General features: G+C 63.7%; 45 protein-coding genes and 2 pseudogenes (1 of these 47 only partly in view). 23 read left to right on the top strand and 24 right to left on the bottom strand.

Going from position 1 to position 57133, the window contains the following annotated elements; all coding sequences use genetic code 11:
* The 3 genes from ACK1VC_RS06065 to ACK1VC_RS06055 all read left to right on the top strand — a co-directional run.
* Positions 1 to 474, top strand: the final stretch of a protein-coding gene (locus ACK1VC_RS06065; protein ID WP_191086679.1) for an efflux RND transporter permease subunit. Its footprint begins 2634 nt before the window's first position; the window shows 474 of its 3108 coding nt (coding positions 2635-3108); its start codon lies off the left edge, out of view; the stop codon is at positions 472 to 474.
* The gene (locus ACK1VC_RS06060) at positions 471 to 1961 is read left to right on the top strand and encodes an efflux transporter outer membrane subunit (protein WP_016487450.1); all 1491 of its coding nucleotides are present in this window, start codon (positions 471 to 473) and stop codon (positions 1959 to 1961) included. The genes ACK1VC_RS06065 and ACK1VC_RS06060 overlap by 4 nt, the downstream gene beginning before the upstream one ends.
* A gap of 302 nt (positions 1962 to 2263) precedes the next feature.
* Positions 2264 to 4351 carry a putative bifunctional diguanylate cyclase/phosphodiesterase gene (locus ACK1VC_RS06055; RefSeq protein WP_016487449.1) on the top strand — a complete coding sequence of 696 codons (2088 nt, stop codon included), beginning with the start codon at positions 2264 to 2266 and terminating at the stop codon, positions 4349 to 4351.
* Here ACK1VC_RS06055 and ACK1VC_RS06050 read toward each other — a convergent pair.
* A complete protein-coding gene (locus ACK1VC_RS06050) occupies positions 4348 to 4608 on the bottom strand; it encodes a DUF1652 domain-containing protein (RefSeq protein ID WP_016487448.1) in 261 nt (86 codons plus the stop codon). The two genes, ACK1VC_RS06055 and ACK1VC_RS06050, sit on opposite strands and share 4 nt — an antisense overlap.
* A 273-nt stretch (positions 4609 to 4881) precedes the next feature.
* Positions 4882 to 5529, bottom strand: a complete 648-nt coding sequence (locus ACK1VC_RS06045) for a DUF1345 domain-containing protein (RefSeq protein WP_016487447.1) — start codon at positions 5527 to 5529, stop codon at positions 4882 to 4884.
* Between the two features lie 182 nt (positions 5530 to 5711).
* On the opposite strand from ACK1VC_RS06045, the gene pgm reads away from it, so the two are divergent.
* The 4 genes from pgm to ACK1VC_RS06025 all read left to right on the top strand — a co-directional run bounded on the left by pgm (position 5712) and on the right by ACK1VC_RS06025 (position 11352).
* Positions 5712 to 7349 (top strand): phosphoglucomutase (alpha-D-glucose-1,6-bisphosphate-dependent), encoded by a 1638-nt coding sequence (pgm, locus tag ACK1VC_RS06040; protein ID WP_070086541.1) that lies wholly within the window; start codon positions 5712 to 5714, stop codon positions 7347 to 7349.
* A 78-nt stretch (positions 7350 to 7427) separates the two neighbouring features.
* Entirely contained in the window at positions 7428 to 7940 is a 513-nt protein-coding gene (locus ACK1VC_RS06035) for a sigma-70 family RNA polymerase sigma factor (protein ID WP_191086678.1), read from the top strand.
* Positions 7937 to 8881 carry a FecR domain-containing protein gene (locus ACK1VC_RS06030; RefSeq protein ID WP_102667578.1) on the top strand — a complete coding sequence of 315 codons (945 nt, stop codon included), beginning with the start codon at positions 7937 to 7939 and terminating at the stop codon, positions 8879 to 8881. Before ACK1VC_RS06035 ends, ACK1VC_RS06030 begins: the two co-directional genes overlap by 4 nt.
* A gap of 65 nt (positions 8882 to 8946) precedes the next feature.
* Complete coding sequence (locus ACK1VC_RS06025) at positions 8947 to 11352, top strand: TonB-dependent receptor (protein ID WP_191086677.1); 2406 nt, start codon at positions 8947 to 8949, stop codon at positions 11350 to 11352.
* Positions 11353 to 11397: 45 nt separating this feature from the next.
* On the opposite strand, the gene ACK1VC_RS06020 is transcribed toward ACK1VC_RS06025, so the two are convergent.
* Positions 11398 to 12327, bottom strand: coding sequence for a LysR family transcriptional regulator (locus ACK1VC_RS06020; protein ID WP_016487442.1), 930 nt, complete (start codon positions 12325 to 12327; stop codon positions 11398 to 11400).
* A gap of 146 nt (positions 12328 to 12473) precedes the next feature.
* On the opposite strand from ACK1VC_RS06020, the gene ACK1VC_RS06015 reads away from it, so the two are divergent.
* The 4 genes from ACK1VC_RS06015 to ACK1VC_RS06000 are packed head-to-tail and all read left to right on the top strand — an operon-like array spanning position 12474 to position 16256.
* The gene (locus ACK1VC_RS06015) at positions 12474 to 13301 is read left to right on the top strand and encodes an amidohydrolase family protein (protein ID WP_145914085.1); all 828 of its coding nucleotides are present in this window, start codon (positions 12474 to 12476) and stop codon (positions 13299 to 13301) included.
* 41 nt (positions 13302 to 13342) lie between these two features.
* Positions 13343 to 14692, top strand: coding sequence for an MFS transporter (locus ACK1VC_RS06010; RefSeq protein WP_191086676.1), 1350 nt, complete (start codon positions 13343 to 13345; stop codon positions 14690 to 14692).
* The gene (locus ACK1VC_RS06005; RefSeq protein ID WP_191086675.1) at positions 14689 to 15429 is read left to right on the top strand and encodes an SDR family NAD(P)-dependent oxidoreductase; all 741 of its coding nucleotides are present in this window, start codon (positions 14689 to 14691) and stop codon (positions 15427 to 15429) included. The genes ACK1VC_RS06010 and ACK1VC_RS06005 overlap by 4 nt, the downstream gene beginning before the upstream one ends.
* Positions 15426 to 16256, top strand: a complete 831-nt coding sequence (locus ACK1VC_RS06000) for a sugar phosphate isomerase/epimerase family protein (protein ID WP_016487438.1) — start codon at positions 15426 to 15428, stop codon at positions 16254 to 16256. The genes ACK1VC_RS06005 and ACK1VC_RS06000 overlap by 4 nt, the downstream gene beginning before the upstream one ends.
* On the opposite strand, the gene ACK1VC_RS05995 is transcribed toward ACK1VC_RS06000, so the two are convergent.
* Entirely contained in the window at positions 16247 to 16663 is a 417-nt protein-coding gene (locus ACK1VC_RS05995) for a RidA family protein (protein ID WP_012271993.1), read from the bottom strand. The two genes, ACK1VC_RS06000 and ACK1VC_RS05995, sit on opposite strands and share 10 nt — an antisense overlap.
* Positions 16663 to 17982, bottom strand: coding sequence for a flavin-containing monooxygenase (locus tag ACK1VC_RS05990; protein WP_016487437.1), 1320 nt, complete (start codon positions 17980 to 17982; stop codon positions 16663 to 16665). Before ACK1VC_RS05990 ends, ACK1VC_RS05995 begins: the two co-directional genes overlap by 1 nt.
* 329 nt (positions 17983 to 18311) lie before the next feature.
* On the opposite strand from ACK1VC_RS05990, the gene ACK1VC_RS05985 reads away from it, so the two are divergent.
* Together ACK1VC_RS05985 and argE are read left to right on the top strand one after the other, a co-directional pair.
* Positions 18312 to 18989 (top strand): DUF1028 domain-containing protein, encoded by a 678-nt coding sequence (locus ACK1VC_RS05985; RefSeq protein ID WP_016487436.1) that lies wholly within the window; start codon positions 18312 to 18314, stop codon positions 18987 to 18989.
* A complete protein-coding gene (gene argE, locus ACK1VC_RS05980) occupies positions 18982 to 20148 on the top strand; it encodes an acetylornithine deacetylase (RefSeq protein WP_016487435.1) in 1167 nt (388 codons plus the stop codon). Before ACK1VC_RS05985 ends, argE begins: the two co-directional genes overlap by 8 nt.
* A gap of 75 nt (positions 20149 to 20223) precedes the next feature.
* Here the strand turns inward: argE and ACK1VC_RS05975 are convergent, their stop codons facing one another.
* Together ACK1VC_RS05975 and ACK1VC_RS05970 are read right to left on the bottom strand one after the other, a co-directional pair.
* On the bottom strand, positions 20224 to 21492 hold the full coding sequence (locus ACK1VC_RS05975; RefSeq protein ID WP_060518258.1) for a carbohydrate porin: 1269 nt from the start codon (positions 21490 to 21492) through the stop codon (positions 20224 to 20226).
* Between the two features lie 108 nt (positions 21493 to 21600).
* The gene (locus ACK1VC_RS05970; protein ID WP_191086674.1) at positions 21601 to 24018 is read right to left on the bottom strand and encodes a glucose/quinate/shikimate family membrane-bound PQQ-dependent dehydrogenase; all 2418 of its coding nucleotides are present in this window, start codon (positions 24016 to 24018) and stop codon (positions 21601 to 21603) included.
* Between the two features lie 284 nt (positions 24019 to 24302).
* Between ACK1VC_RS05970 and ACK1VC_RS05965 the strand changes: the two genes are divergently transcribed.
* Together ACK1VC_RS05965 and ACK1VC_RS05960 are read left to right on the top strand one after the other, a co-directional pair.
* Positions 24303 to 25208: a LysR family transcriptional regulator gene (locus ACK1VC_RS05965; protein ID WP_016487432.1), complete on the top strand. Its 906-nt coding sequence runs from the start codon at positions 24303 to 24305 to the stop codon at positions 25206 to 25208.
* A gap of 105 nt (positions 25209 to 25313) precedes the next feature.
* Positions 25314 to 26513, top strand: a complete 1200-nt coding sequence (locus ACK1VC_RS05960) for an MFS transporter (protein WP_070086538.1) — start codon at positions 25314 to 25316, stop codon at positions 26511 to 26513.
* A gap of 185 nt (positions 26514 to 26698) precedes the next feature.
* Here the strand turns inward: ACK1VC_RS05960 and ACK1VC_RS05955 are convergent, their stop codons facing one another.
* Positions 26699 to 27310 (bottom strand): LysE family translocator, encoded by a 612-nt coding sequence (locus ACK1VC_RS05955; protein ID WP_191086673.1) that lies wholly within the window; start codon positions 27308 to 27310, stop codon positions 26699 to 26701.
* Positions 27311 to 27415: 105 nt separating this feature from the next.
* Here ACK1VC_RS05955 and ACK1VC_RS05950 point away from each other — a divergent pair, with 105 nt between their 5' ends.
* Positions 27416 to 28390, top strand: a complete 975-nt coding sequence (locus ACK1VC_RS05950) for a GlxA family transcriptional regulator (RefSeq protein ID WP_449117874.1) — start codon at positions 27416 to 27418, stop codon at positions 28388 to 28390.
* Between the two features lie 15 nt (positions 28391 to 28405).
* On the opposite strand, the gene ACK1VC_RS05945 is transcribed toward ACK1VC_RS05950, so the two are convergent.
* The 8 genes and pseudogenes from ACK1VC_RS05945 to ACK1VC_RS05910 form a co-directional block, all read right to left on the bottom strand.
* Complete coding sequence (locus ACK1VC_RS05945; RefSeq protein WP_060518254.1) at positions 28406 to 29257, bottom strand: CAP domain-containing protein; 852 nt, start codon at positions 29255 to 29257, stop codon at positions 28406 to 28408.
* 206 nt (positions 29258 to 29463) lie between these two features.
* Positions 29464 to 30075, bottom strand: a complete 612-nt coding sequence (locus tag ACK1VC_RS05940) for a cell wall hydrolase (protein ID WP_016487427.1) — start codon at positions 30073 to 30075, stop codon at positions 29464 to 29466.
* 34 nt (positions 30076 to 30109) lie between these two features.
* Entirely contained in the window at positions 30110 to 31027 is a 918-nt protein-coding gene (locus ACK1VC_RS05935; RefSeq protein WP_095115161.1) for an AEC family transporter, read from the bottom strand.
* A 223-nt stretch (positions 31028 to 31250) separates the two neighbouring features.
* Entirely contained in the window at positions 31251 to 32114 is an 864-nt protein-coding gene (locus tag ACK1VC_RS05930) for a LysR family transcriptional regulator (protein ID WP_016487425.1), read from the bottom strand.
* 90 nt (positions 32115 to 32204) lie between these two features.
* Positions 32205 to 33053 carry an ABC transporter permease gene (locus tag ACK1VC_RS05925; RefSeq protein ID WP_016487424.1) on the bottom strand — a complete coding sequence of 283 codons (849 nt, stop codon included), beginning with the start codon at positions 33051 to 33053 and terminating at the stop codon, positions 32205 to 32207.
* Entirely contained in the window at positions 33050 to 34066 is a 1017-nt protein-coding gene (locus tag ACK1VC_RS05920; protein WP_016487423.1) for an ABC transporter substrate-binding protein, read from the bottom strand. The genes ACK1VC_RS05925 and ACK1VC_RS05920 overlap by 4 nt, the downstream gene beginning before the upstream one ends.
* Positions 34067 to 34163: 97 nt before the next feature.
* Positions 34164 to 34676 (bottom strand): annotated as a pseudogene (locus ACK1VC_RS05915) (methyl-accepting chemotaxis protein); the annotation flags it as partial.
* A gap of 345 nt (positions 34677 to 35021) precedes the next feature.
* Positions 35022 to 35987, bottom strand: a pseudogene (locus tag ACK1VC_RS05910) (PDC sensor domain-containing protein); the annotation flags it as partial.
* Between the two features lie 542 nt (positions 35988 to 36529).
* On the opposite strand from ACK1VC_RS05910, the gene ACK1VC_RS05905 reads away from it, so the two are divergent.
* On the top strand, positions 36530 to 37849 hold the full coding sequence (locus ACK1VC_RS05905) for a Na+/H+ antiporter family protein (RefSeq protein WP_016487421.1): 1320 nt from the start codon (positions 36530 to 36532) through the stop codon (positions 37847 to 37849).
* 10 nt (positions 37850 to 37859) lie between these two features.
* Here ACK1VC_RS05905 and ACK1VC_RS05900 read toward each other — a convergent pair whose 3' ends face one another.
* From ACK1VC_RS05900 to ACK1VC_RS05890, 3 genes are all read right to left on the bottom strand, one after another.
* The gene (locus tag ACK1VC_RS05900; RefSeq protein ID WP_016487420.1) at positions 37860 to 38867 is read right to left on the bottom strand and encodes a FecR family protein; all 1008 of its coding nucleotides are present in this window, start codon (positions 38865 to 38867) and stop codon (positions 37860 to 37862) included.
* Positions 38868 to 39233: 366 nt separating this feature from the next.
* Entirely contained in the window at positions 39234 to 41003 is a 1770-nt protein-coding gene (locus ACK1VC_RS05895; RefSeq protein WP_191086671.1) for an acyl-CoA dehydrogenase C-terminal domain-containing protein, read from the bottom strand.
* Positions 41004 to 41171: 168 nt separating this feature from the next.
* Positions 41172 to 42794, bottom strand: a complete 1623-nt coding sequence (locus ACK1VC_RS05890) for an acyl-CoA synthetase (RefSeq protein ID WP_060518243.1) — start codon at positions 42792 to 42794, stop codon at positions 41172 to 41174.
* A 195-nt stretch (positions 42795 to 42989) separates the two neighbouring features.
* On the opposite strand from ACK1VC_RS05890, the gene ACK1VC_RS05885 reads away from it, so the two are divergent.
* From ACK1VC_RS05885 to ACK1VC_RS05860, 6 genes are all read left to right on the top strand, one after another.
* On the top strand, positions 42990 to 44396 hold the full coding sequence (locus ACK1VC_RS05885; protein WP_060518241.1) for a sensor histidine kinase: 1407 nt from the start codon (positions 42990 to 42992) through the stop codon (positions 44394 to 44396).
* 8 nt (positions 44397 to 44404) lie between these two features.
* Complete coding sequence (locus ACK1VC_RS05880) at positions 44405 to 45037, top strand: response regulator transcription factor (protein WP_024717471.1); 633 nt, start codon at positions 44405 to 44407, stop codon at positions 45035 to 45037.
* Between the two features lie 230 nt (positions 45038 to 45267).
* Positions 45268 to 45741 (top strand): MarR family winged helix-turn-helix transcriptional regulator, encoded by a 474-nt coding sequence (locus tag ACK1VC_RS05875; protein WP_016487415.1) that lies wholly within the window; start codon positions 45268 to 45270, stop codon positions 45739 to 45741.
* 30 nt (positions 45742 to 45771) lie between these two features.
* Entirely contained in the window at positions 45772 to 46965 is a 1194-nt protein-coding gene (locus ACK1VC_RS05870; RefSeq protein WP_016487414.1) for an HlyD family secretion protein, read from the top strand.
* Positions 46962 to 48497, top strand: a complete 1536-nt coding sequence (locus ACK1VC_RS05865; protein ID WP_016487413.1) for a DHA2 family efflux MFS transporter permease subunit — start codon at positions 46962 to 46964, stop codon at positions 48495 to 48497. Before ACK1VC_RS05870 ends, ACK1VC_RS05865 begins: the two co-directional genes overlap by 4 nt.
* Positions 48498 to 48868: 371 nt before the next feature.
* Positions 48869 to 49615, top strand: coding sequence for an SDR family oxidoreductase (locus ACK1VC_RS05860; protein WP_023046990.1), 747 nt, complete (start codon positions 48869 to 48871; stop codon positions 49613 to 49615).
* 9 nt (positions 49616 to 49624) lie between these two features.
* On the opposite strand, the gene ACK1VC_RS05855 is transcribed toward ACK1VC_RS05860, so the two are convergent.
* The 5 genes from ACK1VC_RS05855 to ACK1VC_RS05835 form a co-directional block, all read right to left on the bottom strand.
* On the bottom strand, positions 49625 to 51691 hold the full coding sequence (locus ACK1VC_RS05855; RefSeq protein ID WP_191086670.1) for a hybrid sensor histidine kinase/response regulator: 2067 nt from the start codon (positions 51689 to 51691) through the stop codon (positions 49625 to 49627).
* 63 nt (positions 51692 to 51754) lie between these two features.
* Entirely contained in the window at positions 51755 to 53806 is a 2052-nt protein-coding gene (locus tag ACK1VC_RS05850; RefSeq protein WP_191086669.1) for a PAS domain-containing sensor histidine kinase, read from the bottom strand.
* 56 nt (positions 53807 to 53862) lie between these two features.
* Positions 53863 to 55272 (bottom strand): GntR family transcriptional regulator MpaR, encoded by a 1410-nt coding sequence (gene mapR, locus ACK1VC_RS05845; RefSeq protein WP_016487409.1) that lies wholly within the window; start codon positions 55270 to 55272, stop codon positions 53863 to 53865.
* Positions 55273 to 55322: 50 nt separating this feature from the next.
* On the bottom strand, positions 55323 to 56726 hold the full coding sequence (ccoG, locus tag ACK1VC_RS05840; RefSeq protein WP_023046993.1) for a cytochrome c oxidase accessory protein CcoG: 1404 nt from the start codon (positions 56724 to 56726) through the stop codon (positions 55323 to 55325).
* A gap of 121 nt (positions 56727 to 56847) precedes the next feature.
* Positions 56848 to 57087, bottom strand: coding sequence for a DUF3203 family protein (locus tag ACK1VC_RS05835; RefSeq protein ID WP_023046994.1), 240 nt, complete (start codon positions 57085 to 57087; stop codon positions 56848 to 56850).
* Positions 57088 to 57133: the final 46 nt, after the last annotated feature.

The following is a 57133-nucleotide window of genomic DNA, read 5'->3' as shown; positions in this document are numbered from 1 at the left end:
ATCCACCCGCTGACCATTCTGTCGACACTGCCTTCGGCAGGCGTCGGTGCCTTGCTGACGCTGTATGTCACCGGTGGCGAATTCAGCCTGATCTCTCTGCTGGGGCTGTTCCTGCTGATCGGTGTGGTGAAGAAGAACGCCATCTTGATGATCGACCTGGCCTTGCAGCTGGAGCGTCAACAAGGTCTGTCGCCGGAAGAGTCGATCCGTCGGGCCTGCCTGCTGCGCCTTCGACCGATCCTGATGACCACCCTTGCAGCCATCCTTGGCGCCTTGCCGCTGCTGCTGAGCCATGCGGAAGGCGCGGAAATGCGCCAGCCGCTGGGCCTGACCATTATCGGTGGCCTGGTCTTCAGCCAGGTCCTCACCCTTTATACGACGCCGGTGGTCTACTTGTACCTGGACCGCCTGCGCCACCGTTTCAACCGTTGGCGCGGCGTGCGCACCGACGTCGCCCTGGAAACCCCGCTATGACTTTCGCCCAGACCCCACTTCACCGTGCGCTGCAAGCGTTGACCAAAGGGCGAGGCTCGCGCCTGCTAGGCGCCGGGCTGTGCGTGGCCTTGCTCAGTGCCTGTACCTTGAGCCCGGACTACCACCGCCCCGAGCTGAACAGCACGGCGGCGCAGTTCAAACACGCCGAAGGCTGGACCCAGGCCACGCCGTCCGATGCCATCGCCCGCGGCGCCTGGTGGGAAATCTACGGCGATGCAGGGCTCAATGCGCTGGTTGAAGAGCTTAACCGCAGCAACCAGACCGTGGCGCAATCGGAGGCGCAATACCGCCAGGCCCAGGCGCTGGTGCGCAGCAGCCGTGCAGCGTTGTTCCCAAGCCTGGACCTGAGCGCAAGCAAAAACCGCTCCGCCCAAGGTACCGGCAGCTCCAGTTCCAGCCTTTCCAACAACAGCAGTGGTATTCGCAATACCTACAACGCCCAGCTCGGTGTCAGCTGGGAAATCGACCTGTGGGGCAAGCTGCGCGAAACCATGAATGCCAACGAGGCCAGTGCCGAAGCCAGCTTTGCCGACCTCGCCTCGATCCGCTTGAGCCAGCAATCAGAGCTGGTGCAGAACTACCTGCAGTTGCGGGTTATCGATGAGCAGAAACGCTTGCTGGAAGCCACCGTGGCAGCCTATGAGCGCTCGCTTCGAATGACCGAAAACCAGTACCGGGCTGGTGTCTCCGGGCCGGATGCCGTGGCCCAGGCCCGCACCCAGCTCAAAAGCACCCAGGCTGACCTGATCGACCTGATCTGGCAGCGTGCGCAGTTCGAGAACGCCATCGCTGTGCTGCTGGGCAAGACCCCGGCCGACTTCGCTCTGGCTGACAGCAAGGCCATTCCGGCATTGCCGCAAATTCCGGTTTCGTTGCCGTCGCAACTGCTGGAGCGTCGCCCGGACATCGCTGCTGCCGAACGCAACGTGATGGCGGCCAACGCCAATATCGGGGTGTCGCGGGCGGCGTACTTCCCGGACCTCAGCCTGAGCATGAGTGGTGGCTATTCCAGCAGCAGTTTCAGCAACTGGATCGAGCTGCCCAACCGCTACTGGTCGGTAGGCCCGCAGCTGGCGCTGACCCTGTTCGACGCCGGCAAGCGCAGCGCCGAGGTGGACCGCACGGTGGCGGTGTATGACCAGACCGTGGCGCAGTATCGTCAGACGGTGCTGGACGGCTTCAAGGAAGTGGAAAACCTGCTGGTGCAGTTGAAGGTGTACGGCGATGAAGCGGGGGTGCGCCAAGAGGCGCTGGATGCCGCACGCGAGTCGCTGCGCCTGACCGAGAACCAGTACCGCGCCGGGTTGATCGGCTACCTGGACGTAGTCAACGTGCAGACCACGGCACTGAGCAACGAGCGCAGCGTGTTGAACCTGCTGCAAGGGCGCCTGGTGGCCAGTGTGCAATTAGTGGCCGCATTGGGTGGCGGCTGGGATGCCGAGCAGGCGTTCGCCGAGCAGGACTGACCGGCACGTACAGGCCCTTGGAGGAGCGGCCTTGTGTCGGGATCGGGCCGCAAGGCGGCCCCGGCGATCTCTGTGTGCGCACCTGGTTTTGCAACCTCTGTGGTAGCGGGCTTGCCCCGCGAACACCGGCACAGCCGGTGCCATGCACCGCGTAAACCCCTTCGCGGGACAAGCCCGCTCCCACAATGGCCATGGGCCTTATTGGATCCATTCCCATTCGCAAAAACCCCGTGCGTTTCGCTTAAGCTTGAGTACAATCGTCAGCTTTTGCCGGGCCCCCTGTCCCGTCGCTGGAATTCCCAATGCTGACCGGTAGCTACTCCTCTTCACTGGTGTTGATTTCGCTGTGCGTGGCGATTCTGGCGTCCTATACCGCCCTTGACCTGACTGGCCGCATCGCCACCGCCAAGGGCCGGGCTGCCTACCTTTGGATGGGCGGCGGCGGGCTGGCCATGGGCATCGGCGTGTGGTCGATGCACTTCATTGGCATGCTTGCGTTCAGCCTGCCCATCGATCTGGGTTACGATCTTGCCTTGACCGCGTTCTCGCTGTTGATCGCCGTGCTGTCCTCGGGGTTTGCCTTGTGGCTGGTGAGCCAGCCGAGCCTGCCGGGGCTGCAACTGGGGTTCGGCGCACTGATCATGGGGGCCGGTATCGCTTGCATGCACTACACCGGCATGGCGGCGATGCGCATGCTACCGGGCATCGATTACGACCCCACATTGTTCGGCGCCTCGCTGCTGATTGCCGTGGGGGCCTCGGCGGCGGCGTTGTGGATCGCCTTCCGTCTGCGCAGGCACACCCCTTATGTGCGGCAGATCCGTGGTCTGGCGGCGGTGGTGATGGGCATTGCGATCGTGGGCATGCATTACACCGGCATGGCGGCGGCGAATTTCCCCGTAGGCAGCTTCTGTGGTGCGCTGGGCGGCGGGCTGCAGGGCGACGGCCTCGTCTATCTGGTGCTGATCACTACCCTGGCGGTGCTGGCGGTGGCCTTGCTGACCTCGGTGCTGGATGCCCGCCTTGAGGCGCGCACAGCCGAGTTGGCCCGTTCGCTGACACTGGCCAACCAGGAACTGACCCAGCTGGCCCTGCACGACACCCTTACAGATCTGCCCAATCGTACCCTGCTGGCCGACCGCATCGAGCAAGCCATCGCCAAGGTGGCGGAGCAGGGCGGCTGTTTTGCCCTGATGTTCATCGACCTGGACGGCTTCAAGCCGGTCAACGATGCCTTTGGCCACCATATAGGTGACCTGCTGCTCAAGGCCGTAGCGGCACGCCTGCGCGGCCACCTGCACAGCCAGGACACCCTGGCGCGCATCGGCGGGGACGAATTCGTGCTGCTGGTAGAGCTGCACGAGCCTGACGATGCCATGGACGTGGCGGTCAAGCAGGTGAATCTGGTGTCGCGGCCATTTCGCGTGGCCGAGCACGACCTGCAACTGTCGGCGAGCCTGGGCATCGTCCTGTACCCCGGCAATGGCCAGGACCAACACGAACTGTTGCGCAATGCCGATGCCGCCATGTACCACGCCAAAAGCGCCGGCAAGAACGGCTACAGCTTCTTTGACGCGTCGATGAACAGCAATGCACGTCAGCAACTTCAACTGCTGCAGGACCTGCGTCAGGCGCTGGAACAACGCCAGTTCCGGTTGCATTACCAGCCCAAGTTCGACGCCCAGGCCTGCCTGCCGATTGGTGCCGAGGCTTTGTTGCGCTGGGAACACCCGCAGCACGGTCTGTTGCTGCCCGACCGCTTCATCGGCTTGGCAGAAAAGACCGGCCTGATCATCCCGATCGGTGAATGGGTGCTTGACGAAGCCTGCCGGCAGATGCGCCATTGGCTGGACCAGGGGCACGCGGGCTGGCGCATGGCGGTGAACCTGTCGGCCATCCAGTTCTGCCATGCAGGGTTGGTCGAGAGTGTGGCCCGGGCCCTGCGGGAGAACGGCCTGCCGGCCAATTGCCTGACCCTGGAAATTACCGAGACCACCGCCATGCACGATGCCGATGCCAGCCTGACCGTGCTGCAACGCCTGTCTGACATGGGCGTGGACCTGTCCATCGATGATTTTGGCACCGGCTACTCCAGCCTGATGTACCTCAAGCGCCTGCCGGCCAACGAGTTGAAGATCGACCGTGGCTTTGTGCGAGACCTGGAGCAGGACAGTGACGATGCAGCGATTGTCTCGGCAATCGTCGCGTTGGGCCAGGCGCTGGGCCTGCGCATCGTTGCCGAAGGGGTGGAAACCGACAGGCAGCAGGACTTCCTGACCCGTCTGGGTTGTGATTCGCTGCAAGGTTATCTGCTAGGGCAGCCGGTACCGGCCGAGCAGTTCATGGCCAAGTTGCAGGCGTTGCACCAGGACAAGAGCGCCGCAGGTTAGCCAGCGCTGCGCAAGGAGAGGGCGGGTATGAACGCGTCCATTTCCGCTTCGACGGCTTCGATGATGCGCTCCACATCGGCTGCGGCCATGATTGCGGCACACGGGATGCCGGCGATGGCCATCAGGGTTTCGCCGGTGGTGCGGTCGAACAGCCGCGCGACCATGCTGCGGGGCGCATCCATGTTGGCTTCGAAGCCCAATGGATGAAAGTGCCAGCGCATCACCTGGCAGGCGTTGGGGAACGTCATTTTGTTCATGCCAGCCTCCTTGTCCGTGCCTGGACGTGGTGAGCAGCCAGCCACACCCATGTGGCTGCCGGGAATGTAAACATAGCAGTTGCTACGGGTGATTCTCGGCTGCAAACATGACAAATGTAGCAATCCATGACTTGGCTCACATCCGTGGGAGCATGCCCATAAGCCAGCTGCGTTCAGGCAAACGTTTACATCGCGCGATAGCAGCGGTTATCCGCGTCAAGCCGTACGTTTTCACGGGGTATCGGCGAAACACTTTTCGGACGAGCGGCAGGCTCACCCCAGCAGCCCGGCCGCGATGTTGATGGTGAACCCTAGGATCGCCGTATTGAACACGAAACCCACCAGCGAATGTGCCAGCACCACCCTGCGCAGTTGCCTGCCGGCAACGCCTACGTCGGAGGTTTGCACGGCCACGCTGATGGTGAAGGAGAAGTAGTGAAAGTCCCAATAATCCGGGTTGCGCTCGCCGTCGGCGAAACGTAACGGTGGTTCATGGTTGCGTCCGGTATAGAACAGGCGGGCGTAATGCAGGCTGAAAATACAGCCGATCAGCAGCCAGGAGCCGGCCACGGTCAGGCCGGTGTAGAGGTAGTGCAGGGCCAGTGCCGTGCCCTGCAAGCCTTTGCTGGACACCAGTTGCAGGGTGACCGCGGCGAGGCTGGCGATGGCAGCGATGCACACCGTGAGCAGCACCATGCCTGCGTTTTCGTCTTCGACACGGGCCACCCTGCGGACTTTTTCCGGGCTGGCGCCCCAGGTGAGGTACAGCACCAGCAGCAGGTATAGCCATACGCCGAGGTTCCAGCCGGCGAGGATGTGCTGGACGGTGTCACCGGCGGGGATCAGCCAGGCGCCGACAAGGCCGACTGCGGCGGCGATGCTCAGGCGGGGGTGGGTTCGGGTCAGGCGGTGAAAAGCCATGGGGCCTCATTTACTGGGGGGGTGGCTACTACTCTAGACCGTTTACGCGCTGTCTCTGCTTCACGCGCCTACAAGGGCACGGTGCACATGCTGATTCTTTGATGTCGCCCGTCGCGCGGCATTGCAACTCTCAGTACACTGCATGCTCCAACACCAACATCCGTTGAACTCGAGGTTTTTGCATGACGCTCAGTCCTTTGGCAGGCAAGCCGGCTCCGGCAAGTGTGCTGGTCGATATTCCCCGACTGCTCACCGCCTACTATACCGGCCGCCCCGACGCTGCCGTGGCGGCCCAGCGAGTGGCCTTCGGCACCTCAGGGCACCGGGGCACTTCGCTTGAATTGAGTTTCAACGAATACCACGTGCTGGCCATCACCCAGGCCATCTGCCTGTACCGCCAGGAAAAGGGCATCGATGGGCCGCTGTTCATCGGCGCCGACACCCACGCACTGTCGGCGCCGGCCACTGCCAGTGCGCTGGAAGTGCTGGCAGCCAATGGTGTGCAGGTGATGCTGTCCAAGGACGACGAATACACGCCCACCCCGGCCGTATCCCACGCCATTCTTTGCTACAACCGTGGCCGCCAGCAGGGCCTGGCCGACGGCATCGTCATCACCCCGTCGCACAACCCGCCGCAAAGCGGTGGCTTCAAGTACAACCCGCCCAATGGTGGCCCTGCCGACAGCGACGTGACCAAATGGGTCGAGGCCAAGGCCAACGAGTTGCTGGCAGCGAACCTGGCCGGCGTCAAGCGTATGGACCATGCCCAGGCGCTGAAGGCGCCGACCACCCAGCGCCACGACTACGTGAGCAGCTATGTGGCGGACCTGGAAAACGTCATCGACTTCGACATCATCCGCAGCGCCAAGCTGCGCCTGGGCGTCGACCCGTTGGGCGGGGCAGGGGTGCGCTACTGGTCGGCCATTGCCGAACACTACAAGCTGGACCTGGAAGTAGTGAACACCGAGGTGGACCCGACCTTCCGCTTCATGACCGTCGACTGGGACGGCCAGATCCGCATGGACCCTTCCTCGCCATACGCCATGCAAGGCCTGATCGGCCTGCGCGAGCGCTTCGACGTGGCCTTTGCCTGCGACCCGGACCACGACCGCCACGGCATCGTCACCTCGGACGGCCTGCTGGCGCCGAACAACTACCTGGCCGTCGCCATCGACTACCTGTTCCGCCACCGCCCGCAATGGCGCACCGACGCCGCCGTGGGCAAGACCGTGGTGTCCAGCGGCCTGATCGACCGCGTCACCCAGCGCCTGGGCCGTGAGCTGTACGAAGTGCCGGTGGGCTTCAAGTACTTTGCCCAGGGGTTGTTTGACGGCTCGCTTGGCTTTGGCGGCGAAGAGAGTGCCGGTGCGTCGTTCCTGCGCCGTGATGGTTCGGTCTGGGCGACCGACAAGGACGGGCTGATCCCGGCCTTGCTGGCCGCCGAGATGACCGCCCGCACCGGTCGCAACCCGAGCCAGGCCTATGCCGACCTGACTGACGCGCTGGGCAAGCCGTTCGCCACCCGTGTCGAGGCCAAGGCCGATGCGCGGCAGAAGGCGTTGCTGAGCAAGCTGGCGCCGGAGCAGGTGAAATCGACCGAACTGGCCGGTGAGCCAATCGTGCAGATCCTCAGCCACGCACCAGGCAATGGCCAGGCGATTGGCGGGCTGAAGGTGATGACTGCCAACGGCTGGTTCGCCGCGCGGCCGTCGGGCACCGAGGACATCTACAAGATCTACGCCGAAAGCTTCATCGACGAGGCGCACTTGCAGCGCCTGGTACAAGAAGCGCAGGTGTTGGTGGATGCGGCGATTGCCTGACCGGTAACAAACCGCTTGGTGCTGCGGCGTAACGTAAATTAGAATTAATCCTATTTACGCCGCCGCAGGGCCATCCCCATGATCGACGTCGCGCCGCCACCGGAGCCTAGCCTGCCTACCCTGTACCGGGAGCATCGCAGCTGGCTTGAAACCTGGTTACGCCGGCGCCTGGGCAATGCCTGGGATGCCGCTGACCTTAGCCAGGAAACCTTTCTGCGGGTGCTGGCCAGTGCCCAGCCATTGGCAGACATTCGTGAGCCGCGCGCCTACCTGCTGACGGTGGGCAAGCGGCTGCTGAGCAACTTCCACCAGCGGCGCAGCCTGGAACAGGCCTACCTTGATGCCTTGGCGCATCTGCCCGAGCAGCACGTACCCTCGCCAGAGCAGCGCTGGCTGTTACTGGAAACCCTGCAAGCCCTGGATGAGCTGCTTGATGGCCTGAAGGCGCCGGTCCGCAAGGCTTTTCTCTGGAGCCAGCTCGAAGGCCTGGGCTATGCCGAGATCGGCACGCGCCTGGGCGTGTGCGAGCGCTCCGTCAAACGCTACATGGCGCAGGCTTACGAACATTGCCTGCTGGCCGAGTTGCAATGACCACCCACTCCCCCGAAACCCGTGAAGCGGTGCGTGCTGCCGCCCGCTGGCTGGCGTTGCTGGATTCTGGCGACGCCAGCGAGACTGATTTGCTGCGCCTGGCACAGTGGCGGGCCAGCAACAGCCTGCACGAACACGCCTGGCAAAAGGCATCACTGCTGCGCGAGCGTTTTTCCGGGTTGCCCGGGGCGTTGGCCATGGCCACCCTTGACCGCCCGGACGCCGGCCGCCGCGCGCTGCTCAAGCAAGCCTTGGGTGTCGCGGCGCTGCTACCGGCCGCCTGGCTGGCAAGCCGGGAGCTGCCGCTCGAGGCCTGGACGGCGGACATGCGCACAGGGGTAGGTGAGCGCCGGCAGGTGCTGCTGAGCGATGGCACTTTTTTACAGTTGAACACTGACAGTGCGGTGGATATCGACCTGGGCGCGCGCCGGCTGACGCTGTTGCGCGGCGAAATGGCACTCAGGGTACCCGACAGCGCGAGCCTGGCCGTGCAGGTGCCCTACGGTCAGATTGCCCTCAATGCAGGTGAAGTGTGTTTGCGCCTGGTCGATGAAGGCTGCCGGGTTTCAGTCGTCAACGGGCTGGCCAGCCTGCAGCCACTGCGTGGCGCGGCCCGGGTGCTGCACGCCGGGCAACAGGCCAGCTTGCAGAAGGCTGGCATCGGCCCCGTTACAGCCCTGAACGACTGGCCGCTGGGCTGGCGCGAAGGCGTGCTGCGCCTGGATGACCGACCCTTGGGCGAGCTGTTGCATGAACTGCGACGGTATCGGCCTGGTGTGCTGCGCTGGGCGCCAGAACTGGAACAGCTCCGGGTGACCGGTACTTTCCGTCTCGACGATACCGATCGGGTGCTGGACTTGCTTGCCGCCAGCCTTGCGTTGCAAGTGCAGGCACGCACGCGCTACTGGGTGACCCTGGCTGCGCGAGAGCATCGTGCTTGAGGCTGTCCCCTTTTTTTCACTTGCCGGTCATTACCGGTAGGAGAAACTAAAGGGGAGCCTTGTCAATGCCTGCAGTAATGTCTTGCCGCTTGCGCCCACTGGTGCGCGCAGTGCGTCCGTTGTTTGCCATGAGCCTGTTGTTGTCTGCACCCACCTGGGCTGATCAGGCGGAGCGACGTGCCTATCAGGTACCGGCCGCCAGCCTGGGCGCCGCGCTTACCCGGTTTGCCGACCAGGCCGGCGTCAGCCTATCGCTGGACCCGGCACTGGTCCAGGGCCGGCAGAGTAACGGCCTGTCTGGTAGCTACAGTGTTGAAGAAGGCTTCCTGCAGCTGCTGCGTGGCAGCGGCCTGCAGTTGCTGCCAGTGGGTGAGGGCGCATTCACGCTGGCGCCGGCGCCTCAGGCGGGCGGGGCGCTGGAAATTGCCCCAACCAGCATTGTTGGCGGCCTGGCGGCGGGTGGCGATGTTCAGCCTTATGCCGGTGGCCAGGTGGCACGCCAGGGCGCCCAGGGGCTGCTTGGCGCGCGCGACTTCATGGAAACCCCGTTCAGCATCACCAGTTACACCCACGAGCTGGTGAAGAACCAGCAAGCGCGCACCTTGGGCGAGCTCATCGCCAGCGACCCCTCGGTGCGGGCCACCAACCCGGCGGGTGGGCGTTTCGAGCAGTTCACCATTCGCGGCTTCAGCCTGTTCAACAGTGACGTGGCGTACAACGGCCTGTACGGCATCTTGCCGACCTACTCGATCGACATGGAAATGGCCGACCGGGTCGACATCATCAAAGGCCCCAGCCAGTTGATCAACGGCATTTCGCCGCGTGGCAGCGTGGGCGGCGGTATCAACGTGCAGCCCAAGCGGGCCGGCGACAAGCCGATCACCGAGTTCACCGGCAGCTACGCGTCGGCTGGTCAGGCAGGCGGCGCGGTGGACGTTGGTCGGCGCTTTGGCGAAGGCCAGCAGTTTGGCGTGCGCTTCAACGGTGTGAAGCAGTCGGGTGATACCGAATGGGACCACCAGCGCGTCGAGCGCGAGATGGCGGTGCTGGGCCTGGATTTTCGTGGCGAGCGCCTGCGGTTGTCGGCAGACCTCGGCCACACCCAGCGTGACACCGATGCGCCGCAAGAGCGTGTGCTGGTCGGTGCCAACGCCAGAGTGCCGGATGCCAACGATGTACGGCGCAACTATGCCCAGGCCTGGAGCAAGGCGCGCACCAACGACACCTTTGGCGCACTGCATGCCGAGTACGACGTCAGCGAGTCGCTGCTGGCGTATGGTGCAGTCGGCGCGCGCAAAAGCAACCATGACTTCCTGCGGCACAACGTGTCCATCACCAACGATGCCGGCGACTTCAGCGTGCAGCCTCGGGATTTTACCCGCGATGAAACGGTGCGCACCGCCATGGCGGGTGTGCGCAACTGGTTCCACACCGGGCCTGTCAGCCACGAGCTGAACCTGGCCGCCACCTACTTCTACATGGACTTCACCAACGGCGGCGCCCGCTATGCTTCGGCGCCCAGTAACCTCTACAACCCGATAGCGACGCCGACACCGGGTACGCCGACGCGCATCGATCCAGAGGTCTACACCGAGAACCGCTTCTCCGGCGTGGCGCTGGCCGACACCCTCGGGTTTTTCGATGACCGCCTGCTGCTGACCCTGGGGGCGCGCTGGCAGCGGGTGCAAGTGGATGACTGGAGCGACGGCGTCAAAGGCGACACCGCCTACGATGAAGAAAAGGTCTCGCCTTCTGGGGGCGTGTTGCTCAAAGTCACCGATCAGCTGTCGCTGTACGCCAACTACATGGAAGGCCTGAGCCAAGGCAAGATCGCACCGTCGACCTCGATCAACGAAGACCAGATCTTCCCGCCTTTCACCAGCCGCCAGGTCGAGGTAGGGGCCAAGTACGACCTGGGCCAGGTCGCCTTTACCGCCAGTGCCTTCCGCATCCGCCAGCCGGCGTACGAAACCAACGCCACTTCGCGGGTGTTCGGCCCCAATGGCAAGCGTGACAACCGCGGTATCGAGTTGAGCGTGTTCGGTGAACCCATGCAAGGGGTGCGGGTGCTGGGCGGGGTGATGTACATCGACAGCGAGCTGACCGATACCGTGGGTGGCGCCGTTGATGGCAACCGCGCGCCGGCCACCCCCGAGTACAACGTCAACCTCGGCGCCGAATGGGATGTGCCGGGGGTGCACGGCCTGACCCTGACGGCGCGGGGCATTCACTCCAGCTCGCAATACCTGGACCAGAACAACAGCAAGCAGATCGATGGCTGGGAGCGTTACGACCTGGGGGCGCGTTATGCCTTCAACGTGGACGCTACCGAGGTTACCTTGCGGGCCAGTGTCGAGAACGTGCTGGATGATCGCTACTGGAGCTCGGCCGGGGCCTCGGATGACAGTGAACCGGGGCTGACCCTTTCCACGCCGCGGACCTACCTGCTATCGGCAACCGTAGGTTTCTAGCTCAAACAGCCGGGGCCGCAAAGCGGCCCCAATGGACTGATCAGCCTACATCGCCCGCCCAAGCTTTTGCGCCTGGCCCTGCAACACGCGCATCAGGTGCATCGCGGCATGCGACGGCGGCTCGAAGCGCGAATAGACAAAGCTGATGTCGAAGTGAATTTCGTCCGCCAGCGGCACCACCGCCAGGCCGCTGTCCTGCGCCACGAATTCGTCGATCACGCTGATGCCCATGCCTTGCTTGACCAGCGCCACCGCCTCGTTGGCATTGGTAAACGACAACAGCGACGGCAACTGCACGCCGTGCCGCTCGATGTGCCCGGCCAGCAGTTTGCCAAAGGGCATGTCGGGCCTGAACAGCAGCAGCGCATGGCCTTCCAGTTGCTGCAAGGTCAGCGAGGTATGCCTGGCCAAAGCGTGATCGGGTGGCATCACCACCACCATACGCCCGCGCATGAAGGCCTGCGAATGCAGGTGATCGTGTACCACGGGCAGGGCGGCAATCGACAGGTCGACCTTTTTCGACAGGATCTGGTTGGGCATCTCGCCCATCAGCGAGGTTTGCCACTCGATGTTCAGCGAAGGTGCCTCCCGTTTGAGTTGGGCCAGGGCAATCGGGATCACCACTGTGGACAGCGAAGCGCTGCACGAGATGCGCAGCTTGCGGTGGCCGCCTGCGCCCAGTGACAGGGCGCATTCGTTAACCTCCAGCGCCGCCTGGTACACCCGCTCGACTTCACGGAACAGCACCTGCGCCTCGGCCGTGGGCACCAGGCGGTTGTTGATGCGCTCGAACAGGCGGTAGGTCAAACGCCCCTCTATGTACTGGATCAGCTTGCTGACAGCTGGCTGCGATACGTACAGCAGCTTGGCCGCCGCGCTGATCGAGCCGGTCAGCATCACCGCACGGAACACTTCCATGTGCCGCAGTTTGAACACCATGGGGCTCGTGTCTGCGCCTTCGTTGCCAAGCAGCATGTGTATTACCTTCGGTTATGGTCTTGGCCATCTGGGTATGAGCGTCAAACCCGGCCACGCAGTATCTTGAACCCAGCCAAATCGCCTTGCGGCGCACAATAACAAGATCTGAAGGCCAGTGCAGTGGCGCTTGCCGGGAGTGTTGCGTGAACATCTTTGACGAACCGAAGATCGATTGCCATAACCATTTGTTTGATCCCGCCCGTTTCCCTTACCACCCCGACGCACCCTATGCGCCCTCCGGGCAGGAAGTCGCCACCCAGGAACAGTTCACCCAGGTGATGGATGCCTACGGCGTGCAACATGCCTTGCTGGTAGGCCCCAACAGTGGCTACCACACCGACAACCGCTGCCTGTTGCATGCCTTGGCCACCGGGCAGGGGCGGTTCAAAGGCGTGGCCGTGGTCGAGGCGGGTATCCACCTCGATGCCCTGGCTGCGCTGCAGGCGCAGGGCGTGGTCGGCATCGCCTTCAACCCCGCGCTTTACGGGGTAGCCAGCCTCAAGGACGTTGACGGGCTGTTCGGCAAGCTTGCCGAGCTCGGTCTGTTCGCCCAGGTGCAGGTATGCGATGACCAGCTGCTTGAACTGCGCCGCCTGCTCGAGGGCTCACGTGCACGCTTGCTGATCGACCACTGCGGTCGGCCGGACGTGGCGGCCGGCGTGCAGCAACCGGGCTTTCAGGCGTTGTTGCAACTGGCTGACAGTGGCCGCGCCAGTGTCAAGCTGTCAGGCATGCAGAAGTTCGCTGCAAGTGAGGCGTTGCTGGAGCAAAGCAGCGCCTACGTGCACGCCCTGCTCGAAGCCTTTGGTGCGCATGCCTGCGTATGGGGCTCGGACTGGCCGTTCATCCGCCAACGCTCGCGGGTGGACTACGGCCCGCTGCTGAAACTGGCCGAGCGCCTGATGCCGGATGCCCGGCTGCGCCGCACGGTGATGTGGGACACCCCCCGACGCTTGTTCGGGTTCGCCTAGAACCTGGTTTTTGCCATTCCAATAACAAGAGAGCAACCGTCATGAACACTGAACAGAACGCCAGCCTTGGGGTGTTTGACACCCCGGCACGCGCGCAGCAACGCACCCGCACCCGCTTCATGATTCTGGCGCTGATTTCGGGCGGCACCATGATCAACTACCTCGACCGCAGCGTGATGGGCATTGCCGCGCCCAGCATCAGTGCCGACCTGGGCCTGAACGCGGCAATGATGGGGGTGATCTTTTCTGCCTTCTCGTGGACCTACGCCGCCGCGCAGATCCCGGGTGGCATCCTCATCGACCGGCTGGGCACCAAGCTCACCTATTGGCTGGCGCTGACGCTGTGGTCGCTGTTCACCGGCCTGCAAGGGCTGGCGCAGGGCTTTATGTCGTTGCTGGGCATGCGCTTTCTGGTGGGCATGACCGAAGCACCGTGCTTCCCTACCAACAGCCGGGTGGTGGCTACCTGGTTCCCGCAGAGTGAGCGGGCCCGGGCGACGGGTATCTACACCTTTGCCGAATACACCGGGCTGGCGTTCCTGACGCCGCTGCTGTTCTGGGTGCTGCACGCCTATGGCTGGCGCTTTCTGCTGCTGGCCGTGGGCCTGGTGGGCATCCTCTATGGCCTGGTGTGGTGGCGCAAGTACCATGAACCACACGAGTCGACCACCGCCAACCAGGCCGAACTTGACTACATCGCCGCCGGTGGCGGGGTGGTCGATGGCGGGCAGAAAGCCACCTCGTTCCGCTGGTCGCAGATCCCGGCGCTGCTCAAGCACCGCAACATGCTGGGCATCTGCCTGGGGCAGTTCGCCTGCAACTCCACCAACGTGTTCTTCCTGACCTGGTTCCCCACCTATCTGGTGACCGAGCGGCACATGCCCTGGCTCAAGGTCGGCTGGGTGGCGGTGCTGCCGTTCATTGCCGCTTCGCTGGGCACACTGGTCGGCGGATGGCTGTCGGACGCCTTGCTACGCCGTGGCTACTCGCTGAACGTAGCGCGCAAGCTGCCAGTCATCGCCGGGTTGCTTACCGCCTCGGTGATCGTGCTGGCCAACTACGTCGAGTCCGACGCGCTGGTCATCACCATCCTGTGCATCGCCTATTTCGCCCAGGGCATGTCGGCGCTGGCCTGGATGATCGTGTCCGATATCGCCCCCAAAGGTTTGCTGGGCCTCAGTGGTGGGCTGTTCAACCTGTTTGCCAACGCGGCGGGCATTGTGACACCCCTGACCATCGGCATCATCGTTTCGCTGACCGGCTCGTTCGTGTGGGCCCTGGCGTTCGTGTCGTCGATCACCGTGATGGGGGCGCTGTGCTACCTGTTCATGGTCAGCGACCTGCGTCGCTTGCCGGAAATTCCTTCTGAAGAAAATGGAGCTAAACAATGAGCCAGTACCTGCAAGGCCAGACCGCAATCGTGACCGGTGGCATGCGTGGCATCGGCCTGGCGATCGCCCAGCGCCTGCATGCCGCCGGCGCGCAGGTGGTGATATGGGACCTCGCGGTCGATGGCTGGGACAGCGTCGAAAACGGCTTTGAGCCGGTGCTGCGCCAGCCGGTCGATGTGTCGTTGCTGGCCTCGGTGGAGGCGGCTTTCGCCGAGACGCTGGCACGCTTGGGGCAAGTGCAGATCCTGGTCAACAATGCCGGCATCAACGGCCCGGTGGTGGCGTCGTGGGAGTACCCGCCAGAGGCCTGGGACAAGGTCATCGCCATCGACCTGAACGGTGTGTTCTATTGCTGCCGCACCGCCATCCCGCACATGCGTGAGCGCGGTTACGGGCGCATCGTCAACATCGCCTCCATGGCCGGCAAGGATGGCGTGCAGTACATCTCGGCCTATTCGGCCGCCAAAGCCGGTGTCATCGCCTTCACCAAGGCAGCGGCCAAGGAACTGGCCCAGGACGGTGTACTGCTCAACTGCGTGGCACCGGCCATGGTCGAGACGCCGCTGATGGCCGAGATGACGGCGGAACACATCGCCGCGAGCAAGGCCAAGATCCCCATGGGGCGCTTCCTCAAGGCCGAGGAGATCGCCAACATGGTCAGCTGGATTGCCGGGCCCGAGTGCAGCTTTACCACCGGTTTTGTATTCGACCTCAGTGGTGGGAGGGCGACCTATTGACTGGCCTGGGCGTGGCGCACCTGACGGCGCTGGAGCTGGCGCCGGCGCGGCTGGTACGCGAGGCGCGCCACGCCGGATTCAGTGCGGTGGGGCTGCGCCTGCACCCGGTAATGGCGGGTGCGTTGGCCTACCCGGTTGCCGCCGGTAGCCAGGCAATGCGTGAGCTGCGGGCGGTGCTGGCAGGGGAAGGCGTACGTGTGAGGGACATCGAGTTCGTGTCGTTGACGGCGCAAACCCGGGTTGCCGATTACCAGGCGCTGTTGGCCGCCGGTGCCGAACTGGGTGCGTTGAGCCTGACAGTGTCCGGCGACGACGAGGATGTTGCGCGGCTGACCGGGAACTTTGCAGCGCTGTGTGAAATGGCGCGGGACCATGGCCTGCGTGTGGACCTTGAGTTCATGCGCTGGCGCCCGGTGGCGACTGTGCAGCAGGCGTGTGCGGTGGTGACGGGGGCGGGGCAGGCCAACAGTGGCGTGCTGGTGGATGCGTTGCACCTGTTCCGCTCCGGTGGCCAGGTGGCCGACATCGCCGCAGTCGACCCGCGTTTGCTGCGTGCGGTGCAACTGTGCGATGCACCGATGCTGGCGCCCGCAGAAGCGCTGATCATCCCCGAGGCGCGCGAAGGCCGTTTGCTGCCGGGCCAAGGGCAACTGCCGCTGGCAGCGTTGCTGGCGGCGTTGCCGGGGGACGTGGACATCAGTGTGGAGGTACCGTGCGCCGGCTTGCCCCCCGAGCATCGGCTGCAAGCGGCAGCACAGGTAACCCACGCCTGGCTGCACGGCAGGCGACAACTGTCACCCGCTGTGCAGGTTGCTGGTCACTCCTGATCCGGTACCACGGCAATCACGTCGATCTCCATCAGCCACTCGGCCTGGGCCAACCCGGCAACCACCAGCCCGGTGGAGATCGGGAATACGCCCTTCAGCCACTTGCCCACTTCCTTGTACACCGGCTCGCGGAAACGTGGGTCGGTGATATAGGTGGTGGTCTTGACGATGTGTGACAGGTCGGAGCCTGCTTCTTCAAGCAATTGCTTGACGTTCTTCATGGCTTGCTCGGTCTGTGCCTGAGGGTTACCCAGGCCCACCAGTTTGCCTTCGAAGTCGGTACCGACCTGACCGCGCACGTAGATGGTATTGCCGGCCCGCACGGCCTGGCACAGGTCGTTGTCCAGGGTCTGGTTGGGGTAAGTTTCCTTGGTGTTGAACATGCGGATGCGAGTATGGGTAGGCATCAGTGGGCTCCGAAGGTGCTGACGTTGCTGATCGTGTTGGCTTGCTGCTCATCCGCCTCGCGCTGTTCGCGGTCGCGGTAGGCCAGGTAGGTGCGTTGCGTGGCAATGTGGCCGGCGACGTGCTTGGCGTCGTGCCACACGCCCCAGATGAACGAAGAGCCACGGCGCGACAACCACGGCAGGCCCAGGAAGTACACACCAGGTTCGCGGCCCACGCCGCGTTGGTGCTGGGGCTTGCCGTTGGCATCGAAGGTGTCCACCTGCAGCCAGCTGAAGTCCACGCCGTAACCAGTGGCCCAGATGATGCTGGTAACGCCGGCGTTGGCCAGGTCCAGTTCGCGCAGCGGGTTGCTCATGCAGGCTGGGTCGGCCAGGCGTGTGCGGGCTTCGGGTTCTTCAGGCAGGTCCAGGCCGTTGCTTTCGATGTAGGCATCGGCGGCATCCAGCAGGGCCAGGTAGTTTTCATCGCCGCGGTTGATGTTCTCGACCAGGTTGTCCTGGAAGCGCGCCACGCCGTTTTCGAACGACTGGGTAAGGCCGACCAGGGTCATGCCTTGATGGGCGAGGGCGCGGAAGTCCACGGTGTGGCCGCCGCGGGCGCCGCTGACGGCGATGGTCACGTGCTCGCGACCGGGCTTGGCGATTTCTGCGTCCCACTCACCCAGCACACCCAGCCACCAGCAGAAATCGCGGTTGCGGTAGGCCCGTGGCGGGCGGTCGTGGGCACCGACCGACAGGTACACCTGGCGGCCTGCGCGCATCAGTTCTTCGGCAATCTGCACGCCGGAGGAGCCTGCACCGACCACCAGCACAGCGCCCTCAGGCAACTGCTCGGGGTTGAAGTAGGCGGCGGAGTGGATCTGGTGCAGGTTGCTGTCTTTCGGTGCGATGGCCGGGATCACCGGTTTCTGGAACGGACCCGTGGCAGCGACCACACGGTTGGCGCGAATCACCCCTTCATTGGTTTCGATGGTGAAGCCTGGGCGGTCGCTGTTGCGCACCACGCGCTTCACTTCGATGCCGGTGCGCACTGGCAGGTTGTACTTGCGTACGTACTGCTCGAAGTAGTCGGCCACCTGGTCCTTGCCTGCGAAAGCGTCGGCGTCGAGGTTGAATTCCAGGCCCGGGAAGCGGTCGTGCCAGACCGGGCCGTTGGCCACCAGCGAGTCCCAGCGGCCTGTACGCCAGGCCTCGGCGATGCGGTTGCGCTCCAGCACCAGGTGCGGCACGCCAAGCTTGTTCAGGTGTTCGCTCATGGCCACGCCGGCCTGACCGGCGCCGACGACGAGCGTATCGATTTCGAGGTTGTTCAGTGTCATGTCCGAGCCCTTGTTCAGGCGGTTTTTGTAAGGTCGGTTTGGAGGACCGCCGTTGCCTGGAGCCAGACTAGGGATGCTGCACGAATGGCGAAAATAGTATTTAGCTGGTGCTTGCCGATAAAACGGCGAAGGCCTTGGATTTTGTGGCGTGTAGTGTGTGTTGGCCCAGTGCATGTCCTGGTTTATGGGGGGTGCAGGAATCGAGCGCCGCGCGACCTCAGCCACAGCACAGTTTTTTCCTGCCTAACCCCTCGGAAAATGTTGGTTTCGTGGTCTAGAAGGTTGCGCCCAGAATGCCCTGCATCGCACAGGACAACAGGAGCTATACCATGACCTTCTCCATCATCGGCCGCTGCCAGGAAACCGGCCAGGTCGGCATCGCCATCAGTTCGTCGAGCATCGCTGTGGGCGCCCGTTGCCCCTGGGTACGTGCGGGTGTTGGCGCTGTTTCCACCCAGAACATCACCTTGCCGGCGCTGGGCCCGCAGATTCTCGATGCCCTGGAGCAGGGCCAGTTGCCGCCCGGCGCTGCGCTGGACCGGGTACTGAGCGCCAATGGCTGGAGCGAATACCGCCAGGTCACGGTGATCGACAGCCATGGTCAGGTGGCGCTGTTCACCGGGCGTGAGGCTTTGGGCACGCACCATGCCGTGGCCGGTGAGCAATGCGCGGCGGCGGGTAACCTGTTGTCTTCGACCCAGGTGATTGAAGCGATGGTAGTGGCCTTCGAGCAGGCCGGCGGGCACCTGGCCGACCGCTTGCTGGCTGCCATGCATGCGGCGATGGCCGCTGGTGGCGAAGCCGGCCCGGTGCACTCGGCGGCGTTGAAGGTGGCTGGCGAGCTCACCTGGCCATTGGTGGACCTGCGCGTGGACTGGGCCGATACCGACCCGATCGGTGTGCTCGATGGCCTGTGGCAAGCGTACCGCCCGCAGATGCAGGATTACGTTACCCGTGCGTTGAACCCGACAGCCGCACCCTCCTATGGGGTGCCTGGCGATGAGTGATTTTGCCAGCCGCGCGCTGTTGGCCCGGCTGGTCGGCTTTGCCACGGTCAGCCGCGACTCCAACCTTGAGCTGATCGGCTTTATCCGTGATTACCTGGCCGAGCTGGGGGTGGAAAGCGAACTGTTCCATAACCCCGAGGGCACCAAAGCCAACCTGTTTGCCACCATCGGCCCCCTGAATGCTGGCGGCGTGGTGCTGTCAGGGCACACCGATGTGGTGCCGGTTGACGGCCAGGCCTGGACCGTCGAGCCGTTTGCCCTGAGCGAACGTGGCGGGCGCCTGTATGGCCGCGGTACGGCCGACATGAAAGGCTTCATCGCCTCGGTGCTGGCAGCCGTGCCCGCGTTTCTTGCCCAGCCGTTGCACCTGCCGGTACACCTGGCATTTTCCTATGACGAGGAGGTGGGTTGCCTGGGGGTGCGCTCAATGCTGGCCGCGCTTGAGCAGCGCCCGCACAAGCCACGCCTGTGCCTGATTGGCGAGCCTACCGAGCTGAAGCCGGTGCTGGGGCACAAAGGCAAACTGGCGGTGCGCTGCCAGGTGCAAGGTGCGGCCTGCCACTCGGCGTATGCCCCGTATGGGGTGAATGCCATCGAGTTTGCGGCGAAGCTGATCGGCAAGTTGGGTGACATCGGTGAGGCGCTGGCATTGCCCGCGCATCACGACGCGCGCTTCGACCCACCGTTCTCCACGGTGCAGACCGGGGTGATCAAAGGGGGCAGGGCGCTGAATATCGTGCCGGCAGAGTGTGAGTTCGATTTCGAAGTGCGCGCGCTACCGGGGTTCGAGGCGCAGGCAGTGGCTGACCAGTTGCAGACCTATGCAGAGGCCGAGCTGCTGCCGCGCATGCGCAAGGTCAATGCGGCCAGTGACATTCGCCTGCAACCGTTGAGCGCGTATCCCGGGCTGGCGACATCGGCTGATAGCGAAGCGGCACGGTTGGTGGCGTTGCTCAGTGGCTCGGAAGATTTCGGTACCGTGGCGTTTGGCACCGAGGGCGGGTTGTTCGACCAGGCGGGTATCCCCACCGTCGTGTGTGGCCCAGGCAGCATGGACCAAGGTCACAAACCGGACGAATTCGTCAGTGTCGAGCAGTTGCGCGGGTGTGATGCCATGCTGCTGAGGTTGGTGGATTACCTTCGCCAGGCTGCCGTCTGACAGGGTAAGAACGTATGCAGGAGCGGCCCATCGCGACGCAAGGCCGCTCCTGCAGGGATCGGTGTCTGCTTCAGGTTAGAAGCTGGCCTTGACCTGCAGGCCAACCACCAACGCGTTGTCGATCTTCTTCCCCGAGAACGCCCCCGGCTCGATGATGTACTGCACATCCGGGCGCAAGTTCAGCCACGGCGTTGCCTGGTAGCCATAGCTCAGTTCGATCAACTGCTCGGCGCTGTCGATGTCGGGGAACTGCTGGCCCGCGTCAAAGGCGGCATCTTCCAGCACATCGCGGCTACGCGGGTTGGGCACGGCACGGCCGTAACCCAGCGCCACGGTATCCTTCGGGCGGCCTTCGAACGGCTTGTACAGCACCACGCCGGCGCCATACCACTTGGTGAACGGCGAGGCGGCCTTGCTGGATGCCGAGTACTGGCCGAAGGCGTGCAGGCTGCGGCCTGGCGAGCGTTGGTCGTTCCACACCGCCTGGTCGATCAACAGGTAGTGGCCGCCACGGCCGGCTACTTCGTCATCGCTGCCGATGCGTTTCACATCGGAGCTGTCGTAGTAGTAGCCCAGCTTGTATTCGCCGGGCAGTTCACCCTGCAGCTTGTACACCAGCTCCACCGGTACTACGGTGCCAGTGGTGTGCTTGGGGCCCAGATGCCAGGCCCGGCTCGAGTTGCCGTTGCTCTCAGGGTCGACGTTGAACGCCGCCACGCGCAGTTGCCAGGCCGGCGACAGGTCGTATTTCACCCGCACGCCCAGGTGTGCGTTGGGGTAGTTGGTCCAGCCACTGCCGCCGGACATGTTCAGCGGGTGGCCGCAGAAGCCGGCGTTCATGAAGTTGCACAGGATGCCGCTGTCCAGGCCGCCCAGGTCGTTACCCATGGCCATGTAGCCCAGCTTGACGTTGAGCGCCGGGGTGAACAGGGTGCGCTCGTAGCTCAGCTCGGTCAGGCGGGTGTACAGGCCACCGAAGTTTTCCTGGATCGGCAGGCGGTTGCCTACCAGGTCTTCCGAGGCACTGTTACCGCGGCGGTCGTTGATGGTCAGCTGGACCTTGCCACCGTTGTCCAGGCCGTACAGTTTCGACAGGTCGAACTGCACGCCCAGCTTCAGGTTCTGCGAATAGCGCGCCGAGCGGTGCAGGCCGCCGTGGGCGTTGTAGGCGGTTTCGCCACTGTAGTCGCCGGTGAACTTGACGCCGTCGTCTTCAAGCTGGTGACGCAGGCCACCCCAGTCACCGGTCAGGGTGCTGCGGGTCATCAGGTCGCCGTCGGCCAGGGCAGTGGTGCTCGCCAAGGCCAGCAGCAGGGTAGGGGTCATGCGAATTGCGGATGGCATTGCTGTGTCTCGGTTGTTATTCAGGGGCCATTCACAGATGAACCCGCTCCCGCGTGGCCAGTGCTGACCTCGTGGGAGCGGGTTCACCGCGAAGGGGGCGACGCGGGTTTACGGCAAGGCGTAAGAAATCACGTAGTCGCCGCGGTCAGTCGACTGGCGCGCACCGCCAGCAGTGATTACCACATACTGCTTGCCGGTTTTCGGCGAAACGTAGGTCATCGGGCCGCCCTGGCTGCCCACTGGCAGGCGAGCCTTCCAGATTTCGTTACCGTTGCTGCTGTCGTAGGCGCGCAGGTAGAAGTCCTGGGTGCCGGCGATGAACACCAGGCCGCCTTGGGTCGACAAGGTACCGCCCAGGGTTGGCAGGCCGATCTTGATCGGCAGGTGCATGCGGATACCGAGCGGGCCGGTGTCTTCAACGGTGCCAACCGGTACTTGCCAGGCCACCTGGCGGGTCTTCATGTCGATGGCGGTCAGGGTGCCGAACGGTGGTGCCTGGCACGGAATGCCGGCTACCGACAGGAAGCGGTTCTTGTTCACCGCATAGGGGGTGCCCTTGAGCGGTACTGCGCCCATGCCGGTGTTCAGCGCTTCGCCACCGGACGCCGCACCGCCTTTGTTCTGCGACGGAATCATCTGGATCCACAGGCCCAGGCGCATGTCGTTGACGAAGATGAAGCCGTGTACCGGGTCGGTAGAAATGCTGCCCCAGTTCATGCCACCCAGCGAACCCGGGAAGCTCAGCGACAGGTCGGTGCCCGGTGCGGTGTACAGGCCGTCGTAGCGCATTTTCTTGAAGTCGATGCGGCACAGCAGCTGGTCATACGGGGTGGCGCCCCACATGTCCGACTCGGTCAGGGTTTGCGCGCCGATTTGCGGCATGCCCACAGACTTCGGCTGGGTTGGGGAGTAAGGTTCGTTCGGGATGTTGCTTGGCTTGACCGGTACTTCGTCGACCTGGGTCAGCGGCTTGCCGGTGGCGCGATCAAGCACGTAGATCTGCCCGGCCTTGGTGCCGATCACCACCGCAGGTACCGACTGGCCGTCGTCCTTGGTGAAGTCGATCAGGCTTGGCTGCATCGGCAGGTCAAAGTCCCACAGGTCGTTGTGCACGGTCTGGAACACCCATTTCTGGTTGCCGGTGGTGGCGTCCAGGGCCAGCACCGAAGCGCCGTAGGTGTGGTCCAGCTTGCTGCGCTCTACACCGTAGATGTCGGTGGACGACGAACCCATTGGCAGGAACACGGTGTTCATCGCCGGGTCGTAGGACATCGGTGCCCAGCTGTTCGGGGTGCTGCGCACGTAGGTACTGTCGCCCTGCGGTGCCTGGCGGTCTTCCGGGTTGCCCGGGTCGAAGGCCCAGCGCATTTCACCGGTGATCACGTCGAAACCACGGATCACGCCGCCTGGCATGTCGGTCTGGACGTTGTCGGCAACACGGCCGCCGACCACCACGGTGGTACCGGCCATCAGCGGTGCGGAGGACAGTTGGTAATAGGAATCCGGCACATTGCCCAGGCCGGTCATCAGATTGACCTGGCCGTTGTTGCCGAAGCCCTGGCAGAACTCGCCGTTGTCGGCGTCGACGGCAATCAGGCGGCCATCGATGGTGTTGGTCAGCAGGCGACGCTGGCAGTTGGCACCGGCCGGCACGCTCCCGCCGGCGACCGGCGAGCTGTTCGGCTGGGTCGGCTGGGCGATGGCGGCAGTGGCGTCGAAGTAGGCCATGCCACGGCAACGCTGCCAGACCTTGGACTGGGCGTTGATTTCGTTCTTCCACAGCTCTTTGCCGGTGTCGGCATCAAGGGCGATCAAGTTGTTGTGCGGGGTGCAGATGAACACCTTGTTGCCGATCTGCAACGGGGTCAGCTGGTCTTCGGCACCGTTGCCATCGCTGATGGCCACGTCACCGGTGTGGTAGGTCCAGGCCACCTTCAGCTTGTTCACGTTGTCGCGGTTGATCTGGTCCAGCGCGGCGAAGCGGCTGCCACCTTCGGTGTTGCCGTAGTGGGCCCAGTCCTTCTGCTCTTTGCCAGCTTCGACCGGGGTCATGCCCGGCCCTTTGCCGGTTGGGGCGACGCTTGGGTGGGCAACGAACATGTTGCCAGCGGCAATCACCAGTGCCACGGCCATCACCCCGGCAATGCCGTAGGCACCACGGCCGGCACTGGCGCCGTTGGCACGGGCCAGCAGCGGGTAGATCAGTGCTACCACCATGCCGATCGCGGCAAACATGAACAGGCGCGAGAACAGTGGCCAGAACACCAGGCCAGTGTCGATCAGCGCCCAGATCGCGGTACCGATCAGGAACGCCGCGTACAGCCAGGCGCCGGTCTTCTTGCGGCAGGCGATAAGGACACCGGCGATGGCCATGGCCAGTCCGCCGATCAGGAAGTACAACGAACCGCCCAGGCCGGCCAGCTTGATGCCGCCAGCAGCCAGGAGGAGGCCGAGCAGGGCGATGATCACGCCCAGGCCGATCAGGATAATGTTTGTGGCGCCAGAAGCGCGCGGAGTTTCGTTCATGCCAGGGATCTCAGCAGGTGGAATGCGCGCAGTCTAAGCCCTTAGCTTGCTAATTAACAAGTTGGTACATAATTTAATGAGGCTGATTGTCGCAGGGCTGAACGTGCGATGATGTCGTTAAAAGTTTAGATCAGGTGACGAAAAAAGCATTAAACGGGTGGTTAAAGCTGGCTCTGCAATCTGCATTCATACTTTGGTCGAGTACAAAAGTGGCCAGCCATCATGCGTCTTGACCCGCTCGGCTGTTTGTAAGAACTTGCTGAGATTTGGAAAACAGGCAGCAAATGGACAAATTCCTGGCGATGAAGATGTTCGTGGCCACCGTTGATGCACAGGGCTTTTCTGCCGCTGCGCGCAGGCTTGGGCTGGCCACTTCGTCGGTAACGCGGCTGGTCGACGCCCTGGAAACGGCGCTGGGCGCCACGTTGCTCAACCGCTCGACTCGCCAGGTCAGCCTGACCGAAGCTGGCGCCCGCTACTATGAGCGTGCGCGGGGTATTTTCGAAGCCTTGGACGAGGCCGATGCCAGTGTTGCCGACCGTGGCGAGCAGCCTGTCGGCGTATTGCGCCTGTGCCTGCCGGTGGAGTTCGGCAGGCGGGTGATCGCGCCGCACCTGGGGGCGTTTCTGGCGCGACACCCTGCGCTTGAGCTGGACATCGATCTCAGCGACCGCCTGGATGACCTGCTGGACGGGCGTTACGACTTGTCGATTCGCCTGGGCGACCCCTCGCCCAACGACGAACTGGTCTGTCGCCAGCTCGGGCGCTTCGAGCGTTGGTTGGTGGCCAGCCCGGCTTACCTGGCCGGGCGCGACACCCTGCAGCACCCCCGGCAGCTGCTTGAGCATGCCTGCCTGCGCTTTCGTTACGGGCAAAAAGCGCGGCCCTGGCGCCTGGTGAGAGGTCAGGACAGCCTGGAACTGGACGTTACCGGGCCGTTGCGCAGCGCCAACGCCGACATGTTGCGCGAAACTGCACTGGCGGGCAGTGGCATCGCGCTGCTGGCCGACTGGCTGGTGCGCGAGGATGTGCTGGCCGGGCGCCTGCTGCGGCTGTTCCCTGACTGGCGAGCCAGCCCTGGCACGGCCAATGACAACATCAATGCCCTTTACTTGCCCAACCACCGTGGTTCGCGGCGGGTGAAAGCATTTATCGATTTTTGCGAAAGTTTGTCAGGTCAGCATAACTAGCGTTGCGCGGTGCGCAAAAGCGCGTTGCGCTACAACCGGATTCTCGGCACTGGCATGGCTGGTTAAGGTAGCCGGCATATTCCATCCCTTGTCCAGGAACCTCGCATGAATCCCTCCCTTGCCGCCGGGCAGCCCGCAACCACCGGCCTCAGCCGTGCGCTGGTAGTGCTGCTGGCGTTCTGCTGCGGCGCGATCGTCGCCAACATCTACTACGCCCAGCCCATCGTCGGTTTGATCGCTCCGGACCTGGGGCTGTCCACCGAGCATGCCAGCCTGATAGTTTCACTGACCCAGCTGGGTTATGCCCTGGGCCTGCTGTTGCTGGTCCCGCTGGCTGACCTGCTGGAAAACCGCCGCCTGATGGTCGCCACTGCTGTGCTGGCCTGTGTCAGCCTGCTGCTGGCGGGGACCAGCAGCAGCGGCCAGGGCCTGCTGTTTCTGGGCTATGCCTTGTTGATCGGCTTCAGTTCGGTGGCGGTGCAAATGCTCATTCCGCTGGCGGCGCACCTGGCGCCGGAGCAGCAGCGTGGTCGGGTAGTCGGTAACATCATGGGCGGGTTGTTGCTGGGTATCCTGCTGGCGCGGCCGTTGTCCAGCCTGGTGGCCGACCATTTCGGCTGGCGCGCGGTGTTCATTGGCGCAGCCGGGGTGATGCTGGCGATCATTTTGCTGCTGGCCCTGACCCTGCCGCAGCGGCGACCCGAGCACAAAGCCAGCTATGCCGGATTGATGCTGTCGTTGCTCACATTGTTGCGCCGCTATCCGCTGTTGCGTCAGCGCTCGTTGTACCAGGCACTGATGTTCGCAGCATTCAGCCTTTACTGGACCGCGGTGCCAATGGCGCTGGCGGGTGAGCATGGCCTGTCGCAGACCCAGATTGCCGTGTTCGCCCTCGTGGGCGCGGTGGGTGCCGTTGCCGCCCCCTTGGCTGGCCGCCTGGCAGACGCCGGGCATGCGCGGGCCGGCTCGCTGCTTGCGCTGCTGCTGGCGCCGGCGGCGTTGTTGCTCGGGTTGACGGTGCCGGGCTACAGCGTGATCGGCCTGGGCCTGACTGGCGTACTGCTGGACTTTGCGGTGCAGATGAACATGGTCATCGGCCAGCGCGAAGTGTATGCACTGGACCCGGCGAGCCGCGGGCGGCTGAATGCGGTGTACATGACCAGCATCTTCGTGGGCGGGGCGCTGGGGTCGGCAGTGGCCAGTGCGCTGTTTTCCCAGTTTGGTTGGCAGGGCATCGCGCTGGTGGGGGCGGGATTGCCGGGTGTGGCATTGATCACCTTTCTGGCCAAGGCGCCCCGGGCATGAACGGTGTGCGGTCCTTGTGGGGGGCAGTCCACTTTGTGGGAGCGGGCTTGTCCCGCGAAGGGGGCCCCGCGGTGCATGGCACCGGCTTTGCCGGTGTTCGCGGGGCAAGCCCGCTCCCACAGCGCGCCTGCAAAATCAATGAGTCATGTTCTGCTCTATGAAAGGGCAGCCGCCATGTTCAGGGGCTATCGAGCAAGCGGCAGCGCCACGCCAATCACGGCAAACAGGCTGCCGCAGCAGCGGTTGAAACCTTTACCCCCCTTGGCCAGCCACGGCCGGAGGCGAAACGCCAGGCGCGCCAGCAGGTACTCGACCAGAAACTCGACGCTGGCAAAGGTCGCCGCCATCACCACGAACTGCAGCATCAGCCCGCGCTGCGGGTCGATGAACTGCGGCAGGAAGGCGCCATAGAACAGCAGCACCTTGGGGTTGGCCATGGCCGACAACAAGCCTTGGCGGAACAAACCTGCATTGCCAAGGCGTGCACTGCGGTCGGTCAACTCCATGTGCAAACCAGGGCTACGCCACAGCTGGATACCCAGCCAGACCAGGTAGGCGCCGCCCACCCATTTGAGCACGCTCAACACGGCGGCCGACGTCTGCAGCAAGGCGCTCAGGCCAAACATGGCCAAGGCGATCAGCGCGCTGAAACCGAACACGCCGCCAACAATGGTAAACAACGTGCGGCGGGCACCATACAGGGCGCCATGGGTCAGGGCCAGCAGGCTGTTCGGGCCGGGTGTCAGTGACAGGCCGATGCTGGCCAGCAGGTAGATGAGCCAGGTGTCGAGTGCCATGATGCTTGTAACCTTGGTGACTGGGAGGCTGGCAGTCTAAGGCGCACAGCCCCATCAGCAAGGGTATGATCTGGACATTGAATAGTCGTGTCTGGACGCAATGCCATGCTGCCTGATATCCGCCTGCTAATCCTGCCGTTACCGGATTTTGCCCTGCTGCCATTCGGTGGTTTTCTCGACAAATTGCGTTTCAGCGCCGACGACGAAGACTACAGCCAGCAGCGCTATTGCAGCTGGAGCGTGGCAGGGCTCACCCTCGACCCGGTGCCGTCGAGCAGCGGTGCGGTGGTGCAGGTCGAGGCGAGGGCCGACCAGCCCGATCTGGCCAGTTTCGACTATCTGGTGGTGTTCGGCGGGCGCAACGCCATGGCAACGGCTGCATTGGCGCCGCACTACCAAGCCTTGCTAAGGCAAGCCGGCAAAGCCGGGGTCAAGTTGGTGGGGGTCGACAATGGCGCCTTCCTGTTGGCTGCGTGCGGTTTGCTCAGGGGGCACAAGGTGGTCGTGCACTGGCGTCACGAAGCCGAGTTCCGTGCAGCGTTCCCACAGGTGCAGGTGCTGCGCGATCAACTGTATTGCATAGATGCAGGCCGTATCACCTGCGCTGGTGGCACGGCGGCCATTGACCTGGCAGTGGCACTGTTGTCACTGTCCTGTGGGCGAACCCGGGCGCTTAAAGGGCTGGCCGACATGCTGGTGGACGAAACCCGCGACAGCCGCCATGCCTTGCGCTCGCTGGAGCCGGGCGTGGGCCAGGGGCGCCAGGTACAGCGGGCACAAGCCCTGATGCGCCACCATTTGGGCAACCCACTGGCGGTGGAGCAACTGGCCGCTGAACTGGGTATCAGCCGGCGCCAGCTGGACCGGCAGTTCCAGGCCAGCCACGGCATGAGCGCCAAGGCCTGGTGGCTGGAAATGCGCCTGCAGCAGGCGCGCTGGCGCTTGCTCAACTCCAGCCACAGCCTGGCGCAGATTGCCGATGAGGTGGGGCTGGGCGATGCCAGTTACCTGGGTAAATGCGTCCGGCGGCGGTTTGGCTGCACGGCCGTGGCGTTGCGGGCAGCCAATCATCCAGGCTGAAACCCGGCGCAGCATTCACTGCGGTGTGCCGAACAAGCCGGTCCAGTAGATCCCGGCATCGCTTTTCGGGTCCACGGCATAGGCGGCACCCAGCTCACGGAATTCCGGGTTCATCAGCGTGGCGCAATGCCCCGGGCTCTCCAGCCAGCCATCAACCACCTTGTGCGCGGTGTCACGCCCGGCTGCGATATTTTCCCCGACTTGCTGGTAAAGGTAGCCTGCCAGCTCGGCCCGGTCACCGGGCGTGCGGCCATCCTTGTCGATGTGGTCGAAGAAGTTCTGGTTGGCCATGGCCCGCGTGTGGTTGGCAGCCACCCCGGCCAGCACTGTGCTCCAGCTCAACGCGGGGGCTGCGGCGAACGGCTGGCCGCCGCATTGGCGCGGTACCTTGCGCGCCGCGTTGATTTCTTGCAATACCTTCTGCCCCTCGGCCTGCCAGTCGCCCAGGCGGCCACTGAGCAGCGGCCGGGCCAGCACGATGCGCCAGTCGCGGCCCTCCTGGCTGACGCCGATATCGACGAACTGCGGGTCGAGCACCACTTGGCAGAAGCTTTCTTCGATGGCACGCATGGCCGCACGTGCATCGCGTGGCCCCGACAGGCTGATGGCCTGGACATTGACCATGGGGTAGGCGGCGCGGGTCATGGCCTGCTGCAGGTCGCGGGTGCCCTCTGGCGACAACGCCAGGCGGGTGTCGCTGTTGAGCGGGGGCAGCTCCAGCGACGCCTCACCACCGCAGGGCTGGGCCTTGCTGCGGTAGACATTGATCGACTCGATCAGTTGCGCCTCTTCGCCGGTGACAGCCAGTGCCCCGGTCGACATGACCAAGCCCAGCGACAAGGCGGCAACGGATGACAGGACGCGCATGTGGATCTCCCTATGACTGGCAGCGTCGTGGTATGCGCTGCTCATCCTACACAAGCCTGGGGCTTTTGGCCCTAGCGGGTGTAAAGCAATGACGGCGCCGGCAATCGCTGCTGGCGGCATAAGAGGGAGTAGACCAATGGTCGCCGGAAAAGTGCGATGAGTTGCTAATCATTCGTATCGAGCTAGCGCGTTCGGCTGTGTACGCATCACCGGGCCAACGCCTGGTTCGGCCTGTAGAACAGGAAGTGCGTGGTCTGCGCAGTCTTGCGGTAAGCCTTGGCCCAGTCGGGGTGCACCGTGCGGTCGTGAAAGTACAGCGCACCGCCGGTAGGGTCTTTCAATTGCTGGTTGAGCGCCTTGCGTGCAATTTCTTTGGCCACAGCGTAGCGTTGCGCTTCCTCGACCTGGTCAGGGCGCCCGTCGCACCACCAGGAAAACTGGCAGGCCTTGGTTTCCACGCCCTGCTTGACCACGCCGCAGATGGTATCGGGGAAGCCATCATGGCCCAGGCGATTGATCACAACACTGGCCACGGCTGACATGTCTTGCGCATCGGCGCCCTTGGCTTCCCAGTAGATGGTGCGTGCCAGGCAGGTGAGGCTGTCGTCCAGCGGCGCCTGGCCGGCCGGGTCGACTGCCTGGGCTTCGCTTGAGGTCAGTTTTTCCGTTTTTTTCGGAGGTGGTGCATCGTTGGCCACCTTTTCTTCCAGCACTTCGGCCTTGCCTTCGGCCACTGCGGCCTTTGCCGTGTCGGCCGCATGCAAGGGGCCTGCGATCAGGGCCAAGGTCAAGCCAATCACTATCCAGGTAGCGCGCATGACAGTGCTTCCGAAAGGGGGGCTGATTGCCAGTCTAGCCAAGCGTAAGCATTAATACCAAAGGCAGGGTGGCCGCGGCAGCTACGGTCTGCAGGGCAATGATGGTGGCCATAAGGGGGGCGTTGCCACCCATCTGCCTGGCCATTACATAGGAGGACGAGGCAGTGGGTAGGGCCTGGAACAGCACCGCCACCACCGCGGCCTGGCCACTCAGGCCCAGCACGCGGCACAGCCCCCAGGTGGTCAAGGGCATGACCAGGAATTTGAACGCCGACGCTGCCATCAGCGGGCGCACCTGCTGGCCCAGGCTGGCCCCACCCAGCGCTGCGCCCACACACAACAGCCCCATCGGTAGCGCCGCCTGGCCCAGCGCCTTGACGGTGGGTTCGATGCCTGGCGGCAAGCCCAGGCCCGTCACCCGCAGCAGCAGGCCGCCGGCACAGCCGACGATCAACGGGTTGGCGAAGATTGCCCGTAGCACCGTGGTCGGTGAACTGTGGCGGGCGCTGAAACGGGCGAACACCAGCACGCAGAGCAGGTTGACCAAGGGCACGATGGCGGCATTGGCCACCGCTGCAAGGGCGATGCCGGCGCTGCCGTAGAGGCCGGCGGCCAGGGTGGCACCGATGTAGTTGTTGAAGCGGATACCGCCCTGGAAGACCGAGGTAAAGTCAGCGCCATCGTGGTTGATCGCGCCTTGGTACAGCACCAGCAGCACGGCGCCGGCCAAGGTCGAGAGCATCAGCACACCGACCATGCCCATCACCGGTACGCCGTCGAGGTTGGCGGTGGCCAGGCCGTGCAGGAACAGCGAAGGTAGCAGTACGTAGTAGCTCAGGCGCTCAGCGCCGGGCCAGAAGCTTTCGGCCAGAAAGCCGCGCAGGCGCAGGAAGGTACCCAGGGTAATCAGCAGGATGATGGGTAGCAGGGTGGTCAGCAGCAATTGAAGCATGGTCGACGTTCCGTGGTCGGGTACGGGCACAGACTACGGGTGCGAAATGGTTTGTAAAACCGTTGTTTTCTGCACTGACTGTTGAGAATAAATGCATGTTTCGCAGGGGGGCGCTTTGCGCCCCAATCGCGACGCAAGGCCGCTCCCACAGGGTTGAGTGCAGCACGGACCCTGTGGGAGCGGCCTTGCGTCGCGATTGGGCTGCAAAGCAGCCCCTGCATTCTCAAGCTTCAAGCGCAGTCTTCAACACCGCACTCAAATGCCGCCGTTGGCTTTTCTCATGCTCCAGCAACACCACCCGCCGGGTCAGTTGCGGTTCGCCAAATGGCAGGCAGGTGGCCGGCGGCAGGCGTTTCAGGTCGTCGTCTGCCATGGGGATGATCGCCACGCCCAGGCCCATGACGGCCATGCTTGCCAGCGCTTCCTGGCTGTCCAGTTCCATCTGCTCGCTCACCTGCAAATGCTGACGACGGAGCTCCTGCTCGATCTGCCGCCCGGCCCAGGCACGCTTGTCGAAGCGCAGGAACGGTTGACTGGCGAGCAGCTCCGGTACGCTGTACCCGGCCAATTCGGGGCTGGCAATGGCCCAGAAGCGGTCCTCGAACAGTGGTGTGAAATCCAGGCTCTGTGGGTACGGGCTGACGGGCTCAGTGGTGATGGCCGCGTCCAGTTCACCGTCCTCCACCCGACGTGCCAGCTCCGCCGACATGCCCGAGGCCACGCTGATATGCAGCTGCGGGTAGTGGGCCTTGATCCACACCAGCGCCTTGGGCAGGCGCCGCGCCAGTACGGTGTGGATCGCGCCCAGGCGCAGGCGGCCGCGCAGGCTCGGGCCGCTGGCCAGGGCGTCGGCCAGTTCGTCGTAGGCAGCCAGAATGCTCTCGGCGCGGGCGACTGCCAGTTGGCCTGCTTCGGTCAGCACCACCTGCCTGCGGCTGCGGTCGAACAGGGGGACCTTTAACTCGTCTTCAAGGGTTTTGATGTGCAGGCTCACCGCCGAAGGGGTAAGGCTGAGCAAGTCGGCTGCGCGGGCAAAGGTGCCGTGGCGGGCGATGGTTACCAGGGTGCGCAGGGCTTTGAGAGACATGCGGAAGCGGTCCGGTTACAAGCTGACAGGGCAGTATTGTCAGGCCCGGCCCTGTCGCCGGCAAGCCAGGGCCGCGACAGGCAACCTTGTTCAGCGCGCAATACGCCCATACGCTTGGCTGATCCGGTCGATCACCATGGCCAAGGCGACGATCGCCAGGCCGGCCTCCACACCCTGGCCGACGTTCAGGGTCTGGATTCCCGCCAGCACATCCTCACCCAAACCGCGGGCACCGATCATCGATGCCACCACCACCATCGACAAGGCCATCATTACCGACTGGTTGAGCCCAGCCATGATGCTTGGCAGCGCCAGTGGCAGCGCAATGCGCCGTAACCGCTGCCAGCGGCTGGCCCCCAGGCCGTGTGCGGCCTGCAGCAGCGAAGGGTCGATCTGGCTCAGGCCCAGTTCGGTCAGCCGCACCAGTGGCGGCAGGGCGTAGATCAGCGTGGCGAACACGGCAGGGACCTTGCCCAGGCCGAACAGCATCAGCACCGGGATCAGGTAAACGAAGGCCGGCAGCGTCTGCATCACATCCAGCACGGGTAACAGTAGCCGCCTGGCCAGTGGCCGGGACGCGAGCAGTATGCCCAGCGGCACGCCCACCAGCACGCACAAACCGGTGCTCACCAGTACCAAGGCCAAGGTTTGCAGCAGCTTGTCCCACAGCCCGAGCATGCCAATCAGCGCCAGCAGCGCCACCAGTACCGCGCTGCGCAGCAGGCTGCGGCTGGCGTGCCAGGCAAGCAGGCCAACCAGCAGCAACAACAGCCACCAGGGCAGCAGGCGCAGCAGGTTCTCCAGGCCGACCAGCAGTTGCAGCAGCTGGTCTGAAACCGCGCGCAACTGATCGCCGTAATTGAGTACCAGCCAGTCGACCAGCCTGTTTACGCTTTCAGCGAAAGAAAACTGCAGCGCTTGGGGAAAGCCGGTGCTCACAGGCTGCCCTCGACCTTGTCGGCGACGTCTGCGGGCAGCCAGGCTTTCCACACATCGCGATTGTCACGCAGGAAGGCGAGTGCGGCCTCGCGCGGTGGCGTGCGCTTTTCACTCATGACGGCCAGCGCCTTGTTGAGCCGATCGATCGGCAGGTCGACCTGCTCGAACACCGTCACCAGGTCCGGGTAGCCATCACGGAAGGCCTTGGATACGCCGATGGACAGTTTCGCCGGCAGTGAGCGGCTGCCCTTTGGGTTAGGGTTGCCGGCATCTGTCAGGGTGGCCCAGGCCTGGGCATCGAACGGTGGTTCTTGCAAGCGGATGAGTTTGTATCGCCCCATCAGCGGGGTCGGGTTCCAGTAGTAGAACAGCACCGGCTGGCCACGGCGGATGGCGGAGGCGATTTCGGCGTCCATCGCCGCACCGGAGCCACTGCGAAAGTTCGTGTACAGCTCATCCAGGCCATACGCCTTGAGTTTCTGGCTGTTGACCGTTTCCGATGTCCAGCCGCTGGGGCTGTTCAAAAAACGGCCCTTGTCGGGTGACTCGGGGTCACGAAATACCTGTGGGTAGCGCTTGAGGTCATCGACGCTGCGCAGTTCGGGCGCCAAAGGCTTCAGCTTGCGAACAGCGTCGCCCTCGATCACGTACGCGGGTACCCACCAGCCTTCTTCTGCATTTTTGACCGTATTGCCCAGTGCGAAAACCTGGCCTTCCTGTTCCGCCTTGACCCACGCAGGGCTGCGCCCGGCCCACTCTTCGGCGATCACCTGGAGGTCGTTGCGGGCCAAGGCCACTTCCATGCTGACGGTGCTGCCGGGCAGGGTGTCGGTGGCGTAGCCATAGCCGCGCTCCGCAATCAGCCGCAGAATTTCGGTGGTGAGGGCGCCGCTTTCCCAGCTTATGGCACCAAAGTGGATGGGGGAGGGTTGCTCTGCCGATACAGCACTGTCGGTGCTGGCCAGGCCTACGGCCAGCAACAAGCCGGCCAGCAGCGTTGAAAACTTGTTCATCCAGACCTCGTCGTTTACCGCGCCTTGGGGGTGGGGGCAAGTGTAGACGACGAGGTGTTGGCGCAGGGCAGGGCTGCTTGGGGCGGCCCCGTTTACCTCAAACGCGGAACTGGTCCATCAGCGCCTGCTGCTGGTTGGCGAGGCTGTTCAAGGACTGGCTGACACGCGCCGACTCGTTGGCCTGCCCCGACAGCGATTCGGTGACATCGCGGATCGTTGCCACGTTGCTGTTGATCTCTTCGGCCACCGCGCTTTGCTCCTCGGCGGCCGAGGCTATTTGCAGGTTCATGTCGGTAATGACCGTCACCGCCTGGCCGATACGCTGCAACGCAGTCACGGCCTGGCCAACCTGTTCGACCCCGCCCTGGGCCTGACGGTGGCTGTTGTCCATGGCACCGACCACTTCGCGGGTGCCGTCCTGCAAGGCCTCGATCACCTGGCGGGTTTCTTCTACCGACTCCTGGGTGCGTCGGGCCAGGTTGCGTACTTCATCGGCAACCACGGCAAAGCCACGGCCGGCTTCACCCGCGCGGGCGGCCTCGATGGCGGCGTTCAGCGCCAGCAGGTTGGTCTGTTCGGCAATCGAGCGGATCACTTCCAGCACCGAACCGATCTTCTCGCTGTTCTGCGCCAGGCCTTCGACTTCGGCCATGGCGTTGCTCATGTCGGCGGCCAGGGCATCGATGCGTTGGGTGGTGCGGTCGATGACTGCCAGGCCTTCGCGGGTGGCCTGGTCGGCATCGCGGGCGGCCTGGGCGGCCTGGGAAGCACTGCGTGCCACGTCCTGAGCGGTAGCGCTCATTTCGTGCGAGGCCGTGGCCACCTGGTCAACCTGGCGGTATTGCTGCTCCATGCCGGCGCTGGTTTGCGTGGCAATTGCCGAAGACTGGTCGGCGGTGCCACGGGCAGCCTGCACCGAGCGTTTGACCTCGGCGATGGTTGGCTGCAGCTTGTCGAGGAACCGGTTGAACCAGCCGGCCAGTTCGCCCAGTTCGTCCTGCTTCTGATAAGTCAGGCGGCGGGTCAGGTCGCCTTCGCCGCTGGCAATGTCCTTGAGCATTGCGGCTACGCCGAGGATCGGCCGGGTAACGCCGCGGGCCATCAACCACACCATCAGCAGGCCGGCAATGGCTGCCGCCAGCCCCAGGCCCAGCTCCAGCAGGGTACCGCTGGTGTTGAGCGCGTCCAGTTCCTGCTTCAGTTTTTCGGCAGGCCCGGTCAGTGCGTTTTCCGGCACATCCAGCAGCACGCCCCAGGGTTGCGCGTCGGGGATCGGCCGGAACGCGGCCATCACCTTCAGGCGCTGCTGGTCGTGCAGGATGGTCATCTTGCCATCGGCCAGCTTGCGTACCAGCTCGGCGCCCTTGGCCTTGTCTACCTGGTCGAAGCGCTGGGCCAGCTTGCTGGCATCGGCGCTATAGCCTGCCAGCAGGCCGACCGGGCTGAGGATACCGACCGTGATGCGGCCCTCGTACAGGCTGCGGCTGGCCTCCTGGCTCAGGGCCTGCAGGCTGTTGAGGTTGATGTCGATGGACAGCGTGGCAAGGGTCTTGCCGTTGACCACCAGCGGGAAGACGATGCTGGTCATCAGCACTTGCTGGCCATTGATGTCATAGAAGTAGGGCTCTACCACGCACACCTTGCCAGTGGTACGCGGGCAGACCCACCAGGTGTTGGCGGGCTGGCCGCTGGGGCCGATCTCGGTGTTGGCCATGTCCTGTTCAGGCAGCGCCATGGCGGTCAGCTGGCCGGGGCGCGGCTGCGACCAGTACAGGGCAAAGCGCCCGGTTTCGTTGCTGCCAAGCTCCGCCTTGCCGGCGAACAGGCTGTCTTTGTTGTCCAGAGCGTTGGGCTCGAACACCAGCGACAGGCCGAGCAGGTCGGGGTTGGCCTGCAGGGCGGTGCGCACTTGGCGTGTCATGTCTTCGCGCAGGTCAAAGGCGTCAAGGTAGCGCTTTTCTGCCTGTTCGCGCAGGAACAGCACTTGGCGGGCGAACCCAGCGCCGTACTGGTAGGCGTCCATGAACTGACGACGGATGTTCAGCGCCTGCACCTCACCCTGTGACTCGATGCGCGATTGCGCCGCTTCGGTCAGCATCTGCATGCTGCTGGCCTTGACCAGGTCCGAGCTGTGGTCCATGCGATATAACGACAGGCCGACGAGCAAGGTGACGATGCCGGCCAGGCAGAGGCCGGCGAGCAGGGTGATCTTCCACTGGATGGAAAGTTGGCGCAAAGGCATGGGGCGGATCCCTTTTCCGGGCTCTAAGGGTTTTGGCTTTGAAGCTGGGTCAGGCACCCCCAGCGCAACACGTTATCGGCCCCTAGCGTTTTTTCTTTATTCAAACATTCAATTTAAATCCTGCCCCGCTGCGTAATGTGCCGCAACATGGCGCTTTTGACATCTGCAGCCTACTGCTTCAGAGTGCGCGCTTTTTTCTGTCGTAATGAGGTAAGCCAACCATGAATGCAGTGATCGCCGCGGTCGGCATCATGCTGATACTCAGCCTGTCCCGCGTGCACGTGGTCATCGCCCTGATCATCGGTGCCCTGGTCGGTGGGCTGGTGGGCGGCCTGGGCATCGAGGGCACGTTAAAGGCGTTCAACGGTGGCTTGGGCGGTGGTGCCACGGTTGCCTTGTCCTACGCTCTGCTGGGCGCTTTTGCCGTGGCCATTGCCAAGTCGGGCCTGGCCCATGCCTTGGCTGACCGTGCACTGGCCATGATCGATCGCCAGGGGCACACCAATGGCGGCAAGGTCAAATGGCTGATGATCGGCCTGATGCTGGTGGTGGCGGTGTCGTCGCAGAACATCCTGCCCATCCACATTGCGTTCATTCCGCTGCTGGTGCCGCCGTTGTTGTATGTACTGACCCGCCTGCGCATCGACCGCCGGCTGATCGCCTGCGTGATCACCTTCGGCCTGATTACCCCGTACATGTTCTTGCCAGTGGGCTTCGGCAACATATTCCTCAATGAAATCCTGCTGGCCAACGTCGCGCGCGCCGGTGTCGACGTGAGCGGTGTCAACGTCACCCACGCCATGGCCATCCCCGCTGCTGGCATGCTGGTCGGCCTGCTCCTGGCGGTGTTTATCAGCTACCGCAAGAAGCGTGACTACGACCTGGCGCGCATTGAGCAGGTGGAGCAGGTGAGCGTGCAGTACAACCCGCTGACACTGCTGGTGGCCGGGCTGGCAATCGCCGCCGCGTTCATCGTCCAGTTGCTGCTGGACTCGATGATCATCGGCGCCATGGTCGGTTTTCTGATTTTCTCGCTGTCAGGCATCGTCAAATGGAAGGACACTGACGGCCTGTTTACCGAAGGCATGAAGATGATGGCCATGATCGGCTTCATCATGATTGCCGCCTCGGGTTTTGCTGACGTCATGAAGGCCACCGGTGAGGTGCAGAGCCTGGTGGAAACCTCCGCCCGGTGGATCGACCACAGCAAGGGCATCGGTGCCCTGATGATGTTGCTGGTCGGGCTGCTGGTGACCATGGGCATCGGCTCGTCGTTCTCCACGGTGCCGATCCTGGCCGCGATCTTTGTGCCGCTGTGCGTGCAACTGGGGTTCGACCCGCTGGCCACCGTGTGCATCGTCGGTACTGCTGGCGCTTTGGGGGACGCAGGCTCGCCGGCCTCTGACTCGACTTTGGGGCCGACCTCGGGCCTGAACGTAGATGGTCAGCACCACCATATCTGGGACACCGTGGTACCGACCTTCATCCACTACAACCTGCCATTGCTGGCGTTTGGGTGGTTGGCAGCGATGACGCTGTAAGGGGAGGGTGTCAGCCCTTGTTGGGCGGCGGTGAGATGCGGTTGAGCACGGTGCTGCCGTCCTTGCTGCGGGTCAGGTAAATCGGCAGCACCTTGGGCAGGTTGTTGACCAGGCGGGCGACCTCGCGGGTGTTGTAGATACCGCTGATGCGGATGCGGCCGGTGCTGGCATCGGCCAGCTGCAGCGGCGCGTCGAGGTAGCGGTTGATCACTGGCAGCGCTTGCTCCAGGCTCAGGTTGTCGAGCACCAGCTTGCCACTGCGCCAGGCAAGGCTGTTGCTGTAGTCATTGCTCTGCTCCAGCTGCGGCTCGAAATCGCCCTTGTGGTAGCTGGCCTGCATCCCCGGGCCCAGGCGGTAGCCACCGGCGTTGCCGTCGCTGGATACCAGTACCGAGCCTTCCACCAGGGTGACCTTGACCTGGTCCTGGTACTTCCACACGTTGAACTGGGTGCCAGTGACGCGGGTCTGGCCATTGCCGGCATGCACGATGAACGGGTGGTTGCTGTCGTGCTGCACCTTGAAGAACGCCTCGCCGCGCTTGAGCGTGACCTGGCGCTGGTCCTTGTAGTTGAGGTAGGTAAGCTCGGTGTGGAGGTTGAGCTGTACCGTGCTGCCGTCGCTCAACTCGATGGTCTGCATGCGGTCGCCGGCTTCGAAGTGCTGGTAGTGGTTGGGCAGCCAGCCTTGTTCCCAGCCCACCCAGCCGGCCAGCGGCAGCACGGCCAGGGCGATGGCGGCAGCAGATGCAAGCGGACGCCAATTGCGCGGGCGTGCGGGTAGACGGGTGGCCGGGTTGAAGTCGACGACGGTGGCGTTGCGTGGCAACAGGTCGGCGGTTTGCCAGATTTCCAGCATTGCCTGGTATTCCTCGGCATGCCGCGGGTCCGCCGCCAGCCAGCGGGCAAACGCCTCGCGCTCGCCCGCCGTGCAGTCTTCAGCGTGCAGGCGCATGCACCAGTGCGCGGCGGCGTCGGTGATGGCATCGTCAGGGCTGGTGTTGAGGCGGTCGTGGTTCATTGCGGCTCCGGATTTTGCATATTCTACCCTTGCTAGAGGGCTCCCGAGAACCAACGTAATGGCGAATGACTATCAGTTGTGACGGTTTTTCATCGGATTTGCAACGGTTTTTCAGCGTTTGAGAACCCTTCGCGTGCCGCCAGGGAGGCGGAAATCCATGGGGCTGCCTTGCAGCCCATCGCGACAAAAGGCCGCTCCCACAAGTAATCGCGCACCTCTTGTGGGGCAACTGTGTTGTACGAAATCACAAAGCTTGCGCGATCACTGTGGGAGCGGGCTTGCCCCGCGAACACGGGCGAAGCCCGTGCCATGCACCGCGTGGCCTGCTTCGCGGGCATGCCCGCTCCCACGGGTAATGCGCAGGCTTCAGAACTGCGCCGGCTCCAGCCCATAAAGGCTGCTGCTGCCCGCCCTGATACTGGCTTCCAGCCCCAGACCACGCGGCAGCACGCGCTGGAAGAAGAACGCCGCACACGCAAGCTTGGCACCATGAAACGCGTCATCCTCGTCACGTTTGGCCAAGGCCACCGCCGCCATCCGCGCCCACATATAGGCATACGCCGTCAGCCCGAACAGTTGCAGGTATTCAACCGCTACCGCGCTGACCAGGTTGGCATCATCGCCTGCTCGCGCCTGCAGCCAGGCGCTGGTGGCCTCCAGTCGCGCCAGGCTCGCTTGCAAAGCCTCGCGGTGCAGCGGTGCATCAACACTGAACGCACGTACTTCGGCGGCAAAGCTGGCCAGCGCCTGGCCACCGTCGCCCAGCACCTTGCGCCCCAGCAGGTCGAGTGCCTGGATACCGTTGGTGCCTTCATAGATTTGCGCAATGCGCACATCACGCACCCGTTGCTCCTGCCCCCATTCGCGGATGTAGCCATGGCCACCGTATACCTGCTGGCCGAGCACGCAGCTTTCCAGGCCGTTGTCGGTGAAGAAGGCCTTGGCCACTGGCGTCAACAGCGCCACCAGGCGCTGGGCGTGCTCACGTTCACCGGCGTCTTCGGCGTAACGCGCCAGGTCCAGTTGCTGGCCGACGTAGGCGGCAAACGCCCGGCCACCTTCGGTGAGGGTGCGCATGGTCAGCAGCATGCGCCGTACATCGCCATGGTGGATGATCGGGTCGGCAGCCTTGTCCTGCGCTTTAGGGCCGGTGGCGGCACGGCTTTGCAGGCGTTCGTTGGCATAACGGGCGGCGCTCTGGTAAGACGCTTCGGCGCAACCGAGGCCCTGGATGCCGATGGACAGGCGCTCGTAGTTCATCATGGTGAACATCGCCGCCAGGCCTTTGTGCGATTCGCCCACCAGGTAACCCTTGGCATCGTCGAAGTTCATCACGCAGGTGGATGAAGCCTTGATGCCCATCTTGTGCTCGATCGAACCGCAGTGTGCGGCGTTGCGCGCGCCCAGGCTGCCATCGGCCTCGATCAGGTATTTCGGTACAAGGAACAGCGAGATGCCTTTGGCGCCGGCGGGCGCATCCGGCAACTTGGCCAGTACCAGGTGGATGATGTTCTCGGTCAGGTCCTGCTCGCCACCGGTGATGAAAATCTTGTTGCCGCTGATGCGATAGCTGCCGTCGGCCTGGGGTTCGGCCCGGCTGCGGATCAGCCCCAGGTCGGTGCCCGCGTGGGGCTCGGTCAGGCACATGGTGCCGGCCCAGCGGCCTTCGTAAAGTGGCGGCAGGTAAATGGCCTTGAGCGTCTCGCTGGCGTGGGCATCGATGGCCAGGCAGCTACCAGCGCTCAACGCCGAATACAGGCTGAAGCTGCAGTCGGCGGCATAGAGCATTTCTTCGAACAGCACCCCTAGCATTTTCGGCATGCCCATGCCGCCAAATGCCGGGTTGCCGCCCAGGCCGACCCAGCCGCCTTCGCGGTAGGTTTGCCAGGCTTGGCGAAAACCGTCTGGCGTGGTGACCTGGCCGGCGGCGAAGCGCACACCTTGCTCGTCGCCGTTACGGCTGAGCGGGGCGATCAGCTGGCCAGTGACTTTGGCGGCTTCTTCCAGGATCGCATCGGCGGTGTCGGCATCGATGCGCTCGGCCAGGGCGGGCAGGCGGGCCCACAGGGCCGGGGCGTTGAACACGTCATGCAGGACGAAGCGCATGTCGCGCAGCGGGGCGGAGTAAGTAGTCATCAGGGGCTCTTGAAGTGAAGACGATATCTGTGAAAATTGCGCCGTACCCGTGCAGGAGCAGCCTTGTGCTGCGAAAGGGCCGGCATGGCTGAAGGTAGTCTTCGCCGGTGAGGGCCTCTTCGCAGCACAAGGCTGCTCCTGCAGGGAAACGTCGAGGCCGTTACGGCTTCAGAGGGCTTTGGCCCGGTCGCGCAGTACGTACTTCTGGATCTTGCCGGTGGAGGTCTTGGGCAACTCGCCAAACACCACGGTCTTCGGCACCTTGAAACCGGCCAGGTGCTCGCGGCACCAGCCGGTGATGTCGGCTTCGCGGGTGTCCTCCCGGCCTGGCTTCAGGGCAATGAACGCGCACGGGGTTTCTCCCCACTTTTCATCCGGGCGCGCCACCACGGCGGCTTCAAGCACCGCCGGGTGTTTGTACAGGGCGTCCTCGACTTCAATGGTGGAGATGTTCTCGCCACCGGAAATGATGATGTCCTTGAGGCGGTCCTTGATCTCGACATAGCCGTCGGCATGCCACACGGCCAGGTCACCGGTGTGGAACCAGCCACCACGGAACGCTTCGGCGGTGGCTTCGGGGTTTTTCAGGTAACCCTTCATCACGGTGTTGCCGCGCATGAAGATCTCGCCAAGCGTATTGCCATCGCGTGCCACCGGCTCGAGTGTCTGCGGGTCGGCCACCATCAACCCGTCCAGGGTCGGGTAGCGCACGCCCTGACGTGACTTGATCCGCGCACGCTCTTCCAGCGCCAGTTCGTTCCACTCGTCATGCCAGGCACACACGGTCACCGGGCCGTAGACTTCGGTCAGGCCGTAGGTGTGGGTGACGTGGATGCCCATCTCTTCCACGGCGCCAATGACCTTGGCCGGTGGCGCGGCGCCGGCGACCATGGCCTGTACCGGGTGCTCGATGGCGGCTTTGGCGGCCTCGGGCATGTTGACCAGGGCGTTGAGCACAATCGGGGCGCCGCACAGGTGGGTGACCCGGTGTTCGCGGATCAGGTTCAGGATCTTCTGCGGGTCGACTCGGCGCAGGAACACGTGGGTGCCGGCCAGGGCGGTGATGGTCCAGGGGTAGCACCAGCCGTTGCAGTGGAACATGGGCAAGGTCCACAGGTACACCGGGCGGTGGCCCATGGCCCAGGTCATCTGGTTGCCCAGCGCGTTCAGGTAGGCGCCGCGGTGGTGGTAGACCACGCCCTTGGGGTTGCCGGTGGTGCCGGAGGTGTAGTTGAGTGAAATGGCCTGCCACTCGTCATCCGGCCATTCCCAGGCGAATTGCGGGTCGCCTTCGGCGAGCAGGGCTTCATAGTCCAGCGCGCTGACCGCACGGCCTTCGCCGTACTCCGGGTCATCCACATCCACCACCAGGGGCGGGTGTTCCAGCAACGCCAGGGCGGCTTCGATCACCGCATGGAACTCGCGGTCGGTAATCAGCACCTTGGCTTCACCATGCTGCAGCATGAAGGCGATGGCCTCGGCGTCCAGGCGCACGTTCAGGGTGTTGAGCACGGCGCCGGTCATGGGCACACCGAAGTGCGCCTCGAGCATCGCCGGGGTGTTGGGCAGCATCACCGCCACCGTGTCGCCACGGCCTATGCCACGGCCCGCAAGGGCGCTGGCCAGGCGCCTGCAGCGTTGGTAGGTTTCTTGCCAGTTGCGGCGGATGGCACCGTGGATCACCGCGGGGTAGTTGCCGTACACGGCAGCGGTGCGTTCGATGAAACTGAGCGGGGTGAGGGCGACATGGTTGACGGCAGCGGGCATCAGGCCCTGGGCATAGATCGACATGCGGTAATCCTGTAAGGGAGGCAGGCGCTGCTTGTGCGCTTGGCCCCCCGATGGCTGATTGTTAGCTCTGTTCAGGGTGCAGGGAGGCGGACGGTGGGCCGCTCCTTCTGTCGCAGTTTTACGCGAGTCGCTATGGTAATAGGAATATCGACTATAGCAATATAGTAAAACTACTATAACAACGAACCGCCTACCATGGACCAGACTGCTTACCCCTTGCTTGCCAAGGACCCACAACCCAGCCTTTTGCTGGCAGCCGACGCCAAGCCACTGGCACTCAATGCGGCGCTGCAAGCGTGGGTTGACGAAGGCCCGGCGCTGGCCAGTTGGCTGCCGGCCAACTGTGCCGCCCTGGTGCGTGCGTGCTTGCGCCAGCATCGGGCGATTGCCGACGTCGAGGTGCAAGTGGGGGCGCGCACCGTGCTGTGGTCATTCATTCCGGATGACCAGGGCCAGCAGGTGCTCGGGCGCTGTCGCGACGCCAGCGAAGAGCGCCAAGGCGCACGGGAAGCCAGCCGCGCCCGGCGCTTGTACCGGCTGATCATTGAAAACACCACCGACCTGATCTCCCGGCACAGCCCGGATGGCCGTTTTCTGGATGCCTCGCCGGCAGCGTTTCGCCTGCTCGGCCTGTGGCCCGAGCAATTGCGTGGCATCGCCGTGCATACCCTGTTGCACCCGCGTGAGCGCCGCCAGGTGCTGCGCCAGGCGGCCGCTGCCCTGGACCAGGATGGCTATCACACCATGACCTGCCGGGTGCGCCAGGCCTCTGGCGGCTATCGCTGGTTTGAAATTGCCAGCCGGGCCATCCGCGAAACCTACACCGGCTCGGTGGTGGAGGTGGTCAGTGTGTCCCGCGACATCACCTTGCGCATTGAAGCCCAGGAAAGCCTGGCGCACAGTGCACGGTTGGCCACCCTCGGCGAGCTGGCTTCAGGCATTGCCCACGAGATCAATCAGCCACTGGCTGCGGTGGTCAACTATGCCAACGCCAGTCAACGTTACCTGCAAGGCCTGGAGCGTGATCCACAGGCCCGCGAGCGGGTAGGGCAGGGCCTGCAGCGCATCCGCGAGCAGGCCACCCATGCCGCCGAAGTGATTCGCCGCCTGCGCGCCTTCCTGCGCAAAGGACCACGGCGGCTGCAGGCGGTGGACGTGGCAGAAGTGGCTGGGGAAGCCATGCGGCTGTGTGCGTGGGAAGCCGCGCGTGACCAGGTGCTGGTGGAACTGCGCATGAGCGCGCAACTGCCCTCGGTGTATGCCGACCAGGTGTTGCTGGAGCAAGTGCTGCTCAACCTGTTGCGCAATGCCATCGATGCCAACCGCGAACTGCACGGCGAACAGCCGTCACGTATCCTGCTCGGCGCAGTGCGCGACGGCGACGGTGTGCTGGTCGAAGTGTCGGACCAGGGCGCAGGTGTGGCGCCCGAGCGCCTGGATGACATCTTCACGCCGTTCACTACCAGCAAGGCTGACGGTTTGGGCCTGGGTTTGAGCATGAGCCGCAGCCTGATCGAAGGCTTTGGCGGCAGCCTGTGGGCGCGGGCGGGTGACAATGGTGGTCTGGTACTGTGCTGTCGGCTGGCAGTCAGCAGGGGATAAGGGGAGGCGTGGTGCAAGCGAAAGTGTATGTGGTCGATGACGACCAGGGAATGCGCGACTCGACCGTCTGGCTGTTGCAGTCGGTGGGCCTGCAAGCCCTGCCGTTCGCCAGTGGGCAAGCGTTTCTCGATGCCTGTGTCGACGATGGGCCCGCCTGTGTGCTGCTGGATGTGCGTATGCCGGGGCTGGGCGGGTTGGCGGTGCAGCAGGCGATGCGCGAGCGCGGCCTGGCGCTGCCGGTGATCTTCGTCAGCGGCCATGCCGATGTGCCGATTGTGGTGCGGGCATTCAAGGCCGGCGCCTGTGATTTCATCGAAAAGCCCTATAACGACCAGCTGCTGCTCGACAGCGTGCAAGCTGCGCTGGAGCACGCCGGGCGGGCGCGGCAGGGCGACCAGGCGCTGGCCATGGTGCAGGCGCGGATCGACGGCCTGACGCCACGTGAGCGTGACGTGTTCGTGCCGTTGGCCCAGGGCTTGAGCAACCGTGAAATTGCCGAGCGGCTGGGGGTTAGCGTGAAGACCGTGGACCTGTACCGCGGGCGGGTGATGAAGCGCTTGCAGGCGGCCAGCCTGGCGGAGCTGGTTGGCATGGCGGTTGCCTGCGGGGCCGTGGAGGCGCTGGGCCTGCGGGCGCGTTAAGCACTTGTGGGAGCGGCCTTGTGCCGCGATGGGGCGCGAAGCGGCCCCCAGTTTTGTGCCAGGGCAGAGATTTTTGGGGCCGCTTTGCGGCCCATCGCGGCACAAGGCCGCTCCTACAGGGGGCAGTGTGACAGCCCGAAAATATGAAATTTTACATAGCTGGCTAATCAAAGCTTTGACATTCACTGCCTAGGCAGTAATATTTCTACACAATTGTCAGAGCAGCCTCGATGGCCCATTTCTCCCCCGAAAATTTCCAGACCTGCGCCATCGGCATGCTGCTGGGCCGCGCGGCAATCCTGAAGGACCGCATTCTCGACTGGCACCTCGAGTCAGAGGGCGTCACTGCCGCGCAGTTCAAGGTGCTGATCATCGTCACCCAGTACCAGGTGGATACCCCGGCCGAGCTGTGCCGCTACCTGGGCCTGGACAGCGGTTCGATGACCCGCATGCTCGACCGGCTCGAGCAGAAGGAGCTGATTGTGCGCAACCGCTGCGCCGAGGACCGCCGGCTGGTGCGCCTGGCGCTCACCACTGATGGCCAGCGCCTGGCGGACCGCTTGCCAGAAATCGGCGCTGCCGCCATGAACGAATTGTGCGGCGCGCTGGCCCCAGAAGAGCTGAAGAACCTGGAAGGCTTGCTGGCCAAGGTCCTGCTCGCTGCTGGCGACCCGTTGACGATCCGCCGTTTCGGCGAACGTTGAACCCTGTAACGAATTCTCCAAGGTACTGTCATGGCCACTCCCGCAGACACCCCGACTTCACCCGCAGCGCCCGAGCAGTCGCGCAAGCGCAAGGCCTGGCTGCTGGGCCTGCTGCTCTTGCTGATGCTTGCCGGTGCCGGCACCTGGGCTTGGTACAGCCTGGTCGGGCGCTGGCACGAAAGCACCGACGATGCCTACGTCAACGGCAACGTGGTGGAGATCACCCCGCTGGTCACCGGCACCGTCACCAGCATTGGTGCCGATGACGGTGACCTGGTTCATGCCGGCCAGGTATTGCTGCAATTCGACCCTGCCGACAGCGAGGTGGCCCTGCAGTCTGCCGAAGCCAAGTTGGCACGCAGCGTGCGCCAGGTGCGCGGGCTGTACAGCAATGTCGACTCGCTCAAGGCCCAGCTGGAAACCCGCCAGGCCGAACTGCGCAAAGCCCAGCAGGACTTCAACCGGCGCAAGGTGCTGGCCGACAGCGGTGCAATTGCTGCGGAAGAACTGTCCCATGCTCGCGATGACCTGAGTGTGGCCCTGGCCGCTGTAAACAGCGCACGTCAGCAGCTCAGCACCAGCAGCGCGCTGGTCGACGACACGGTGGTGTCCTCGCACCCGGAGGTCATGGCAGCCGCCGCCGATCTGCGCCAGGCCTACCTCGACCACGCCCGTACCACCTTGGTAGCACCGGTCACTGGCTACGTCGCCAAACGTACCGTGCAGCTGGGCCAGCGCCTGCAGCCTGGCACTGCGACCATGGCGGTAATCCCGCTGGACCAGGTGTGGATCGACGCCAATTTCAAGGAAACCCAGCTGCGTGAGATGCGTATTGGCCAGCCGGTGCAGATCACCGCCGACCTGTACGGCAGCGAGGTCAAGTACAGCGGCACGGTCGATAGCCTTGGCGCCGGTACCGGCAGTGCCTTCGCGCTGCTGCCGGCACAGAACGCCACTGGCAACTGGATCAAGATCGTCCAGCGCGTGCCCGTGCGTATTCACCTGAGCCCCGATCAGCTCAAGGACCACCCACTGCGTATTGGCCTGTCCACCGTGGTGGAAGTCGACTTGCATGACCAGAGCGGGCCGGCCCTGGCCCAGCAGCCCCCACAGCAGGCCAGCTACACCACCCAGGTGTATGACCGTCAGCTGGTCGAGGCTGACAACCTGATCGCCCGGTTGATCCACGAAAACAGCGCACCCGGCAAGACGGCCCAGCGATGAGCAACAACGCCGCTGCCCAGTTCACGCCGCCCAGCCTGCTGTTGACCACCATCGGGTTGTCGTTGGCGACGTTCATGCAGGTGCTCGACACCACCATTGCCAACGTGGCGCTGCCGACCATATCCGGCAACCTGGGGGTGAGTTACGAGCAGGGCACCTGGGTGATTACCTCGTTCGCGGTGAGCAACGCCATCGCCTTGCCATTGACGGGCTGGCTCAGCCGACGGTTTGGCGAGGTGAAACTGTTCATCTGGGCCACGCTGTTGTTCGTGCTGGCCTCGTTCCTGTGCGGTATCGCCCAGTCGATGCCGGAGCTGGTCGGTTTCCGGATATTGCAGGGCGTGGTCGCCGGGCCGCTGTACCCGATGACCCAGACCTTGCTGATTGCCGTCTACCCCCCTGCAAAACGGGGCATGGCCCTGGCACTGCTGGCGATGGTCACGGTGGTGGCGCCGATTGCCGGGCCGATCCTGGGGGGCTGGATCACCGACAGTTACAGCTGGCCGTGGATCTTCTTCATCAACGTGCCCATCGGCCTGTTCGCCGCCGCCGTGGTGCGCCAGCAGATGCGCACCCGGCCGGTGGTCACCAGCCGCCAGCCGATGGACTACATCGGCTTGCTGACGCTGATTATCGGTGTCGGGGCTTTGCAGGTGGTACTCGACAAAGGCAACGACCTGGACTGGTTCGAATCGTCGTTCATCATTATCGGCAGCTTGATTTCGGTGGTGTTCCTCGCAGTCTTCGTGATTTGGGAACTGACCGACCGCCACCCGGTAGTCAACCTGCGCCTGTTCGTGCACCGCAACTTCCGTGTCGGCACCATCGTGCTGGTCGGGGGCTATGCAGGGTTCTTCGGTATCAACCTGATCCTGCCGCAATGGTTGCAGACGCAAATGGGTTATACCGCGACGTGGGCGGGCCTGGCGGTGGCACCGATCGGCTTGCTGCCGGTGATCATGTCGCCGTTCGTGGGCAAATATGCGCACCGCTTCGACCTGCGTGTACTGGCAGGGCTGGCGTTCCTGGCGATCGGCACCAGTTGCTACATGCGTGCCGGCTTCACCAGCGAGGTGGACTTCCAGCATGTGGCCTTGGTGCAGCTGTTCATGGGCATTGGCGTGGCGTTGTTCTTCATGCCGACCTTGAGCATCCTGCTGTCCGACCTGCCGCCGCACCAGATTGCCGATGGCTCGGGGCTGGCGACCTTCCTGCGGACCTTGGGCGGGAGCTTTGCCGCGTCGTTGACGACCTGGATCTGGATTCGCCGGGCGGACCAGCATCACGCTTATCTGAGCGAGAACATCAGCCAGTTCGACCCGGCGACGCGGCATACGCTTGAGCAGTTGGGTGGGGCCAGCCCGCAGAGTTATGCGCAGCTGGAGCAGATACTCAACGGGCAGGCTTACATGATGTCGACAGTGGACTACTTCACCTTGATGACCTGGGTGTTTGCCGGGTTGATCCTGCTGGTGTGGTTCGCCAAACCACCCTTCACTGCCAAGGCCGGGCCGGCATCGGCGGGGCATTAAGGCGACGAGGTGAATGGCTCGGGATGTAGGGTGGGGCGGATATCGAGCGCCGCCCGCGCGGCGCATCGCGAGCTGCGCTCGCTCCTATGTTTGTTTCGGGCCAGTAATGCCTGTACCCGTCGCGCGCGACCGCCTTGTTTGTACGGCACGATATCGAGCTATGCGCCAAGGCGTTCGCGTACAAATCCCACAGGAATAATTGGCCCGAAGCAAACGTAGGAGCGAGCGGAGCTCGCGATGCGCCGCGCGGGCGGCGCTGGATATCCGCCACGCCCAATCTCTCAAGTCAGGCACTGGGTGGCCCCTCTATTCACATACTGCTCCGTTTCGCCTATTGTCGACGGTCCCTTCCCCAAGCGATTGGCAAAATCATGGAGAACGTCATCGTCATCACCGGCGGCAGCCGCGGTATCGGTGCCGCCACGGCGCTGTTGGCGGCCCGCCAGGGCTACCGCATCTGCATCAACTACCACGCCGACGACCAGGCCGCCGAAACCCTCCTCGGCCAGGTCCGCGCCCTGGGCGCCGAGGCTATCGCCGTGCGGGCCGACGTCAGCGTCGAGGATGAGATCATCCACCTGTTTCAGCGCGTCGACGAAGAGCTCGGCCGGGTCACCGCACTGGTCAACAACGCCGGCACCATCGGCCAGCAGAGCCGCGTCGAGGCCATGTCCGAGTTCCGCCTGCTGAAGATCATGAAAACCAACGTCGTCGGCCCCATGCTCTGCGCCAAGCACGCTTTGCTGCGCATGGCACACCGGCATGGCGGGCAGGGCGGGGCCATTGTCAACGTGTCATCGATGGCTGCGCGCCTGGGCTCGCCCAACGAATATGTCGACTATGCCGCCTCCAAGGGCGCGCTCGACACCTTCACCATCGGCCTGGCCAAAGAAGTGGCAGGCGAGGGCGTGCGGGTCAATGGCGTACGCCCAGGTTACATCCACACAGGGTTCCATGCCTTGTCCGGCGACCCCGACCGGGTCAGCAAGCTTGAGCCGGGTTTGCCCATGGGGCGCGGCGGACGCCCCGAGGAAGTGGCCGAAGCCATCCTCTGGCTGCTCTCGGACAAAGCCTCCTACTCCACCGGCAGTTTCATCGACCTGAGCGGCGGGCGCTGAACGCGCCCGTCAATCCTCCAGCAGCTCGCGTACCCGCTCGGCGAGTACTTCGAGCTCGAACGGCTTGGTCAGCACCAACGTACCGTGCAACAGCTGGCCGTCGCTGAGCGCGGCGCTCTCATCGTAGCCGGTGATGAACAGCACCTTGAGGTCTGGGTAGCGCTCACGGCAGCGTTCGGCCACCTGGCGGCCATTCAGGCCACCCGGCAGTCCGATATCGCTCAGCAGCAGGTCTGGCCGTTCGCCGCTTTGCAGGTGGGCGAGGGCGGTCGGACCATTCTCGAAGGCGTCCACCAGATAGCCCAGCTCTTCCAGCACTTCGCCGACCACCAAGCGCAAGGCGGTCTGGTCTTCAATCAACAGAATGCGCCGTGCAGCCGCGCTGCTTGCTTGCAAAGGCGGGTGCTGCAGTTTTTCGGCTGGCGCCTGGGGCTGCTCGGGGTGTCGGGGTAGCAGCAGCTCGATGCGGGTGCCCTCGCCAAGCACCGACAGCACGCGTAATTGCCCACCCGACTGACGCACGAAGCCGTAGGTCATGGACAGACCCAGGCCGCTGCCCTGGCCCATCGGCTTGGTGGTGAAGAACGGGTCGACTGCGCGCTCCGCCACTTCAGCCGACATGCCTTTACCGTTGTCGACGATGCTCAGCCGCACATACTCGCCGGCTGGCAGTTGCAAAGCCAGGGCCTGCTCGTCGTCAAGCAGCAGGTTGTCGCCAATGATGTCGATCACCCCACCTGCGGGCATGGCATCGCGAGCGTTGATGCAGATGTTGAGCAGGGCGCTTTCCAGTTGGGGCGGATCAATGAAGGTAGGCCACAACGGGCTGGCGAAGCGGCTGCTCAGGGTAATGGCCGGGCCGATGGTGCGGCGCAGAAGCTCTTCCATACCGGCCACCAACGTGGTCACCTGCGTGGAGCAGGGTTGCAGGGTCTGCTGGCGAGAGAATGCCAGCAGCCGGTGCACCAGTGAAGAGGCCCGCTGCGCCGAGCCGCTGGACAGCTTCAGCAAGGGCTCCAGGGCGTCGAAGCGTGACTGGTCCAGGCGTTGGCGCATCAGCTCCTGGGCGCCAAGGATGCTGCCCAGCAAATTGTTGAAGTCATGGGCGATGCCGCCACTGAGCTGGCCTACGGCTTCCATCTTCTGTGCCTGGCGCAGTGCTTCTTCGGCCTTGGCCAGGCGTTCCTGCTCTTGTACCCGGTCACTGATGTCATAAGCGAACAGAAACGCGCCTAGAATCTCGCCTTTTTGGTCGTGCAACGCGTTGAAGCGCAATTCGTAGTGGCGCAGCATGGGGGGCTTGCCGAAGATGCCAATCTCGATGAACTGCTCGCCTGCCAGGGCGCGCTGCCACATTGGCAGGATAGGCGTCTGGCCAGCGCTTCCATCTTCGAACAACCCGGGCAGGTAGTCGCCGATTTCCGGTGTTCTCCCGTACAGCAGGTGGAAGTCATGCCTGGCCTGGCGGTTGACAGCCAGCCAGCGCAGATTCTTGTCTATCACATGCACATTGACCACGCTGTGATCGACCAATTCGGCAAACAAGCGTCGTTCGGCCAGTGCGGCATTCACCCGCTGTTCCAGCTGTTCGTTAAGGCGCTGCAGGGCCTGCTCTGCACGCCGGCGTTCGGTGACATCCTTGAACAACACCGCTACCTGGCGTTTCTCAGCAGGCTCTATGCGGAAAGTAGTCACTGACAGCACATGGCCGGTGGCGACCAGTTCCTGCTCGAAGTGCAGCGGTTCGCCCGTGCGAAGTACAGCGCCATAGCGGGCCACCCAGTCATCGGCCTCATCGGGCACCATCTCGCGCAGTTTCTGCCCGACCACGTCGGGGATGCCGGCGTGCTTGGCGTAGGCCGCGTTGGCCATGACGTGTATATAGTCACTCAGAGGCCCATGCGGGCCATCGAAGAATTCGATGATGCAGAACCCCTCGTCCATCGTGTCGAACAGAAAGCGGTAGACGCTGTGGTCTTGATCCTGCTGTTGCCGAAGCTGTGCTTCCAGCTGCGCGTTATGCTGACGCAAGGCCTCGATTTCCCGGCGCAGGCCGGACAGGTCGCGGTGGTGCATGGCGACATTCCAGAAAAGTATCAGACAGACTGTACTGTGGCTGGCCCTGGAACGTACAGCTGTTCATTGCGGCGGATGCAGGTTTGCCAGCAGGTTTTCGATTTGCTCGCTGAGCAGCGCCAGGCTGAATGGCTTGCACAGCACGCTAGAGTGCTTTGATGGTTTGACATCTGCCTGGTCTTCGCTGTAGCCGGTGATGTAGAGCACTGGCACCTCCTCGGGAAGCGCTGCGGCCAATTGCCGACCGTCGATGTCGCCTGGCAGCTCGATATCGGTCACCAGCAGGTCAGGCCGCAAGCCCTCTTGGCAGGCAGCCAGTGCGCTGCGTCCATCGACGAACGTGCGCACATCGTGCCCGAGTTCTTGCAGCACTTCTTCGATCACCAGGCGCAGGTTTACCTGGTCCTCCATGAGCATGATCAGGCGAGGTGTGCATTCCGTTTTGGCAGGCGTGGGTTGATGGCGCTCAGGCGGAGTTACTATGACCGCGCTTTTCCTGGGGAGATAAAGGTCAATACGCGTGCCATGCCCAGGCGCACTATTGATCTGCAACTGCCCGCCGGACTGGCGGATGAAGCCGTAGACGATCGACAACCCAAGGCCTGAGCCCTGACCCAATGGTTTGGTAGTGAAGAATGGCTCCAGCGCGCGTTGAGCCGTGTCGGCGGTCATGCCAATGCCATTATCGCTGATACGAATCTGCAAGTAGTCACCCGCAGGGAGGTCCAGTACCCGGGCCTGTGCCTGATTCAATGGGGTGTTCGCGCAACAGATAGCTAATTCGCCACCCAGCGGCATGGCATCGCGGGCGTTGATGCACAGGTTGAGCAAAGCACTTTCCAGTTGCGGAGGGTCGATCGCTATCAGCCATTGGTCGGCCAGTGTCTGGTCAACGAAGTGGATGTCTTCATGCAGCGAGCGCTTGATCAGATCGTGCATACCGGCCACCAGTTGATGCACATCTGTAGTTTGCGGAATCAGGATTTGCTGGCGTGCGAATGCCAGCAGGCGTTGAACCATAGAGGTAGCACGCTTGGAGTCCTGTCGGGCGATGGCAAGTAGCCGTGTAGCTTCCGGGTAGCGCTGTTGTGCCTGGCGTTCGGTGGCCACTTCCAGGGCGGCGAGGATGCTACCCAGCAGATTGTTGAAATCATGCGCTATCCCCCCGGTCAGCTGGCCGATGGCTTCCATCTTCTGGGATTGGCGCAAAGCGTTTTCGATCTCTCGCAGCCGCTCGTGCTCTGCGACGCGTTCTGTGATGTCGTATGCAAACAGGTACCCCCCCTGGATTTGCTGCTGAGCATCACGCAAGGGGTTGTAGCGGATTTCGTAGTGGCGCAATGCTTGTGAGTTCCCAAGGGCGATTGTCTGGACGAATGCCTCGCCCGCCAGTACGCGTGGCCATAAGGGGTCAAGCTGACGCTTGATGTCCTGCTGGCCTGACAGGAACTGCGGAATGTAGTCGCCGACCTTGGGTACGAAACCGCGCAGGCGCTTGAACGTTTCCTGTGCGGTGCGGTTGATCGCCAGCAGCCTGAAGCTGCGGTCCGCAGCAAACACATTGGCCAGGCTGTGGTCGACCAGCTCGCCAAGCAGCTTGCTGTTGGCTTGCTCCTTGTCGACCCTGTTCGACAGTTCCTGGTTAAGTGCTTGCAGGTTATCGAGGGTTACCTGTTCGGCCGGCACCCCGGTAAAGACTACCGCTACTCGTTTCTGGCTGGCGGGCTCCAGGGGATACACCGACAGCTTTAGCCAGCGGTCGGTCACCGCCAGCCGCGCTTCGAACTGCAGGGGCTGCCCTGAGCGCGCCACTTCGGCAAACCGCGGAAGCCAGGTTCCAATTTCGTCCGGGATCGTTTCACGTGCCGTCTGGCCCAACTGCTTGGGGTGGGCGGTGTGCTGCATAGAGGCGTCGTTGGCAAGGATGTAACGGTAGTCGTACAGCTCTCCGTCACTGTTCTCGAGCATTTCGAGCACGCAGAAACCTTGATGCATGTGGCCAGTCATGACCTCATAACAGGCCGCCTTGAGGCGCAGCTCGGCATTCTGCGTCTCCAGTTCGAGTAGTTTTTCTTGTAGTTGCTCTATGCAAGCTGGGGTGTTGTCTTGGGGCATGCTGGCTATCCTGCCTGCGAGTCCGACAACTATAGCTGGCCTTCGACAGCTTTCCTTCAGAACGAGCGAATGATCCGCCCGAGCGTTTCCATGGCCCGTTCGGCACCGTCATGCCAGGGGCTGCCATAGTTAAGACGGATGCAGTTGCCGAAGCGGCGGGTGGGCGAAAAGATCGGCCCCGGGGCGATGCTGATGCCTTGTGCCAGGGCCATGTGGAACAGCTTGAGGGCGTCCATCTGCTCGGGCAGTTCCAGCCACAGGAAGTAGCCTCCTGAGGGCTGGCTGACCCGCGTCTGCGCCGGGAAGTGGCGGGAGATGGCCGCCAGCATGTTGGCCTGCTGGCCTTCCAGGGCGTAGCGCAGTTTGCGCAGGTGGCGGTCGTAGCCGCCGTGCTGCAGGTAGTCGGCTATCGCTGCCTGGGCCGGCATCGAGGCGCACAGCGAGGTCATCAGTTTCAGCCGTTCGATCTTCTGCGCGAAGCGACCGGCCGCCACCCAGCCGATGCGGTAACCGGGGGCCAGGCTTTTGGCGAACGAGCCGCAATGCATCACCAGGCCCTGGGTGTCGAAGGCCTTGGCCGGCTTGGGCGCCTGCTGCGAGTAGTACAGCTCGGCGTAGACGTCGTCTTCGATCAACGGCACCTGGTGCCGCGCCAGCAGTTCCACCAGCGCCTGCTTCTTTGCCTCCGGCATGCTCGCGCCTACCGGGTTCTGGAAGTTGGTCATGCACCAGACGGCTTTTACCGGGTGCTTTTCCAGCGTCTGCGCCAGTGCCCCCAGGTCCATGCCTTCGCGCGGGTGCACGGGGATTTCCACAGCCTTGAGTTTGAGCCGCTCCAGCACTTGCAGGCAGGCATAGAAGGCGGGGGCCTCGATGGCTACCAGGTCGCCCGGCTGGGTAACGGCCTGCAGGCACAGGTTCAAGGCTTCCAGTGCACCGTTGGTGATCAGCAGCTCTTCCATTGGCAGCATCAGCCCACCGACCATGTAGCGCAGGGCGATTTGCCGGCGCAGCTGCGGGTTGCCGGGCGACAAGTCGGTCACCACCATGCGCGGGTCCATGCTGCGGCTGGCGCTGGCCAGTGAGCGCGACAGGCGCTGCAGCGGGAACAGTTCGGGGCTGGGGAAGGCTGAGCCGAACGGTATGGTGTTGGGGTCCTTGATCGAGTCGAGTATCGAGAACACCAGTGCGCTGACGTCAACGTCAGTGGACTCGCTGACCGGCTGCAACGCTTGCGGCTCGCTGAACTGGCGCGGTGCATGGGCGTTGACGAAATAGCCTGAGCGCGGCCGGGCACGGATCAGCCCGCGCCGCTCCAGCAGGTAATAAGCCTGGAACACCGTGGACGGGCTGACCCCGTGGGTCTGGCTGGCGTAGCGTACCGAAGGCACGCGTTGGCCCGGGCCCAGTACCCCGGAGCGGATCAGTTCGGCAATGTCGTCGGCAAAGCGTTCGTAGCGTTTCATTCTGGCCTTCTGTCGAAGCCTGGCAGGCAAGGTGGCGTCAGTGTAAGGGATCAACGGTTCATCGGTGCGACGAAGCGGCTTTGCGCCACACTGCGGATGGCGGGGTCGTCGCGCTCGCTGATTTCGAAGCTCAATGTTTGCGAGCTGCTGGCCGGGCGCTCGGCCAGCATCGCCACGGATACCGGCAGCTCGCTCATTTCGCCAGCCGGGATCACCAATGTGGTATTGCCCTGCAAGGTGAAACCGTCAGCGTCCAGCAGGCGCAGCGCATAGTGCTGGGTGCGCCCGGTCTTGTTGATGACCTTGAGCAGGTAGATGTTCTCGATCTGGCCCTGGGCATTTTCACGGAACAGGCCACGGTCCTTGATGACGTCCAGCGAAACCATCGGGCGCATCTGCAAGGCCACCACCAGCGCTGCGATCATCACCGCGAGCGCTGCGACGTAGCCCAGCAGGCGCGGGCGCAGCCAGTGTGTGGTGCCGCCCTGCAGACCGTGTTCGGACTTGTAACCGATCAAGCCGCGGGCGTAACCCATCTTGTCCATCACACCGTCGCAGGCGTCTATGCACGCTGCGCATCCGATGCAGGCCATTTGCAAGCCATCGCGAATATCGATGCCGGTGGGGCACACTTGCACGCACAGCGTGCAGTCGACGCAGTCACCCAGGCCTTGGGCGCCTACGTCACTGCCTTTCTTGCGCGGCCCACGGGCTTCACCACGGCGCGGGTCGTAGGCGACCGCCAGGGTGTCCTTGTCGAACATCACGGCCTGGAAGCGCGCATATGGGCACATGTGCAGGCACACCGCTTCGCGCAGCAGGCCTGCGTTGATGTAGGTCGCTGCGGTAAAGAACAGCACCCAGAACAGTGCCACGCCGCCCAGTTGCAAAGTGAACAGTTCTGCGGCCAATGGGCGGATTGGCGTGAAGTAGCCGACGAAGGTCAGCCCGGTGGCTACACCGATAGCCAGCCACAGGCTGTGCTTCAGCGTGCGGCGCGCCAGTTTGTTCAGGCTCCAGGGCGCGGCGGCAAGCTTTATGCGCTGGTTGCGGTCGCCCTCAGTAACCTTTTCGCACCACATGAACAGCCAGGTCCAGGTGCTCTGCGGGCAGCTGTAGCCGCACCACACGCGGCCGGCATACACCGTGATGGCGAACAGGCCGAAGGCGCAGATAATCAGCAGCGCTGACAACAGGATGAAGTCCTGTGGCCAGAATGTGGCGCCAAAAATGTGGAATTTGCTCTCGGCCAAATCCCACAGGACGGCTTGGCGGCCATTCCAGTTCAGCCAGGCCGTGCCGAAAAACAGCACGAACAGTGCGCCGGCAAAGCCGATACGCAGGGTGCGGTAAAGCCCGGTGAAGCTGCGGGTGTGGATACCCTTGTCGGCGCTTCGCTGTCGTGAGCTGGCTGGGGCGTCGGCGATCTCTGTGAAAGGGATTCTAGTGTTCATGGCTCGGTGCTCATCAGGCCTCGATCAGGCATGAGCACTATGGCCCTGAGGCTGTTATCAGCACAGGCTCAGATTTTGCGATAAAAACCGTATCAGATTATCCGGTAGGCCCCGCCAGGCCCTAGATCACAGAGCCTGGCACACTGGTCTTCAGATGCCTGCGGCTATCCACCGCACCTGCCACAGTCAGTGCATCGGCTTCGGATTCGGTAATGGGCACGCGTTGGCCTGCGAGCAGGGCCACTGACATGCGCAGATTTTCGTCGGTGAAGATTTCGACATCAGGGCCATCACCCTCGATACGCACGTTTTCGCCGATCAGCGTGCAGCGGCGACTGGTTTCATCGATTTCAACGGGCATGGTGCAGTCCTCCTCGGGTTGTACAGGGTGGACCGCAATGAGGTGC

The organism is Pseudomonas sp. XP2 (genome assembly GCF_053557975.1).
This window is presented reverse-complemented; position numbering and strand designations above follow the sequence as displayed.

Bases quoted from the DNA above. Each gene is read 5' to 3' on its own strand.
- ACK1VC_RS06060 (WP_016487450.1), top strand. From the start codon at position 471: ATGACTTTCGCCCAGACCCCACTTCACCGTGCGCTGCAAGCGTTGACC.
- ACK1VC_RS06055 (WP_016487449.1), top strand. From the start codon at position 2,264: ATGCTGACCGGTAGCTACTCCTCTTCACTGGTGTTGATTTCGCTGTGC.
- ACK1VC_RS06050 (WP_016487448.1), bottom strand. From the start codon at position 4,608: ATGAACAAAATGACGTTCCCCAACGCCTGCCAGGTGATGCGCTGGCAC.
- ACK1VC_RS06045 (WP_016487447.1), bottom strand. From the start codon at position 5,529: ATGGCTTTTCACCGCCTGACCCGAACCCACCCCCGCCTGAGCATCGCC.
- pgm (WP_070086541.1), top strand. From the start codon at position 5,712: ATGACGCTCAGTCCTTTGGCAGGCAAGCCGGCTCCGGCAAGTGTGCTG.
- ACK1VC_RS06035 (WP_191086678.1), top strand. From the start codon at position 7,428: ATGATCGACGTCGCGCCGCCACCGGAGCCTAGCCTGCCTACCCTGTAC.
- ACK1VC_RS06030 (WP_102667578.1), top strand. From the start codon at position 7,937: ATGACCACCCACTCCCCCGAAACCCGTGAAGCGGTGCGTGCTGCCGCC.
- ACK1VC_RS06025 (WP_191086677.1), top strand. From the start codon at position 8,947: ATGCCTGCAGTAATGTCTTGCCGCTTGCGCCCACTGGTGCGCGCAGTG.
- ACK1VC_RS06020 (WP_016487442.1), bottom strand. From the start codon at position 12,327: ATGCTGCTTGGCAACGAAGGCGCAGACACGAGCCCCATGGTGTTCAAA.
- ACK1VC_RS06010 (WP_191086676.1), top strand. From the start codon at position 13,343: ATGAACACTGAACAGAACGCCAGCCTTGGGGTGTTTGACACCCCGGCA.
- ACK1VC_RS06005 (WP_191086675.1), top strand. From the start codon at position 14,689: ATGAGCCAGTACCTGCAAGGCCAGACCGCAATCGTGACCGGTGGCATG.
- ACK1VC_RS05995 (WP_012271993.1), bottom strand. From the start codon at position 16,663: ATGCCTACCCATACTCGCATCCGCATGTTCAACACCAAGGAAACTTAC.
- ACK1VC_RS05990 (WP_016487437.1), bottom strand. From the start codon at position 17,982: ATGACACTGAACAACCTCGAAATCGATACGCTCGTCGTCGGCGCCGGT.
- ACK1VC_RS05985 (WP_016487436.1), top strand. From the start codon at position 18,312: ATGACCTTCTCCATCATCGGCCGCTGCCAGGAAACCGGCCAGGTCGGC.
- argE (WP_016487435.1), top strand. From the start codon at position 18,982: ATGAGTGATTTTGCCAGCCGCGCGCTGTTGGCCCGGCTGGTCGGCTTT.
- ACK1VC_RS05975 (WP_060518258.1), bottom strand. From the start codon at position 21,492: ATGCCATCCGCAATTCGCATGACCCCTACCCTGCTGCTGGCCTTGGCG.
- ACK1VC_RS05970 (WP_191086674.1), bottom strand. From the start codon at position 24,018: ATGAACGAAACTCCGCGCGCTTCTGGCGCCACAAACATTATCCTGATC.
- ACK1VC_RS05965 (WP_016487432.1), top strand. From the start codon at position 24,303: ATGGACAAATTCCTGGCGATGAAGATGTTCGTGGCCACCGTTGATGCA.
- ACK1VC_RS05960 (WP_070086538.1), top strand. From the start codon at position 25,314: ATGAATCCCTCCCTTGCCGCCGGGCAGCCCGCAACCACCGGCCTCAGC.
- ACK1VC_RS05955 (WP_191086673.1), bottom strand. From the start codon at position 27,310: ATGGCACTCGACACCTGGCTCATCTACCTGCTGGCCAGCATCGGCCTG.
- ACK1VC_RS05950 (WP_449117874.1), top strand. From the start codon at position 27,416: ATGCTGCCTGATATCCGCCTGCTAATCCTGCCGTTACCGGATTTTGCC.
- ACK1VC_RS05945 (WP_060518254.1), bottom strand. From the start codon at position 29,257: ATGCGCGTCCTGTCATCCGTTGCCGCCTTGTCGCTGGGCTTGGTCATG.
- ACK1VC_RS05940 (WP_016487427.1), bottom strand. From the start codon at position 30,075: ATGCGCGCTACCTGGATAGTGATTGGCTTGACCTTGGCCCTGATCGCA.
- ACK1VC_RS05935 (WP_095115161.1), bottom strand. From the start codon at position 31,027: ATGCTTCAATTGCTGCTGACCACCCTGCTACCCATCATCCTGCTGATT.
- ACK1VC_RS05930 (WP_016487425.1), bottom strand. From the start codon at position 32,114: ATGTCTCTCAAAGCCCTGCGCACCCTGGTAACCATCGCCCGCCACGGC.
- ACK1VC_RS05920 (WP_016487423.1), bottom strand. From the start codon at position 34,066: ATGAACAAGTTTTCAACGCTGCTGGCCGGCTTGTTGCTGGCCGTAGGC.
- ACK1VC_RS05905 (WP_016487421.1), top strand. From the start codon at position 36,530: ATGAATGCAGTGATCGCCGCGGTCGGCATCATGCTGATACTCAGCCTG.
- ACK1VC_RS05900 (WP_016487420.1), bottom strand. From the start codon at position 38,867: ATGAACCACGACCGCCTCAACACCAGCCCTGACGATGCCATCACCGAC.
- ACK1VC_RS05895 (WP_191086671.1), bottom strand. From the start codon at position 41,003: ATGACTACTTACTCCGCCCCGCTGCGCGACATGCGCTTCGTCCTGCAT.
- ACK1VC_RS05890 (WP_060518243.1), bottom strand. From the start codon at position 42,794: ATGTCGATCTATGCCCAGGGCCTGATGCCCGCTGCCGTCAACCATGTC.
- ACK1VC_RS05885 (WP_060518241.1), top strand. From the start codon at position 42,990: ATGGACCAGACTGCTTACCCCTTGCTTGCCAAGGACCCACAACCCAGC.
- ACK1VC_RS05875 (WP_016487415.1), top strand. From the start codon at position 45,268: ATGGCCCATTTCTCCCCCGAAAATTTCCAGACCTGCGCCATCGGCATG.
- ACK1VC_RS05870 (WP_016487414.1), top strand. From the start codon at position 45,772: ATGGCCACTCCCGCAGACACCCCGACTTCACCCGCAGCGCCCGAGCAG.
- ACK1VC_RS05865 (WP_016487413.1), top strand. From the start codon at position 46,962: ATGAGCAACAACGCCGCTGCCCAGTTCACGCCGCCCAGCCTGCTGTTG.
- ACK1VC_RS05860 (WP_023046990.1), top strand. From the start codon at position 48,869: ATGGAGAACGTCATCGTCATCACCGGCGGCAGCCGCGGTATCGGTGCC.
- ACK1VC_RS05855 (WP_191086670.1), bottom strand. From the start codon at position 51,691: ATGCACCACCGCGACCTGTCCGGCCTGCGCCGGGAAATCGAGGCCTTG.
- ACK1VC_RS05850 (WP_191086669.1), bottom strand. From the start codon at position 53,806: ATGCCCCAAGACAACACCCCAGCTTGCATAGAGCAACTACAAGAAAAA.
- mapR (WP_016487409.1), bottom strand. From the start codon at position 55,272: ATGAAACGCTACGAACGCTTTGCCGACGACATTGCCGAACTGATCCGC.
- ccoG (WP_023046993.1), bottom strand. From the start codon at position 56,726: ATGAACACTAGAATCCCTTTCACAGAGATCGCCGACGCCCCAGCCAGC.
- ACK1VC_RS05835 (WP_023046994.1), bottom strand. From the start codon at position 57,087: ATGCCCGTTGAAATCGATGAAACCAGTCGCCGCTGCACGCTGATCGGC.